The 55,811-nt window shown below is 70.5% G+C and carries 58 protein-coding genes and 2 pseudogenes (2 of these 60 cut by a window edge); 43 read left to right on the top strand and 17 right to left on the bottom strand.

The features are described 5' to 3' along the window. From ABT127_RS17490 to ABT127_RS17410, 17 genes are all read left to right on the top strand, one after another. A protein-coding gene (locus ABT127_RS17490) for a hypothetical protein (protein WP_351450286.1) crosses the window boundary here: on the top strand, nt 1-428 show its 3' portion. It extends 169 nt beyond the left edge of the window; the window shows 428 of its 597 coding nt (coding positions 170-597); its start codon lies beyond the left edge, outside the window; the stop codon is at nt 426-428. Nucleotides 429-643: 215 nt separating this feature from the next. Further along, a complete protein-coding gene (gene rpsP, locus ABT127_RS17485; protein WP_351450283.1) occupies nt 644-1,066 on the top strand; it encodes a 30S ribosomal protein S16 in 423 nt (140 codons plus the stop codon). A 2-nt stretch (nt 1,067-1,068) separates the two neighbouring features. Next, nucleotides 1,069-1,308, top strand: a complete 240-nt coding sequence (locus ABT127_RS17480) for an RNA-binding protein (RefSeq protein ID WP_005311361.1) — start codon at nt 1,069-1,071, stop codon at nt 1,306-1,308. 80 nt (nt 1,309-1,388) lie between these two features. Then, nucleotides 1,389-1,949, top strand: coding sequence for a ribosome maturation factor RimM (gene rimM / locus ABT127_RS17475; RefSeq protein WP_351450280.1), 561 nt, complete (start codon nt 1,389-1,391; stop codon nt 1,947-1,949). Continuing rightward, nucleotides 1,946-2,767 carry a tRNA (guanosine(37)-N1)-methyltransferase TrmD gene (gene trmD / locus ABT127_RS17470; RefSeq protein WP_351450277.1) on the top strand — a complete coding sequence of 274 codons (822 nt, stop codon included), beginning with the start codon at nt 1,946-1,948 and terminating at the stop codon, nt 2,765-2,767. Before rimM ends, trmD begins: the two co-directional genes overlap by 4 nt. Nucleotides 2,768-2,899: 132 nt before the next feature. Next, nucleotides 2,900-3,250 carry a 50S ribosomal protein L19 gene (gene rplS, locus ABT127_RS17465; protein WP_018531094.1) on the top strand — a complete coding sequence of 117 codons (351 nt, stop codon included), beginning with the start codon at nt 2,900-2,902 and terminating at the stop codon, nt 3,248-3,250. A 45-nt stretch (nt 3,251-3,295) separates the two neighbouring features. Next, nucleotides 3,296-4,027, top strand: coding sequence for a signal peptidase I (lepB, locus tag ABT127_RS17460; RefSeq protein WP_351450274.1), 732 nt, complete (start codon nt 3,296-3,298; stop codon nt 4,025-4,027). Continuing rightward, nucleotides 4,020-5,132, top strand: a complete 1,113-nt coding sequence (gene lepB, locus ABT127_RS17455) for a signal peptidase I (protein WP_351450271.1) — start codon at nt 4,020-4,022, stop codon at nt 5,130-5,132. Before lepB (ABT127_RS17460) ends, lepB (ABT127_RS17455) begins: the two co-directional genes overlap by 8 nt. Beyond that, entirely contained in the window at nt 5,020-5,982 is a 963-nt protein-coding gene (gene lepB, locus ABT127_RS17450) for a signal peptidase I (protein WP_351450268.1), read from the top strand. The genes lepB (ABT127_RS17455) and lepB (ABT127_RS17450) overlap by 113 nt, the downstream gene beginning before the upstream one ends. A gap of 92 nt (nt 5,983-6,074) precedes the next feature. Continuing rightward, nucleotides 6,075-6,812 (top strand): signal peptidase I, encoded by a 738-nt coding sequence (lepB, locus tag ABT127_RS17445; RefSeq protein ID WP_351450265.1) that lies wholly within the window; start codon nt 6,075-6,077, stop codon nt 6,810-6,812. Beyond that, nucleotides 6,805-7,323 carry an NUDIX hydrolase gene (locus ABT127_RS17440; protein WP_351450263.1) on the top strand — a complete coding sequence of 173 codons (519 nt, stop codon included), beginning with the start codon at nt 6,805-6,807 and terminating at the stop codon, nt 7,321-7,323. The genes lepB (ABT127_RS17445) and ABT127_RS17440 overlap by 8 nt, the downstream gene beginning before the upstream one ends. Nucleotides 7,324-7,378: 55 nt before the next feature. Then, complete coding sequence (locus ABT127_RS17435) at nt 7,379-7,687, top strand: DUF2469 domain-containing protein (protein WP_005311352.1); 309 nt, start codon at nt 7,379-7,381, stop codon at nt 7,685-7,687. A 99-nt stretch (nt 7,688-7,786) separates the two neighbouring features. Further along, nucleotides 7,787-8,242 (top strand): YraN family protein, encoded by a 456-nt coding sequence (locus ABT127_RS17430; protein ID WP_351450575.1) that lies wholly within the window; start codon nt 7,787-7,789, stop codon nt 8,240-8,242. Beyond that, the gene (locus ABT127_RS17425; RefSeq protein ID WP_351450260.1) at nt 8,242-9,861 is read left to right on the top strand and encodes a YifB family Mg chelatase-like AAA ATPase; all 1,620 of its coding nucleotides are present in this window, start codon (nt 8,242-8,244) and stop codon (nt 9,859-9,861) included. The genes ABT127_RS17430 and ABT127_RS17425 overlap by 1 nt, the downstream gene beginning before the upstream one ends. Then, complete coding sequence (gene dprA / locus ABT127_RS17420) at nt 9,858-11,036, top strand: DNA-processing protein DprA (RefSeq protein ID WP_351450257.1); 1,179 nt, start codon at nt 9,858-9,860, stop codon at nt 11,034-11,036. The genes ABT127_RS17425 and dprA overlap by 4 nt, the downstream gene beginning before the upstream one ends. A gap of 392 nt (nt 11,037-11,428) precedes the next feature. Continuing rightward, entirely contained in the window at nt 11,429-12,268 is an 840-nt protein-coding gene (gene whiG, locus ABT127_RS17415) for an RNA polymerase sigma factor WhiG (RefSeq protein WP_351450255.1), read from the top strand. Nucleotides 12,269-12,446: 178 nt separating this feature from the next. Further along, complete coding sequence (locus ABT127_RS17410) at nt 12,447-13,004, top strand: TetR/AcrR family transcriptional regulator (RefSeq protein ID WP_351450572.1); 558 nt, start codon at nt 12,447-12,449, stop codon at nt 13,002-13,004. 392 nt (nt 13,005-13,396) lie between these two features. On the opposite strand, the pseudogene ABT127_RS17405 reads toward ABT127_RS17410, so the two are convergent. After that, nucleotides 13,397-13,876, bottom strand: a pseudogene (locus ABT127_RS17405) (murein hydrolase activator EnvC family protein); the annotation flags it as partial. Between the two features lie 288 nt (nt 13,877-14,164). Here ABT127_RS17405 and rpsB point away from each other — a divergent pair. From rpsB to ABT127_RS17375, 6 genes are all read left to right on the top strand, one after another. After that, nucleotides 14,165-15,079, top strand: coding sequence for a 30S ribosomal protein S2 (gene rpsB / locus ABT127_RS17400; RefSeq protein WP_351450252.1), 915 nt, complete (start codon nt 14,165-14,167; stop codon nt 15,077-15,079). Between the two features lie 131 nt (nt 15,080-15,210). Next, nucleotides 15,211-16,047, top strand: a complete 837-nt coding sequence (tsf, locus tag ABT127_RS17395; protein ID WP_351450249.1) for a translation elongation factor Ts — start codon at nt 15,211-15,213, stop codon at nt 16,045-16,047. Nucleotides 16,048-16,218: 171 nt separating this feature from the next. After that, nucleotides 16,219-16,992 carry a UMP kinase gene (gene pyrH, locus ABT127_RS17390; RefSeq protein ID WP_111668220.1) on the top strand — a complete coding sequence of 258 codons (774 nt, stop codon included), beginning with the start codon at nt 16,219-16,221 and terminating at the stop codon, nt 16,990-16,992. A gap of 182 nt (nt 16,993-17,174) precedes the next feature. Beyond that, entirely contained in the window at nt 17,175-17,732 is a 558-nt protein-coding gene (gene frr, locus ABT127_RS17385; RefSeq protein ID WP_111668221.1) for a ribosome recycling factor, read from the top strand. A gap of 32 nt (nt 17,733-17,764) precedes the next feature. Further along, nucleotides 17,765-18,970: a phosphatidate cytidylyltransferase gene (locus tag ABT127_RS17380; protein ID WP_351450247.1), complete on the top strand. Its 1,206-nt coding sequence runs from the start codon at nt 17,765-17,767 to the stop codon at nt 18,968-18,970. Nucleotides 18,971-19,201: 231 nt separating this feature from the next. Next, on the top strand, nt 19,202-19,672 hold the full coding sequence (locus ABT127_RS17375; RefSeq protein WP_351450245.1) for a hypothetical protein: 471 nt from the start codon (nt 19,202-19,204) through the stop codon (nt 19,670-19,672). Between the two features lie 137 nt (nt 19,673-19,809). Here the strand turns inward: ABT127_RS17375 and ABT127_RS17370 are convergent, their stop codons facing one another. Then, a complete protein-coding gene (locus ABT127_RS17370; protein WP_351450243.1) occupies nt 19,810-20,349 on the bottom strand; it encodes a hypothetical protein in 540 nt (179 codons plus the stop codon). Between the two features lie 270 nt (nt 20,350-20,619). Here ABT127_RS17370 and ABT127_RS17365 point away from each other — a divergent pair, with 270 nt between their 5' ends. The 5 genes from ABT127_RS17365 to ABT127_RS17345 all read left to right on the top strand — a co-directional run bounded on the left by ABT127_RS17365 (nt 20,620) and on the right by ABT127_RS17345 (nt 26,250). Continuing rightward, nucleotides 20,620-20,835, top strand: a complete 216-nt coding sequence (locus tag ABT127_RS17365; protein ID WP_351450240.1) for a DUF6243 family protein — start codon at nt 20,620-20,622, stop codon at nt 20,833-20,835. A 243-nt stretch (nt 20,836-21,078) separates the two neighbouring features. After that, entirely contained in the window at nt 21,079-22,185 is a 1,107-nt protein-coding gene (rlmN, locus tag ABT127_RS17360; RefSeq protein WP_351450237.1) for a dual-specificity RNA methyltransferase RlmN, read from the top strand. A gap of 260 nt (nt 22,186-22,445) precedes the next feature. Further along, complete coding sequence (locus tag ABT127_RS17355; protein ID WP_351450570.1) at nt 22,446-23,513, top strand: thiamine ABC transporter substrate-binding protein; 1,068 nt, start codon at nt 22,446-22,448, stop codon at nt 23,511-23,513. Beyond that, nucleotides 23,489-25,186 (top strand): ABC transporter permease, encoded by a 1,698-nt coding sequence (locus ABT127_RS17350; protein WP_502971724.1) that lies wholly within the window; start codon nt 23,489-23,491, stop codon nt 25,184-25,186. Before ABT127_RS17355 ends, ABT127_RS17350 begins: the two co-directional genes overlap by 25 nt. Next, nucleotides 25,186-26,250, top strand: a complete 1,065-nt coding sequence (locus tag ABT127_RS17345) for an ABC transporter ATP-binding protein (RefSeq protein WP_351450234.1) — start codon at nt 25,186-25,188, stop codon at nt 26,248-26,250. The genes ABT127_RS17350 and ABT127_RS17345 overlap by 1 nt, the downstream gene beginning before the upstream one ends. A gap of 72 nt (nt 26,251-26,322) precedes the next feature. Here ABT127_RS17345 and ABT127_RS17340 read toward each other — a convergent pair whose 3' ends face one another. From ABT127_RS17340 to ABT127_RS17310, 7 genes are all read right to left on the bottom strand, one after another. Beyond that, nucleotides 26,323-26,928 carry an LAETG motif-containing sortase-dependent surface protein gene (locus tag ABT127_RS17340; RefSeq protein WP_351450231.1) on the bottom strand — a complete coding sequence of 202 codons (606 nt, stop codon included), beginning with the start codon at nt 26,926-26,928 and terminating at the stop codon, nt 26,323-26,325. Between the two features lie 216 nt (nt 26,929-27,144). Next, nucleotides 27,145-28,296 carry an LOG family protein gene (locus ABT127_RS17335; RefSeq protein WP_351450228.1) on the bottom strand — a complete coding sequence of 384 codons (1,152 nt, stop codon included), beginning with the start codon at nt 28,294-28,296 and terminating at the stop codon, nt 27,145-27,147. A 38-nt stretch (nt 28,297-28,334) separates the two neighbouring features. Beyond that, nucleotides 28,335-28,742 (bottom strand): VOC family protein, encoded by a 408-nt coding sequence (locus ABT127_RS17330; RefSeq protein ID WP_351450226.1) that lies wholly within the window; start codon nt 28,740-28,742, stop codon nt 28,335-28,337. A gap of 70 nt (nt 28,743-28,812) precedes the next feature. Further along, nucleotides 28,813-29,973: a hypothetical protein gene (locus ABT127_RS17325; protein ID WP_351450224.1), complete on the bottom strand. Its 1,161-nt coding sequence runs from the start codon at nt 29,971-29,973 to the stop codon at nt 28,813-28,815. Continuing rightward, nucleotides 29,955-30,716 (bottom strand): ABC transporter ATP-binding protein, encoded by a 762-nt coding sequence (locus tag ABT127_RS17320; protein ID WP_351450221.1) that lies wholly within the window; start codon nt 30,714-30,716, stop codon nt 29,955-29,957. Before ABT127_RS17320 ends, ABT127_RS17325 begins: the two co-directional genes overlap by 19 nt. Nucleotides 30,717-30,895: 179 nt before the next feature. Beyond that, entirely contained in the window at nt 30,896-32,278 is a 1,383-nt protein-coding gene (locus ABT127_RS17315; protein WP_502971723.1) for an aspartate aminotransferase family protein, read from the bottom strand. Continuing rightward, nucleotides 32,263-32,781: an Lrp/AsnC family transcriptional regulator gene (locus ABT127_RS17310; RefSeq protein WP_111667275.1), complete on the bottom strand. Its 519-nt coding sequence runs from the start codon at nt 32,779-32,781 to the stop codon at nt 32,263-32,265. Before ABT127_RS17310 ends, ABT127_RS17315 begins: the two co-directional genes overlap by 16 nt. 165 nt (nt 32,782-32,946) lie before the next feature. Here ABT127_RS17310 and ABT127_RS17305 point away from each other — a divergent pair, with 165 nt between their 5' ends. From ABT127_RS17305 to ABT127_RS17295, 3 genes are all read left to right on the top strand, one after another. Then, nucleotides 32,947-34,389 carry a gamma-aminobutyraldehyde dehydrogenase gene (locus ABT127_RS17305; RefSeq protein ID WP_351450214.1) on the top strand — a complete coding sequence of 481 codons (1,443 nt, stop codon included), beginning with the start codon at nt 32,947-32,949 and terminating at the stop codon, nt 34,387-34,389. Next, nucleotides 34,386-34,886, top strand: a complete 501-nt coding sequence (locus ABT127_RS17300; RefSeq protein ID WP_351450211.1) for a DUF1990 domain-containing protein — start codon at nt 34,386-34,388, stop codon at nt 34,884-34,886. The genes ABT127_RS17305 and ABT127_RS17300 overlap by 4 nt, the downstream gene beginning before the upstream one ends. Before the next feature lie 181 nt (nt 34,887-35,067). Beyond that, on the top strand, nt 35,068-36,258 hold the full coding sequence (locus tag ABT127_RS17295; protein WP_351450565.1) for a polyamine ABC transporter substrate-binding protein: 1,191 nt from the start codon (nt 35,068-35,070) through the stop codon (nt 36,256-36,258). Between the two features lie 7 nt (nt 36,259-36,265). On the opposite strand, the gene ABT127_RS17290 is transcribed toward ABT127_RS17295, so the two are convergent. From ABT127_RS17290 to ABT127_RS39330, 3 genes and pseudogenes are all read right to left on the bottom strand, one after another. Continuing rightward, on the bottom strand, nt 36,266-37,621 hold the full coding sequence (locus ABT127_RS17290) for a phosphatase PAP2 family protein (RefSeq protein WP_502971722.1): 1,356 nt from the start codon (nt 37,619-37,621) through the stop codon (nt 36,266-36,268). Between the two features lie 138 nt (nt 37,622-37,759). Further along, nucleotides 37,760-38,119: a hypothetical protein gene (locus ABT127_RS17285; RefSeq protein ID WP_502971721.1), complete on the bottom strand. Its 360-nt coding sequence runs from the start codon at nt 38,117-38,119 to the stop codon at nt 37,760-37,762. Nucleotides 38,120-38,183: 64 nt separating this feature from the next. Then, nucleotides 38,184-38,363: pseudogene (locus ABT127_RS39330) on the bottom strand (hypothetical protein); the annotation flags it as partial. A gap of 176 nt (nt 38,364-38,539) precedes the next feature. On the opposite strand from ABT127_RS39330, the gene ABT127_RS17280 reads away from it, so the two are divergent. The 3 genes from ABT127_RS17280 to ABT127_RS17270 all read left to right on the top strand — a co-directional run bounded on the left by ABT127_RS17280 (nt 38,540) and on the right by ABT127_RS17270 (nt 40,591). Further along, entirely contained in the window at nt 38,540-39,172 is a 633-nt protein-coding gene (locus ABT127_RS17280; RefSeq protein WP_351450561.1) for an RNA polymerase sigma factor, read from the top strand. After that, complete coding sequence (locus ABT127_RS17275; protein WP_351450209.1) at nt 39,169-40,236, top strand: CU044_5270 family protein; 1,068 nt, start codon at nt 39,169-39,171, stop codon at nt 40,234-40,236. Before ABT127_RS17280 ends, ABT127_RS17275 begins: the two co-directional genes overlap by 4 nt. A gap of 139 nt (nt 40,237-40,375) precedes the next feature. After that, the gene (locus ABT127_RS17270; protein ID WP_351450206.1) at nt 40,376-40,591 is read left to right on the top strand and encodes a hypothetical protein; all 216 of its coding nucleotides are present in this window, start codon (nt 40,376-40,378) and stop codon (nt 40,589-40,591) included. 22 nt (nt 40,592-40,613) lie between these two features. Here the strand turns inward: ABT127_RS17270 and ABT127_RS17265 are convergent, their stop codons facing one another. Beyond that, entirely contained in the window at nt 40,614-41,303 is a 690-nt protein-coding gene (locus ABT127_RS17265; RefSeq protein WP_351450204.1) for a glycerophosphodiester phosphodiesterase, read from the bottom strand. A gap of 30 nt (nt 41,304-41,333) precedes the next feature. Continuing rightward, nucleotides 41,334-42,380 carry an adenosine deaminase gene (locus ABT127_RS17260; protein WP_502971720.1) on the bottom strand — a complete coding sequence of 349 codons (1,047 nt, stop codon included), beginning with the start codon at nt 42,378-42,380 and terminating at the stop codon, nt 41,334-41,336. Between the two features lie 178 nt (nt 42,381-42,558). Between ABT127_RS17260 and ABT127_RS17255 the strand changes: the two genes are divergently transcribed. Next, nucleotides 42,559-43,203 carry a DUF4190 domain-containing protein gene (locus ABT127_RS17255; RefSeq protein WP_351450201.1) on the top strand — a complete coding sequence of 215 codons (645 nt, stop codon included), beginning with the start codon at nt 42,559-42,561 and terminating at the stop codon, nt 43,201-43,203. 13 nt (nt 43,204-43,216) lie between these two features. Here ABT127_RS17255 and ybiA read toward each other — a convergent pair whose 3' ends face one another. Beyond that, a complete protein-coding gene (gene ybiA / locus ABT127_RS17250) occupies nt 43,217-43,768 on the bottom strand; it encodes a riboflavin biosynthesis intermediates N-glycosidase (RefSeq protein ID WP_351450198.1) in 552 nt (183 codons plus the stop codon). A gap of 219 nt (nt 43,769-43,987) precedes the next feature. Between ybiA and ABT127_RS17245 the strand changes: the two genes are divergently transcribed. The 8 genes from ABT127_RS17245 to ABT127_RS17210 all read left to right on the top strand — a co-directional run bounded on the left by ABT127_RS17245 (nt 43,988) and on the right by ABT127_RS17210 (nt 54,086). Further along, on the top strand, nt 43,988-45,529 hold the full coding sequence (locus tag ABT127_RS17245) for a gamma-aminobutyraldehyde dehydrogenase (RefSeq protein ID WP_351450196.1): 1,542 nt from the start codon (nt 43,988-43,990) through the stop codon (nt 45,527-45,529). Between the two features lie 70 nt (nt 45,530-45,599). After that, a complete protein-coding gene (locus tag ABT127_RS17240) occupies nt 45,600-46,865 on the top strand; it encodes a polyamine ABC transporter substrate-binding protein (protein ID WP_351450193.1) in 1,266 nt (421 codons plus the stop codon). Nucleotides 46,866-46,913: 48 nt separating this feature from the next. Next, nucleotides 46,914-48,086: an ABC transporter ATP-binding protein gene (locus tag ABT127_RS17235; RefSeq protein ID WP_351450191.1), complete on the top strand. Its 1,173-nt coding sequence runs from the start codon at nt 46,914-46,916 to the stop codon at nt 48,084-48,086. Next, nucleotides 48,083-49,012 (top strand): ABC transporter permease, encoded by a 930-nt coding sequence (locus ABT127_RS17230; RefSeq protein ID WP_351450189.1) that lies wholly within the window; start codon nt 48,083-48,085, stop codon nt 49,010-49,012. The genes ABT127_RS17235 and ABT127_RS17230 overlap by 4 nt, the downstream gene beginning before the upstream one ends. Continuing rightward, nucleotides 49,012-49,809, top strand: coding sequence for an ABC transporter permease (locus tag ABT127_RS17225; protein ID WP_351450187.1), 798 nt, complete (start codon nt 49,012-49,014; stop codon nt 49,807-49,809). Before ABT127_RS17230 ends, ABT127_RS17225 begins: the two co-directional genes overlap by 1 nt. A 39-nt stretch (nt 49,810-49,848) precedes the next feature. Continuing rightward, on the top strand, nt 49,849-51,267 hold the full coding sequence (locus ABT127_RS17220; protein ID WP_351450184.1) for an NAD(P)/FAD-dependent oxidoreductase: 1,419 nt from the start codon (nt 49,849-49,851) through the stop codon (nt 51,265-51,267). Between the two features lie 416 nt (nt 51,268-51,683). Then, nucleotides 51,684-52,145, top strand: a complete 462-nt coding sequence (locus tag ABT127_RS17215) for a hypothetical protein (RefSeq protein ID WP_351450182.1) — start codon at nt 51,684-51,686, stop codon at nt 52,143-52,145. A 117-nt stretch (nt 52,146-52,262) separates the two neighbouring features. Further along, nucleotides 52,263-54,086, top strand: a complete 1,824-nt coding sequence (locus ABT127_RS17210; protein ID WP_351450179.1) for a chitinase — start codon at nt 52,263-52,265, stop codon at nt 54,084-54,086. Here the strand turns inward: ABT127_RS17210 and ABT127_RS17205 are convergent. After that, nucleotides 54,083-55,369: an McrC family protein gene (locus ABT127_RS17205; protein WP_351450177.1), complete on the bottom strand. Its 1,287-nt coding sequence runs from the start codon at nt 55,367-55,369 to the stop codon at nt 54,083-54,085. The genes ABT127_RS17210 and ABT127_RS17205 overlap by 4 nt on opposite strands. 2 nt (nt 55,370-55,371) lie before the next feature. Beyond that, on the bottom strand, nt 55,372-55,811 hold the 3' portion of the coding sequence (locus ABT127_RS17200; RefSeq protein WP_351450174.1) for an McrB family protein. Its footprint extends 2,023 nt past the window's final position; 440 of the gene's 2,463 nt are visible here — the last part of the coding sequence; the start codon falls outside the window, past its right edge — the gene reads right to left on this strand; the stop codon is at nt 55,372-55,374.

The following is a 55,811-nucleotide window of genomic DNA, read 5'->3' as shown; positions in this document are numbered from 1 at the left end:
TCCATGGCATCGCAGCCGCGCGCGGAATCCGCGACACCTCACGCGCCGGCCGGTACCACAACCGCAGATTCCTGGCCATCGCCGAGGAGCTGGGCCTCGACCACCCCGAGGAACCGCACCCGAGCAGTGGCTTCTCGCTGGTCACGCTCAACCCGGAGGCGAAGCAGCGGTACCGCCAGACGATCGAGCGGCTCCAGCGCGCCCTGAAGGCCCACACGGTGGCCACGGCCGCGGACACCAAGCGCAGCTTCCGCGGACCGGCCGCACGGCACGGCTCCTCCGGGGGCGGGGTCCGCGTCAAGGCCGTCTGCGACTGCGGCCGCAATGTCCGCGTCGTACCGTCGGTGCTCGCCCAGGCGCCGATCGTGTGCGGGGGCTGCGGCAAGCCGTTCCGCATCCCGGAAGTGGTGGGTGCGGCCGCCGGGTGACCGGTGGGTTTCCCCTCCTGGTGGGGCGATGCGGGGCGACCGTACTCCGGTTCGGTCGCCCCCTCGGCATATGGCACAATGGCTAGCTGTACTCGACAGTCGCACAGGACCCCTCTCTCCTCCGGCTGACGCGTCCATCGGGCACTCGGGTACCGCAACCCCACGCGGCAATCTCGCCGTGCCCACCCACGTCAAGACCAGGAGACACCACTCCCGTGGCAGTCAAGATCAAGCTGAAGCGTCTGGGCAAGATCCGTTCGCCTCACTACCGCATCGTCGTCGCCGACTCCCGTACCCGCCGTGACGGCCGGGCCATCGAGGAGATCGGTCTGTACCACCCGGTGCAGAACCCGTCGCGCATCGAGGTCGACTCGGAGCGCGCGCAGTACTGGCTGGGTGTCGGCGCGCAGCCGACCGAGCCCGTCATGGCCATCCTGAAGCTCACCGGTGACTGGCAGAAGCACAAGGGTCTGCCCGCCCCGGAGCCGCTGAAGGTCGCCGAGCCGAAGTCCGCTCGCCCCTCCTTCGAGGCGCTGGCCACGGCCGACGAGCCCAAGGGTGAGGCCATCACCCAGAAGAAGAAGGCTGAGAAGAAGGACGAGGCTGCTGAGGCTGCGTCCGAGTCGACCGAGGCCTGAGCATGCTCGAGGAGGCTCTTGAGCACCTCGTGAAGGGCATCGTCGACAACCCCGACGATGTGCAGGTCGCCTCGCGCAACCTGCGCCGTGGGCGCGTGCTGGAGGTCCGGGTCCACCCCGACGACCTCGGCAAGGTGATCGGCCGCAACGGCCGCACCGCCCGCGCTCTGCGTACCGTCGTGGGCGCCATCGGCGGCCGCGGTATCCGCGTCGACCTCGTCGACGTGGACCAGGTCCGCTGACAAAGTTGAACACCGGCTCGGGCCGGGGAGGGCTTACGGGCCGTCCCCGGCCCTAGTCGTATGACAGGAGAGTTTCCGACGTGCAGTTGGTAGTCGGGCGCATCGGCCGCGCCCACGGCATCAAGGGTGAAGTCACCGTCGAGGTGCGCACCGACGAGCCTGAGCTGCGGCTCGGCCCCGGTGCGGTGCTCGCCACCGACCCCGCCTCCACCGGGCCGCTCACCATCGAGTCCGGCCGGGTGCACTCCGGCCGGCTGATGCTGCGCTTCGCGGGCGTACGCGACCGGACCGCGGCGGAGGCGCTGCGCAACACCATCCTGATCGCCGAGGTCGACCCGGAGGAGCTGCCGGAGGACGAGGACGAGTTCTACGACCACCAGCTCATGGACCTCGACGTCGTCACGGTCGACGGCACCGAGGTCGGCCGGATCACCGAGATCTCGCACCTGCCCTCGCAGGACCTGTTCATCGTGGAGCGGCCCGACGGCACCGAGGTCATGATCCCGTTCGTCGAGGAGATCGTCACCGAGATCGACCTGGAGGAGCAGAAGGCGGTCATCGACCCGCCGCCGGGCCTGATCGACGACCGCGCCGAGATCGTGTCGTCCCGGGAGGACTCCGCGGAGGAAGGGTCCGCATGAGGCTCGACGTCGTCACGATCTTCCCCGAGTACCTGGAACCGCTGAACGTCTCCCTCGTCGGCAAGGCCCGCGCGCGCGGCCAACTCGACGTCCACACGCACGACTTGCGGCAGTGGACGTACGACCGCCACAACACGGTCGACGACACCCCCTACGGCGGCGGCCCCGGCATGGTCATGAAGACCGAGCCGTGGGGCGACTGCCTCGACGAGGTGCTCGCCGACGGGTACGAGAGCGGGGCCCACGGGCCCGTCCTGGTCGTTCCCACGCCCTCGGGGCGCCCCTTCACCCAGGAACTCGCCGTCGAGCTCTCCGAGCGCCCCTGGCTGGTCTTCACGCCCGCCCGCTACGAGGGCATCGACCGCCGCGTCATCGACGAGTACGCGACCCGTGTGCCGGTCTACGAGGTCTCCATCGGCGACTACGTCCTCGCGGGCGGGGAAGCGGCCGTCCTGGTCGTCACGGAGGCCGTGGCGCGCCTGCTGCCCGGCGTCCTCGGCAACGCCGCCTCGCACCAGGACGACTCCTTCGCCCCCGGCGACATGGCCAACCTCCTCGAAGGGCCCGTGTACACCAAGCCGCCGGAGTGGCGCGGCCGGGACATCCCCGACGTGCTGCTCAGCGGCCACCACGGCAAGATCGCCCGCTGGCGGCGGGACGAGGCGCTGCGCCGCACCACGCGCAACCGCCCCGACCTCATCGAGCGCACGGACCCCAAGGCCTTCGACAAGAAGGACCGCGAGATGCTCTCCATCCTGGGCTGGGGCCCGGGCCCCGACGGGCGATTTGGGCCAACGCCCGGGGCCGTGGAAGAATAGGCCGCTGCTGTACGTCCAGCCTGCGCCCCTGCCACAGGGGGAACGACGCAAGGCCCGACGCGATCAGCTACCGAAACTCATCGCATACCTCCCGCCGATGACCTGTGGCATCGGCGAAGAAAGCAGACGATCATGTCTCACCTGCTCGACTCCGTCGACGCCGCGTCGCTGCGCAGCGACGTCCCCGCCTTCCGCCCGGGCGACACCGTCAACGTCCACGTCCGCGTCATCGAGGGCAACCGCTCCCGTGTGCAGCAGTTCAAGGGCGTAGTCATCCGCCGTCAGGGCGCCGGTGTCCGCGAGACCTTCACGGTCCGCAAGGTCTCCTTCTCCGTCGGCGTCGAGCGCACCTTCCCGGTGCACACGCCGATCGTCGAGAAGATCGAGCTCGTCACCAAGGGTGACGTCCGTCGCGCCAAGCTGTACTACCTGCGCGAGCTGCGCGGCAAGGCCGCGAAGATCAAGGAGAAGCGCGAGAACTGATCTCGCGTTCGGGGCCGTCACGTCGCCGGATAACATCTGGCCTCGATGGACACCGAAGCACAGCACGTGGAGCGCGACCGCTCCTCCCAGCCCGCGGAAGACACCCCGGAGGGCGAGGAGGACCGGTCGCGCTCCTCTTTGCGTTCCCGGAGCGTCCTGTCCCGGGGCATCGACGCGGCCGCGGCCTGGCTGCCCGGCGGCCGCGTGACGCTCGCGCTGCTCAGCTGCCTGGCGCTGCTGCTCGCCTTCACCGTTCTGGTGATGCAGCCCTTCCAGATCCCCAGCGGCTCCATGGAGTCCACATTGAGGGTCGGGGACCGCGTTCTCGTAAATAAGTTGGCGTACCGTTTCGGTGCCGAGCCGAAGCGGGGCGACGTGGTCGTCTTCGACGGCGACGGGTACTTCGGTGAGGCCGACTACATCAAGCGGGTCGTGGGTGTGGGGGGAGACCACGTGGTCTGCTGCGACAGCAGGGGGAGGATCGAGGTGAACGGGCAGCCCGTGGACGAACGCTCCCTGCTGTACGCCGGTGACGCGCCCTCCGAGGTGCCGTTCGACATCGAGGTGCCCGACGGGACTCTCTTCCTGCTCGGCGACCACCGCAGCGACTCCCGGGACTCCCGGGAACTCATGGGGGCGCCCGGCGGCGGCTTCCTCCCCCTCGACCATGTGATCGGCAAGGCCGAATGGGTCGCCTGGCCGACCGGACACTGGCGCTCCCTGGCCCGGCCGGACGTCTACGCGCGCGTGCCCGCACCCGGCGGCTCCCATGGGTAGGCGGGGCAGGGCGCGCGTCGGCGAGGGCGACGACCGGCTGCCCACCGGGAGCCGGCCCACCAGTGGGCCCGCGCACCCTGGGCGCGCGGAGCGGCGCAAGCTCGCGCGCAAGGTGAAGCGCAAGCGCAGGCGCTCGGCCATCAAGGAGATACCGCTCCTCATAGGCGTGGCCCTGCTCATAGCCCTGGTCCTGAAGACTTTCCTCGTCCAGGCCTTCGTGATCCCGTCCGGCTCCATGGAGCAGACGATCAAGATCGGCGACCGGGTCGTGGTGGACAAGCTCACCCCGTGGTTCGGTGCCGAGACGCACCGCGGTGATGTCGTCGTCTTCAAGGACCCCGGCAAGTGGCTGACGGCCGAGACGGGCCAGAAGAAGGACCCCCCGGTCGGCGTCAAGCAGATCAAGGAGGGCCTGACCTGGATCGGGCTGCTGCCCTCCGACAACGACCGCGATCTGATCAAGCGGGTCGTCGGTGTCGGCGGTGACACCGTGAAGTGCTGTGACAAGCAGGGCCGCGTCACCGTGAACGGGACGCCGCTGAACGAGACTTCGTACATCCACCCCGGCAACACCCCCTCCAAGTTCGATTTTTCGGTGAAGGTTCCCGAGGGCCGGCTGTTCGTCATGGGGGATCACCGCGCCAACTCGGCGGACTCCCGCTACCACCTCACCGAGGCCTACCACGGCACGGTCTCGGAGGATTCGGTGGTCGGCCGGGCCCGCGCCATCGTCTGGCCGATCGGCAACTGGACCACCCTGGGAGAGCCCGGGACGTTCTCGGCCGTGGCCGACGCGCAAGACGACGGATCGACCGCAGCGTCCGGCGCGTCGCATAAGGTGGCCACCACGAACAGCGCCGTCACGAGTTCGAACGCATCGGATTCGGACGGAATGATCCCCCTCCCGACCCCTGCGGAACTCCCGCTCGTTATGGGAGTGGTGGGCCTGCATCGCGTAGGGATCAGGCAGCGGCACGGAGTGAGGAGTGGATGTGGGGGACTTGGCGGTCGGCGCACGGTCAGGGCAGGGGCCCGAAGAACAGCCCGGGCGATCCGACGACGCGGCGAACGCGGCCGTGACGGACCAGGGGCCCGCAGCCGGTGAAGGTGTGCAGGCGGATGGCGGAGGCGGTGACGACACCGGCCGGCAGCAGAAGAAGCCCCGCTCCTTCTGGAAGGAGTTGCCGCTGCTCATCGGCATCGCGCTCGTTCTCGCCCTGCTGATCAAGACGTTCCTGGTCCAGGCGTTCTCGATCCCGTCGGCGTCGATGGAGAACACGCTGAAGATCGGCGACCGGGTGCTCGTCGACAAGCTCACGCCCTGGTTCGGCTCGAAGCCGGAGCGCGGCGAGGTCATCGTCTTCCACGACCCGGCGGACTGGCTGGAGGGCGAGCCCACCGCGGATCCGAACGCGATCCAGCAGGTCCTCAGCTGGGTCGGCCTGATGCCGTCGGCCGACGAGAAGGACCTCATCAAGCGCGTCATCGGCGTCGGGGGCGACACCGTCGAGTGCTCGGGCACGGGCCCGCTCAAGGTGAACGGCAAGGCGCTGAACGAGCCGTACGTGTACGCGGGCAACACCCCGTGCAGCGCGGACAATGCGGGCGGAACGTTCAAGGTGAAGGTACCCGCGGGCAAAGTTTGGGTCATGGGTGACCACCGCCAGGACTCCATGGACTCCCGCTACCACCAGAACGACAAGAACAGCGGCTTCGTCCCGGTGGACAACGTCGTGGGCCGTGCGATCGTCGTCGCCTGGCCGCCCACGCACTGGTCCACGCTGCCCGTGCCGGACACCTTCGACCAGTCCGGGATCAACGCGGCGGCGAGCGCGGCTCCGGGCGCCCTCGGTCTCGCGGGCGCGGTGCCGCTGGTGATCTGGCGCAGGCGCAAGATCACCAAGGGCCTTACCGACGGGAACACCAGGGTTTCTGGCACCGGTACCGCCGGGTAGGGTGCCGTCCCAGATCGCCGATCTTCCGTGGTCCGCGCCATTGCGGGGCCGGGCCGCGAGGTCGATTTCTCCGACGCGGGGGAGCAACTGGGATGAGCAGGACACGTCGTACGGACGAGGGCCGCGGCAAGGCCGGCAGCGTGCTGTCGGGCATAGCCGTGGCCCTCGGCTGTGTGCTGTTCCTCGGCGGATTCGTGTGGGGCGCCTTTGTGTACCAGCCGTACACGGTGCCCACCGATTCGATGACGCCGACGATCGGCGCGGGCGACCGGGTCCTCGCGCAGCGGATCGACGGCAGCGTGGTCAAGCGCGGTGACGTCGTCGTCTTCCAGGAGGCGACCTGGGGCGACCTGCCGATGGTGAAGCGGGTCGTGGGGATCGGCGGCGACAAGATCGCCTGCTGCACCGACGGCAAGCTGACCGTCAACGGCAAGAAGATCGACGAACCGTATCTGCCGGCCGGCAAGAGCGCCTCGCTCACCGGCATCAAGACGACGACGGTGCCCAAGGGCAGGCTGTTCCTGCTCGGTGACGAGCGCAGCGGCTCCCTGGACTCCACCGTCCACCTCGGCGACTCGGAGCACGGCTCGGTGGAGCGCGGCGCCGTGCAGGCCCGCGTGGACGCGGTGGCCTGGCCCCTGAACGGCATGCTGGCCAAGCCCACCGGCTTCGAGACGATGCCCGGCGGGATCTCGCACCCCGGACCGCTCAAGTGGATCGTGTACGCGGTGGTGGGCGGCGCCGTGCTGGTGCTGGGCGGGGCCGCGTACGGCCCGATCGCGAAGCGCTCGCGGCGCTCACGGCCCCGGACGGAGCCGGTCCGTGCCTGAGTCGGGCGACGAGCTGCGCAGGGTGGCCCGGGTCGTGCTGCTCGACCCGGAGAACCGCATCCTGCTGCTGCACGGGCACGAGCCGGACGACCCGGCGAACGACTGGTGGTTCACCCCGGGCGGCGGTCTGGAGGGCGACGAGACGCGTGAGCAGGCCGCGCTGAGGGAACTGGCCGAGGAGACCGGCCTCACGGACGTCGAGCTGGGCCCGGTGCTGTGGGAGCGCACATGCTCCTTCCCGTTCGACGGGCGGCGCTGGGACCAGGACGAGTGGTATTTCCTGGCCCGCACCCGGAGTCGGGTGTCCTCGGACGCAGGGCCGATGATCAATGAAACGGGCCTCACCGACCTGGAACGACGCAGCGTCGTCGGAGCACGCTGGTGGACGTACCGGGAACTGGCCGAAGCGCATGAGACGGTGTATCCGACCAGACTCGCCGAACTGCTGAACCGGCTGTTCGACGAAGGTCCCCCGAGCCGGCCGCTGGTCCTCGACACGGAAATCGTCTAGAGGCCCCAGAGACTGGCGCACAATAGGGGGACGCACGGCTGAAGGGGAACATGCCATGAGCGCCGAGGACCTCGAGAAGTACGAGACCGAGATGGAGCTGAAGCTCTACCGGGAGTACCGCGACGTCGTCGGTCTGTTCAAATATGTGATCGAGACCGAGCGGCGTTTTTACCTCACCAACGACTACGAGATGCAGGTGCACTCGGTTCAGGGTGAGGTGTTCTTCGAGGTGTCGATGGCGGACGCCTGGGTGTGGGACATGTACCGGCCCGCCAGGTTCGTGAAGCAGGTTCGCGTTCTCACGTTCAAGGACGTGAATATCGAGGAACTGAACAAGAGCGACCTGGAGCTTCCGGGGAGCTGAGCCCGGTGCGCTGAGCCTCCGGTGCGCTGATTTTCCGGTGGGTGGCGCCCATTTCGGTGGGTGACCCTCACTTCGGTGGGTGGCGGGGTTTTCCACAACCTGCCGGTAGTTCACCAAGATCCACTTCCTGGTCGCCGCTGCGTCAGCGTGGGCGTCGGAGGTGGTGCCGACGTGAACGCACAGAGCGCACTGGGAAAGTACGGCGAGGACCTGGCCGCGAGGCGGCTGGCCGAGGCCGGGATGACGGTGCTGGCGCGCAATTGGCGCGCGGGCCGGTCGGGCGAGATCGACATCGTGGCGCGGGACGGCGACGCGGTCGTCGTGTGCGAGGTCAAGACCCGCCGGGCCGTGGGCGGCGCGGGCCGGGGCAAGGCCTTCGAGGACCCGATGGCCTCCATCACGCCGGTCAAGGCACGGCGGCTGCGCGACCTCGCCGAGCGATGGGTGCAGGAGCACGGCGGGGCGCCACCCGGCGGAGTGCGCATCGATCTCGTCGGCGTCCTGCTGCCGGAGCGCGGCGCGCCCCGCGTCGAGCATGTGCGGGGGGTGTCCTGATGGGATTCGCACGCACGTGTTCCGTGGCCCTGGTGGGTGTCGAGGGCGTCGTCGTCGAGGTGCAGGCCGACCTGGAGCCGGGAGTCGCCGCGTTCACGCTCGTGGGGCTGCCCGACAAGAGCCTGGTGGAGAGCCGGGACCGGGTCAGGGCCGCCGTGGTCAACTCGGGCGCGGACTGGCCGCAGAAGAAGCTCACCGTGGGGCTCAGCCCGGCGTCCGTGCCCAAGAGCGGTTCGGGTTTCGATCTCGCTGTCGCGTGCGCCGTACTGGGCGCGGCCGAGCGGATCGACCCGAGGATCCTCGCCGACATCGTGATGATCGGGGAGCTGGGGCTCGACGGCCGGGTGCGGCCGGTGCGCGGGGTGCTCCCGGCCGTGCTCGCCGCGGCCGACGCGGGCTATGAGCAGGTGGTGGTCCCGGAGTCCACGGCGGGCGAGGCCGCGCTCGTGCCGGGGATCTCCGTCCTCGGCGTGCGCAGCCTGCGCCAGCTCATCGCGGTGCTGGCGGATGAGCCGGTGCCGGACGAGGAGCCGGAGACGCACGGCCGCCCCGATCCGATGCTGGCCGGACTGAGCATGCCCGGCAGCGGGGCGGGTGCCGGGATCGGCGGCCTGCCGCACGACGGGCCGGGGCTGGACCTCGCCGATGTCGTCGGACAACTGTCGGCCCGCACCGCGATCGAGGTCGCCGCCGCGGGCGGCCACCACGTGATGCTGTCGGGGCCGCCGGGCGCGGGCAAGACCATGCTCGCCGAGCGACTGCCCGCGATCCTGCCCCGGCTCACCCGCGAGGAGTCACTGGAGGTCACCGCGATCCACTCGGTGGCGGGCATGCTGCCGCCGGGCAAGTCGATGATCGACATCGCGCCGTACTGCGCGCCCCACCACTCGGCGACCATGCAGTCCCTCGTCGGCGGCGGACCGGGGACGGCGCGGCCGGGGGCCGTCTCGCTGTCCCACCGCGGTGTGCTTTTCCTCGACGAGGCGCCGGAGTTCAGCGGACAGGCGCTCGACGCCCTGCGACAGCCGCTGGAGGCGGGCCATGTCGTCATCGCCCGCAGCGCCGGAGTGGTGCGGTTGCCCGCCCGCTTTCTGATGGCGCTCGCCGCGAACCCCTGTCCCTGCGGGATGTTCCGGGTCCACGGAGGCGAGTGCGACTGCCCGCCGGCCGCGGTCCGGCGCTATCAGGCCCGGCTCTCCGGACCGCTGCTCGACCGGGTCGACCTGCGCGTCGAGGTGGACCCCGTCACGCGCAACGAACTGGCCGGGTACGGCCCGCGCGGCGACTCCACCCAGGTCGTCGCCGACCGGGTGCGCGAGGCCAGGGAGCGGGCGGCGGCCCGGTTCGCGGAGTCCCCGTGGCGGACCAACAGCGAAGTCCCCGGGCACGCGCTGCGCACCCGGTGGCCGGCCGCCCCGGGCGCCCTGGACGAGGCCGAACTGGACCTGGAGCGCGGCTTCCTGACCGCACGCGGGCTCGACCGGGTGCTGCGGGTGGCCTGGACCGTGGCCGACCTCGGTGGCCGCGACCGGCCCTGCGCCCAGGACGTGGCGCTCGCCCTGCAACTGCGGACCGGGATCTCGCGCGGGGCGCCCATGACGATCGGGTCCGGCGCGTGACCGGGCGGGGCGTCCCGGACGAGGTGCGGCTCGCGCGGGCCCGGCTGACCCGGATCGTCGAGCCGGGTTGGGAGCCGGTCGGCCGCTGGTTGCGGGAGTTCGGGGCGGTGGAGACGGTCCGGCGCATCGACGAGGCCGACGAGGGGGTGACGGATCCGGCGCTGCCCGGGGTGCGCGAGGCGCGCTGGGCGGGGCTGGTCGCGCGGGCCAGGGAGGCGCCGCCCGCGGAGCTCGATCTGACGCGGTCCGACCGGCTCGGGGCACGTTTCGTGTGCCCGGGGGATCCCGAGTGGCCGGGACAGCTGGACGACCTGGGGGACGCGCGGCCCCTCGGGCTGTGGGTGCGCGGCGGCCCTTCCCTGCGGATGTGGGCCCTGCGCTCGGTGGCCCTCGTGGGCGCGCGGGCCTGCACGGACTACGGGGTGCGGATGGGCGCGAGCCTCGGCGCCGGGCTCGCCGAGCGCGGCTGGGTGGTCGTCTCGGGCGGCGCGTACGGGATCGACGCCGCGGCCCATCGCGGTGCCCTCGGTGCCACCGGGGCCACGGTGGCCGTCCTCGCCTGCGGCATCGATCGCTCCTATCCGCGCGGGCACGAGCAGTTGATCGACCGGGTCGCGGAACAGGGTCTCGTGGTGGGTGAGTTGCCACCCGGGGCCCATCCCACGCCCAGCCGCTTCATTCTGCGGAACCGGGTGATCGCCGCACTCACCCGCGGCACGGTCGTCGTCGAAGCGGCCTACCGCAGCGGCGCGCTCGGCACGGCCCGCTGGGCGCTGCGTCTCGGGCGGCACGTGATGGGCGTACCGGGCCCCGCGACCAGCGCCGTCTCCGCCGGGGTCCACGAACTGTTGCGCAAGGAGGGGGTGCTGGTGACGGACGCCGAGGAGGTCGTCGAGCTGGTCGGCGAGATGGGGGAGCTCGCCCCGGAGCGGCGCGGCCCCGTGGTGCCGCGCGACCTGCTGGCCGCGGCCACCGCGCGTGTGCTGGCGGCGCTGCCGGCGCGGGGGACCCGGACGCTCGCCGAGATCGCTCGGGAGGCCGGTGCGACCGACGACGACACGACCGGTCGGTTGTACGAACTGCGCTCGTTGGGGTTCGTCGAACGACACGGCGACGGCTGGAAGTTGACACGCCAGGCGATTCGGTCGGTCTTGACGGACGGAGGCGAATCCTGATCCACGGGGTTGCGCCGTCCGGATGACCCCTCGATGACCTTGGCAATTCCGGCAGTTGACGTTCCGTCCCGATCGCGTTCGGAACCGGAACCGTCGGCGCAAGTCGCCCAGGGGAACGTATCTGCGCGCATATGACCCCCTACCCTTCGCACACTGCGACGCCGCAGTCACGCTACGCTCACCAGGATTCGGGTTCGTCACCTCAATCCGTAATCAGGCAGGCAGCTCGGTACCAGTCATCACTAGACGGGCAACACTCCATCTTCACCAGCAAAAAGATCCCAGCGGCTCCCACGACCCGGACCACGGGCACTCAGGTCCAGGCTCCGGCCCAGACCCGGGGCACCCTCTCCGACTCACTCGGCAAGCAGCAGAACGGCACAAGGCGGCGCATGCCACAGCACACCTCTGGATCCGACCGGGCGGCGGTTCCCCCTGCAGCCCGCGGCTCCAGCGTGCGGCCACCGGCCCCCTCCTCGCTCGAGGAGCTGTGGAGGTCGTACAAGGCGACGGGCGACGAGCGTCTGCGGGAGCAGTTGATCCTGCACTACTCGCCGCTGGTGAAGTACGTCGCGGGCCGGGTGAGCGTCGGGCTGCCGCCCAATGTCGAGCAGGCCGACTTCGTCTCGTCCGGGGTGTTCGGGCTGATCGACGCGATCGAGAAGTTCGACATCGAGCGGGAGATCAAGTTCGAGACGTACGCGATCACCCGGATCCGCGGCGCCATGATCGACGAACTGCGCGCCCTGGACTGGATTCCCCGTTCCGTGCGGCAGAAGGCGCGCAACGTGGAGCGGGCCTACGCCACGCTGGAGGCCAAGCTGCGACGCTCTCCCTCGGAGAGCGAGGTGGCCGAGGAAATGGGCGTCGCGCTGGAGGAACTGCACGCCGTTTTCAGCCAGTTGTCGTTGGCGAACGTGGTGGCGCTCGAGGAGCTGCTGCACGTCGGGGGCGAGGGCGGCGACCGGCTCAGCCTCATGGACACCCTGGAGGACCAGGCCGCCGACAATCCGGTGGAGGTCGCCGAGGACCGTGAGCTGCGGCGGCTGCTGGCGCGGGCGATCAACACGTTGCCCGAGCGGGAGAAGACGGTCGTCACGCTCTACTACTACGAGGGGCTGACCCTCGCCGAGATCGGCAACGTGCTGGGCGTGACGGAGAGCCGGGTCAGCCAGATCCACACGAAGTCGGTGTTGCAGCTGCGCGCGAAGCTGGCGAGTTTCGGACGCTGAGGGTGTTCGGGCGGCAGGTGCTGGTGAATCGTCCCTGCCGCGATGTGCCGGCCCAGGTCGCCTGACTGTGACCGGTGGCCCGCGGCGGGTGGGTGGCGGGTCGCCATGTCCGCTGAGGCTCCCGTAGTGGGCGGCGCGTCCGTACAGTGGATGTGTGCCAAGGATTCGAGCGGCCTCTGTGGCCGAGCACCGGTCGATGCAGCGCGCGGCTCTTCTGGATGCCGCGCGTTCCCTGCTGTCCGAGGGTGGGACGGACGCACTGACGTTCCCCGCGCTCGCGGAGCGGACGGGGCTCGCGCGGTCGTCCGTGTACGAGTACTTCAAGTCCCGCGCGGCCGTGGTCGAGGAGCTGTGCGCCGTCGACTTCCCGGTGTGGGCCGCCGAGGTCGAGGCCGGCATGGCGCGGGCCGCGACGCCCCAGGGCAAGGTCGAGGCGTATGTGCGCGAGCAGCTCGCGCTGGTCGGTGACCGGCGGCACCGCGCGGTCGTCGCCATCTCCGCGAGCGAGCTGGACGCGGGGGCCCGGGAGAAGATCCGGGCCGCGCACGGCGGGCTCGTCGCGATGATCGTCGAGGCGCTCGGGGAGATCGGGCACGGGCAGCCGCGGCTGGCGGCGATGCTGGTGCAGGGGGTCGTCGACGCGGCGGTGCGGCGGATCGAGCTCGGGGCCGCCGAGGAGCCGGACGTGATCGTGGATGCGGCCGTGGCCATGGTGTTGCGGGGCGTTCAGGGCTGAGGCCCGCTGCGCGCTCCGGAGCCGGGTCGGCCGTGGTCGGACCCCTTCGGAGCCCTCGCCCCGCGCCGGGCCGACTCTGGCCAGGCCCTTCCGTGGGGCTCATCCTGCACAGGGTCCGTCGTCGCCGAGCCGCTCTGTAGGGCTCATCCCGCTCCGGGCCGGCCGTGCCTGGACCTTGCCCGGAGCGCTCACCCCGCGGCGGGATACCGCCTTGCCCATGGTGGCGGGAAGCCCGAGCCGGGCGGGCCGAGCAGAACTGTCGGCGGCAGATCGTTCACGGTGACGGGGCCGAGCCGGGTTGTCGGTGGCGGGCGGCCGAGCCACGTGGACAGACCCGGCGGGGGAGTCGTCGGCAGGTCGTCGCTCCAGAGTGCCGCGGGGCCGATGTCCCACACGGGCAGCAGGCGGGCCGGGCCGCGCCGGGTCGCGGACGGAGCCAGCAGGGACAGGGGGTCCAGGTACGTGTCGCCCCTGATCAGGCCCCAGTGCAGGCACGACGGGGCTGCCGGTGGGCAGTGGCCCGTCGGGAGTTCCACGGTGCCGAGCACGGTGCCGGGGGCGACCTCGTCGCCCTTGCGTACCGTCGCCGCCACCGGCTCGTATGTCGTACGCAGAGGTGGGTCCCCGGTGCCCGTCAGTTCCACGGACACCACGCCCCGGCCCGCCACCCGGCCCGCGAAGGCGATCCGGCCGGCGGCCTGTGCCCGCACCGGGGCGCCGATCGGGGTCGCGAGGTCCACACCGCGGTGGCCCGGGCCGTAGGGTGATGCCGGCGGGGACCAGGCGCGTACCACCGCGGGGCGGTCGCCCACCGGCCAGAGATCGGCCGCGTGCACCGGTGTCCCGACGGACAGCGCCGCCAGCAAAAACATCACGCACAGTAGTCGTCGCATGGCCGGAATGATCCGCGACCACGCTCGTCCCGGGGGATCTTGGCCGGGAAACGTGGACTACCGGGCGGTTGTGGACAGCGGCGTCACCCGGTACCTCCAGGGTCCCGTACACTTCATGTGGCGATCCGGGCCACCGGATCGACTTCGCACGCCCCGACACCGAGCCTTCCGGGTTCGTGTCAGCGCCTTTCGGTCCCGTGCTCACGCACGAGGCAGGCGCGCTCGGGACGTCAGGAAACAACCGAGAACACTCAGAGGAGTACGGCCATGGCCGTCGTCACGATGCGGGAGCTGCTGGAGAGCGGCGTCCACTTCGGTCACCAGACCCGTCGTTGGAACCCGAAGATGAAGCGCTTCATCTTCACGGAGCGCAACGGCATCTACATCATCGACCTGCTCCAGTCGCTGTCGTACATCGACCGCGCCTACGAGTTCGTCAAGGAGACCGTCGCCCACGGCGGCACGGTCATGTTCGTCGGTACGAAGAAGCAGGCGCAGGAGGCCATCGCCGAGCAGGCGACCCGCGTCGGCATGCCCTACGTGAACCAGCGCTGGCTGGGCGGCATGCTCACCAACTTCTCGACCGTCTACAAGCGTCTGCAGCGCCTCAAGGAGCTCGAGCAGATCGACTTCGAGGACGTCGCCGCGTCCGGTCTCACCAAGAAGGAGCTTCTCGTGCTCTCGCGCGAGAAGGCCAAGCTGGAGAAGACCCTCGGCGGTATCCGCGAGATGTCCAAGGTTCCCAGCGCCGTCTGGATCGTGGACACCAAGAAGGAGCACATCGCTGTCGGCGAGGCCCGGAAGCTCAACATCCCGGTCGTCGCGATCCTCGACACGAACTGTGACCCCGACGAGGTCGACTACAAGATCCCGGGCAACGACGACGCGATCCGCTCCGTCACCCTGCTCACCCGCGTGATCGCCGACGCCGTCGCCGAGGGCCTCATCGCCCGTTCCGGCGTCGCCACCGGCGACTCGAAGCCGGGCGAGAAGGCCCAGGGCGAGCCGCTCGCCGAGTGGGAGCGCGACCTGCTCGAGGGTGAGAAGAAGGCCGACGAGAAGACCGAGGAGAAGGCTGAGGAGGCCGCTCCGGCCGCCGACGCCGCTGCCGAGGCGCCCGCCGCCGAGGCCCCTGCTGCTGAGGCCCCCGCTGCCGAGGCTCCGGCTGCCGAGCAGGCCTGACCCGCACGGAATTCGGTTTCATGAGTGACACGGCGGGGGCCTTCTTCGGCCCCCGCCGTTCACCCGTGGCCGTCCGTGCGTGACCTTCCGTCGTCAGACACTTCAGACTTCGTAGAGAGAAAACCAGGATCATGGCGAACTACACCGCCGCTGACGTCAAGAAGCTCCGTGAGCTCACGGGCGCCGGCATGATGGACTGCAAGAAGGCGCTCGACGAGGCCGAGGGCAACGTCGACAAGGCCGTCGAGGCGCTGCGCATCAAGGGCCAGAAGGGCGTCGCCAAGCGCGAGGGCCGCTCCGCCGAGAACGGCGCTGTCGTCTCCCTCATCGCCGACGACAACTCCACCGGCGTCATCGTCGAGCTGAAGTGCGAGACGGACTTCGTCGCCAAGGGCGAGAAGTTCCAGGCCGTCGCCAACGAGCTGGCCGCGCACATCGCCAAGACGTCGCCCGCCGACATCGACGCCCTGCTCGCCTCCGAGATCGAGGCCGGCAAGACCGTCCAGGCGTACGTCGACGAGGCCAACGCCACCCTGGGCGAGAAGATCGTCCTGGAGCGCTTCGCCCAGTTCTCCGGCGCGTACGTCACCGCCTACATGCACCGCACCATGCCCGACCTGCCCCCGCAGATCGGTGTTCTGGTCGAGCTGGACAAGGCCGACGCCGACCTCGCCAAGGGTGTCGCGCAGCACATCGCCGCCTTCGCGCCGAAGTACCTCACCAAGGACGACGTCCCGGCCGAGGTCGTCGAGTCCGAGCGCCGCGTCGCCGAGGAGACCACCCGCGCCGAGGGCAAGCCCGAGGCCGCGCTCCCGAAGATCGTCGAGGGTCGCGTCAACGGCTTCTTCAAGGAGGCCACCCTCCTCGGTCAGCCGTACGCGCTCGACAACAAGAAGTCGGTCGAGAAGGTCCTCCAGGAGGCCGGTGTCACCCTGAAGCGCTTCTCGCGCATCAAGGTCGGCATCTGAGTCCGTACCGCGCCCGACGCGAGACCCCTATAGGGTCGACAGCAGTCGCCCGGGTACGCACCGGACGACCGCAGATGTGACGAGGAGGCCATTGCCGCATATGGGATGCGAAACACCCCATCGGCAATGGCCTTCTTCGTATGTGTGCCAAGCAAGAAGAGGCGAGAATCCATGACCAGCACCCAGGCAGCAGACAAGGGCGACAAGAGCGACGACGGCAAAGGCGCGGGGCGCTTTCTGCTGAAGCTCTCCGGTGAGGCGTTCGCCGGGGGCGGAGGTCTGGGTGTCGACCCCGACGTGGTGCACGCCATCGCCCGTGAGATCGCGGCCGTCGTCCGCGACGGGGCGCAGATCGCCGTCGTCATCGGCGGCGGCAACTTCTTCCGCGGTGCCGAGCTCCAGCAGCGCGGCATGGACCGGGCCCGTTCGGACTACATGGGCATGCTCGGTACGGTCATGAACTGCCTGGCCCTCCAGGACTTCCTGGAGAAGGAGGGCATCGACAGCCGCGTCCAGACCGCCATCACCATGGGCCAGGTCGCCGAGCCGTACATCCCGCTGCGCGCCGTGCGCCACCTGGAGAAGGGCCGCGTCGTCATCTTCGGTGCCGGCATGGGCATGCCGTACTTCTCCACCGACACCACCGCCGCGCAGCGCGCCCTCGAGATCGACGCCGAGGCGCTGCTCATGGGCAAGAACGGTGTCGACGGTGTCTACGACTCGGACCCGAAGACCAACCCCGGGGCCGTGAAGTTCGACGCGCTCAGCTACGGCGAGGTCATCACGCGCGACCTGAAGGTCGCCGACATGACCGCCATCACCCTCTGCCGTGACAACAAGCTGCCGATCCTCGTCTTCGAGCTCCTCACGTCGGGCAATATCGCGCGCGCCGTCAAGGGTGAGAAGATCGGGACGCTGGTGGGCGAGCAGGGCACCCGCGCCTGACCCTCAGGTCCGCAACACCCCGCAGGGGATGGACAATGTCCTGCCGGTCGGACACCGTGCAAGGACAGCGCAGGACACCGCAGGAAGCCGCGCGGGCACACCGTGCGGGAGAAGCAACAGACGCGACGCAGCCGGCCGCCCCGTGCACGCCGGGCCTCACTCAAGACACGCAGGAGCAAGTGGTGATCGAAGAGACCCTCCTCGAGGCCGAGGAGAAGATGGAGAAGGCGGTCGTGGTCGCCAAGGAGGACTTCGCCGCGATCCGCACCGGCCGTGCGCACCCGGCGATGTTCAACAAGATCGTGGCCGACTACTACGGCGCGCTGACGCCGATCAACCAGCTGGCCTCCTTCTCGGTGCCGGAGCCGCGCATGGCCGTGGTGACCCCGTTCGACAAGAGCGCGCTGCGCAACATCGAGCAGGCGATCCGTGACTCGGACCTCGGCGTCAACCCGAGCAACGACGGCAACATCATTCGTGTGACGTTCCCCGAGCTCACCGAGGAGCGCCGCCGCGACTACATCAAGGTCGCCAAGGGCAAGGCGGAGGACAGCAAGGTGTCCATCCGCTCCGTCCGCCGCAAGGCCAAGGAAGCCATCGACAAGGCGATCAAGGACGGCGAGATCGGCGAGGACGAGGGGCGTCGCGGCGAGAAGGAGCTGGACGACACCACCGCCAAGTACGTGGCCCAGGTGGACGAGCTGCTCAAGCACAAGGAAGCCGAGCTGCTCGAAGTCTGAAGCCGAGCGGAACATCGAGGTTCGAGGAATCCGTGAACGACTCTTCCTGGGGGGCGCCGCAGACCGGGCCCGGGTACTGGGGGCCCGCTGATCAGAACCGCGGCCCGGCAGGTCCCGCGTACGGTCAGGGCCCCTCGTACGACCAGGGACGCGCTCCGGCGGGTCCCGCGTACGAACGGCACGCGGTTGAGGAGACTCGGCCCATGCCCATCGTGCCCGATATGCCCGACGTGCCCGCCGGTGGCGGTGACAACCAGGACGACCGGGGGGCTGCTCGGCTGAGCGGTCCCCTGTTCCGCGACGAGGCGACCCCGCAGGCCGAGCGGCCGGCGCCGTCGTCGCAGACCCCGCAGGAGCCCATGACCGGCGCAGCACCTCACTCCCAGCCCGAGCCGCAGCCCCAGCCTCAGCCTCGGCAGAAGAAGAGCGCGGGGCGGGATCTCGGCGCGGCCATAGGGGTCGGTGTCGGGCTCGGTGCCGTGATCATCGCGTCGCTGTTCATCGTCAAAGCGGTGTTCGTCGGCGTGATAGCGGTCGCCGTCGTCGTGGGTCTGTGGGAGCTCACCTCGCGACTCGACGAGCGCAAGGGCATCAAGGCGCCGCTCGTGCCGCTGGCCGTCGGTGGCGCGGCGATGGTCGTCGCCGGTTACGTCCGCGGGCCCGAGGGCGCGTGGGTGGCCATGGCGCTGACCGCGCTCGCCGTCCTGGTGTGGCGGATGACCGAGCCGCCCGACGGCTACTTGAAGGACGTGACGGCCGGGGTCTTCGCCGCCTTCTACGTCCCGTTCCTCGCGACGTTCGTGGCGATGATGCTCACCGCGGACGACGGGGCCTGGCGGGTCCTGACCTTCCTGATCCTGACGGTGGTCAGCGACACCGGCGCGTACGCGATCGGCTGGCGCTTCGGCAAGCACAAGCTGGCGCCGCGCATCAGCCCCGGAAAGACCCGCGAGGGCCTCTTCGGCGCGGTGCTGTTCGCGATGGTGGCGGGCGTTCTGTGCATGCAGTTCCTGATCGACGACGGAACGTGGTGGCAGGGCCTGGTGATCGGCGCCTGCGTCGCGGCCAGCGCGACCCTGGGCGACCTCGGCGAGTCCATGATCAAGCGCGACCTCGGCATCAAGGACATGGGAACCCTGCTCCCGGGCCACGGCGGCATCATGGACCGCCTGGACTCCCTGCTGCCGACGGCGCCGGTGGTGTGGCTGCTGCTGGTGCTGTTCGTCGGATCGGCCTGAGCCGAACGAACCTGATGAGGGGCGGGCGCCTGCGGGCGCCCGCCCCTCGTTGCTGCGGTGACGGCGCCGAGCGGGACGATCCGGTGAGCATGTCGCTGGTGGCGGCGGTGACGACCGAGTCGGGGCGGTCCCGGGCGTGCACGAGATGATGCGCCGGTCCACAGGATCGCCCTCGTCGCCGGCTCTTCGCGCAGCGGATCATGAGGTGCTCACCGGCTCTACGATCTCGCGATGAGCTACGACATCTACTTTTTGCGGCGAGACGCGCGTCAGTCATGGGACGACGTCCTGGAAGCCGCCGAGGCCGCGGCCGAGGCCGCAGCCGGGGACAGCGCGCCGATCCCCGCCGAGCTCCTCGAAGCGTGGCAGCGGATAGTGCCGCAGGCTCGTGCGCTGCTCGGAGATGTGGACATCACCGAGTACGAACAGGAATCACGTGACCTCAGCCACTCCGGCACCGGCATCGACCTCTCCGTGTTCGGCGACGAGCTCACCATCACGGTGCCCTACTGGCACGCCGGGGACGCTGCTGGAACAGTCCTGGGGACGCTCTTTGCCCTCTCCGCGCTCGTGGAGAAGGAGACCGGTCTGACGGCCTATGACCCCCAGGTCGAGATGCCGCTTCGAGAGACCTCCCCGCAGCAGGCGGCAAGCATCATGTCGGGCGTCACGACCGACCTGCGGAACCGCTACGGAGGCTGAGGCCGGGTTCGAGCGCTGAGAGAGAGCCGGTGCTCCTCAGTGGCCGCCAGGAGAACTCGCGGATATCCAGCGTCGCAAGGTCTCTGACTGTGCGTTTGGCCGTTATCGGCGCCCTGGTTGCAGTGGAGCGGATTGAGTCAGGGCCGGACGTCCGTCCGGTATCTGCGCTGGTCCGACAGACGGTACTGGCCCACTTCGGGGTCTGGGGGGCCGTCCATGCCAAGATCCTTCCGCATGGCCTCACGCAGGTGCGCGTTCTCTCGCCAGAGATCTGCGCGGCAGACTCGGTAGGCGTCACTCCGTATGTCGGGCTCCTCGATGAGTCGGTCGCGCATCGTCGCCAGGGCGTCGCATGTCTTCTCTGCGAGCATGATGATCTCGGCTGAGGCGGTGAGTGAGAGGTTCTGTCTCAGGCGCCAGATGCCGGCGCTGTCGAGCGCTTGGTGGAGCGCGCCGTAGAGGGCATCGCCACACGGGCGGTCGGGCTGCAGAACCACGCTCCGCAAGTTCGAGTGGCCGCTGCTCAGCGCCATCAGGAAATCCGAATACACGGTTCTACGGGTCTGTGCCGCTTCTCGCACCTGGTCGCGACGCCATCGGATGCGGTCGGCGATCAGCGCGGACCCCACGCCGACCACAGCACCTGCCAAGGTGCTTACCGGTGATATCCAGTCCATCGATGAGTGTTACCCCGATGTCCGATATCCGCTAACTCGTTTGGCCGGCCGTCCTGTCGCGGGCGCTCGCCGAAGGGCCGGCCGACGTCGGGCGAACCGAAAAGGCCGGCGCGCGGGGCCGACCAAACCGGGTAACGTCCTTGTCATGTTCTTCCAGACGCCGATTTACGAGTGAGAGCGTGACGGGCCCCTGCCGACGTTCTTCGACGTCGCCGCCCGTCCCCCACCGATGAATCCGTAGATCACCTCACATCACCACCGGGAGAACCCGTGACCGACAGCAAGAACATCAACAACCCCGTGGGCCAGGGCGGCGGCCAGCGCAAGAAGCAGTCGCGCGCCGAACGGCAGAACAACGGTCCGCACCGCAACCTCGACCGCCAGCGCGCGGCCGACCAGAAGGCGGAGCTGCTGCGCAAGATGCGCGAGAAGACAGGCGCGGCCGAGGGCACCGGTCAGGCGGGCGACGACACCGCACAGAGCTGACGCACCACCGCCGCAGGGCGGCATTGCACGGGGCAGGGCCCGGACCGCGACGCGTGGTCCGGGCCCTGCTCGATCTGTGGAACAGCGCGATGCCAGCTGGTCAGACCGTGGGTGGGCCGAGAGTTTCGGGCCGTCCCCGGGCCGCCCCAGGCGCTCAGGAGTGACCGGCGGCGACCGACAGTGACAGATGCCCAGAGCGACGGCCTCAGGTCAGCCCCATCCATCTGCGACACTGGTACAGCCATGCCTAAGCCCGGAGAACTCACCTTTGTCGCCCCCCGCGGAGCCAAGAAGCCGCCGCGGCACCTTGCCGATATGACGCCTGCGGAGCGGAAGGAGGCTGTCGCTGCTGTTGGCGAGAAGCCGTTCCGTGCCAAGCAGCTGTCGACGCACTACTTCGCGCGGTACGCGCACGACCCCGAGCAGTGGACCGACATCCCTGCCGGGTCGCGCGAGAAGCTGCGGGAGGCGTTGCTGCCCGAGCTGATGACCGTCGTACGGCATCTGTCGACCGACCAGGACACCACGCGCAAGACGCTGTGGCGGCTGTTCGACGGGACGCTCGTCGAGTCGGTCCTCATGCGGTACCCGGACCGGGTGACGATGTGCATCTCGTCGCAGGCCGGATGCGGGATGAACTGTCCGTTCTGCGCCACCGGGCAGGCCGGGCTCGACCGGAACCTGTCGACCGGCGAGATCGTGCACCAGATCGTCGACGGGATGCGCGCGCTGCGGGACGGGGAGATCCCCGGCGGGCCCGCGCGGCTGTCCAACATCGTGTTCATGGGGATGGGCGAGCCGCTCGCCAACTACAAGCGGGTCGTCGGCGCCATCCGGGCGCTCACCGATCCCGAGCCGGACGGGCTCGGGCTGAGCCAGCGCGGTATCACCGTGTCGACCGTGGGACTCGTGCCCGCCATCCACCGGTTCGCCGACGAGGGCTTCAAGTGCCGCCTCGCGATCTCGCTGCACGCCCCCGACGACGAGCTGCGCGACACCCTCGTACCGGTCAACACCCGGTGGAAGGTGCGCGAGGTGCTCGACGCCGGGTGGGAGTACGCGGCCAAGTCCGGGCGCCGGCTCTCCATCGAGTACGCGCTCATCCGGGACATCAACGACCAGGCGTGGCGCGGTGACCGGCTCGGGCGGCTGCTCCGCGGCAAGCCGGTGCACGTCAATCTCATTCCGCTGAACCCGACGCCCGGGTCGAAGTGGACGGCGTCGCGGCCCGAGGACGAGAAGGCGTTCGTCGAGGCGATCGCCGCGCACGGGGTGCCCGTGACCGTGCGCGACACCCGCGGTCAGGAGATCGACGGGGCGTGTGGTCAGCTCGCGGCGACCGAGCGGTAGCCTGGCACCCGTACCTCGTACATACACTCGTACATACATCTTCATATTCCGACAGGGGAGCGCCACAGCGCTGAGAGTGCGGTAGCCAGACATATGGCGGGCCGCAGACCCTCTGAACCTTGCCCAGGTCATTCTGGGTAGGAAGTTCGGTCACCACTCAAGCTGTTGCGCCCTGCCCTGAGGCCGTCGAGGCCCCGGGGCAGGGCCGCGTCTCTTCCTGGACACCCCCAGGAGGAAAACAAGTGAGCAAGAAGACACACATGGTCGTGGCCGTGTCGGTGGGGCTCGGCCTCGTCACGCTGTCCGCGTGCGGGTCGTCCTCGGACACCGCGGGCGCGGACGGCGGCTCCAAGACCGTCACGCTCGTCAGCCACGACTCGTGGGCCGTCTCCAAGAGCGTGCTCGCAGACTTCGAGAAGACCTCCGGCTACAAGGTGAGGGTCCTCAAGGACGGCGATGCCGGAGAGGCCGTCAACAAGGCCATTCTGTCCAAGGGCAACCCGCAGGGCGACGTCTTCTTCGGCGTCGACAACACCCTGCTCTCCCGCGCCCTCGACAACGGCGTCTTCGCCTCCTACGAGGCCAAGGGCCTGGACCAGGTGAAGAGCCAGTACCAGCTCGACGCCGGCAAGCACCGGGTCACGCCGATCGACACCGGCGACATCTGCGTGAACTACGACAAGAAGTACTTCGTGGATCACCATCTGACTCCGCCGTCCTCCTTCGCCGACCTGGCCGAGCCCGCGTACAAGGACCTCCTCGTCACCGAGAACGCGTCCACCTCGTCGCCCGGGCTCGGCTTCCTGCTCGGCACGGCCGCGCGGTACGGCGACGACGGCTGGCAGGCGTACTGGAAGAAGCTCAAGGCCAACGGCGTGAAGGTCGTCGACGGCTGGGAGCAGGCCTACAACGAGGAGTTCAGCGGCAGCGCCGGCGGCAAGAAGGCGGGCGGTGAGCGGCCGCTCGTCGTGAGTTACGCGTCGTCGCCGCCGGTCGAGGCCATCTACTCCGACCCGCAGCCGAAGACCTCGCCGGTCGGCGTGGCGAAGGGGACCTGCTTCCGGCAGATCGAGTTCGCCGGGCTGCTCGACGGCGTGAAGAACGAGAAGGGCGGTCAGGCGCTCATCGACTTCCTGATCTCCAAGAAGTTCCAGGAGGACATGCCGCTCAACATGTTCGTCGACCCGGTGACGAAGAACGCCACCGCGCCCGCCGAGTACACCAAGTACGCGGTTCCGGTCGACGCCCCCGAGACGATGGCGCCGCGCACGATCGCCGACCACCGTGACGACTGGGTCAAGTCGTGGACCTCGCTCGTACTGAAGTAGCCGCGAAGGCCGACCCGGTCGCGAAGACGCCCGCGGGGAACACGGCCCGGCTCGGCCTCATGGCCCTGCCCGTCGTGTTCTTCGGGGTCTTCTTCGCCTATCCCGTCGTCGCGATCGTCGAGCGCGGGCTGCACGTCGGCGGCGGCTGGCAGTTCGGGCGGATCACCGAGGTGCTCGGGCAGTCCGACATCCGGCACGTGCTGTGGTTCACCGTGTGGCAGGCGCTCGCGTCGACCGCGCTCACGCTGCTGGTCGCGCTGCCCGGCGCCTATGTCTTCGCGCGCCTGGACTTCCCCGGCAAGCAGGTGCTGCGGGCCGTCGTGACCGTGCCCTTCGTGCTGCCGACCGTCGTCGTCGGCACCGCCTTCCTCGCCCTCCTGGGGCAGGGCGGGCTGCTCGACGAGCTGTGGGGGGTGCGGCTCGACACCACCGTGTGGGCGATCCTGCTGGCGCACGTCTTCTTCAACTACGCGGTCGTCGTACGGACCGTGGGCGGCCTGTGGGCCCAGCTCGACCCGCGCCAGGAGGAGGCCGCCCGGATGCTCGGCGCCTCGCGCCTGGCCGCCTGGCGGAAGGTGACGCTGCCCGCGCTCGGACCCGCCGTCGCGGCCGCCGCGCTGATGGTGTTCCTGTTCACCTTCACCTCGTTCGGCGTCGTGCAGATCCTCGGCGGGCCCGGGTTCTCGACGCTGGAGGTCGAGATCTACCGGCAGACCGCGCAGATCTTCGACCTGCAGACCGCCGCCGTGCTCACCCTCGTGCAGTTCGCCGCCGTGGGGCTGATCCTCGCCGTGCACGCCTGGACCGTGCGGCGACGGGAGAGCGCCCTGCGGCTCGTCGACGCCGCGCAGACCGCCCGGCGGCCGCGCGGCGCCGGACAGTGGGCCCTGCTCGGCGGGGTGCTGGCGAGCGTCGTCGTCCTGGTCCTGCTCCCGCTGGGCGTGCTGGTGCTGCGCTCGTTCGACACGGCGGACGGCTTCGGGTTCGGCTACTACCGGGCGCTGCTGTCGTCCGACGGCGGGACCTTCCTCGTCCCGCCGATCGATGCCATCGGGAACTCGCTGGAGTACGCGCTCGCCGCCACCGCCATCGCGCTGCTGATCGGCGGCCTCGCGGCGGCGGCGCTGACCCGCAGGGCCGGGCGGCTCGTGCGCGGGTTCGACGCCCTGCTGATGCTGCCGCTGGGCGTGTCCGCGGTGACCGTCGGCTTCGGGTTCCTCATCACCCTCGACAAGCCGCCGCTCGACCTGCGGGCCTCCTGGATCCTGGTGCCGCTGGCCCAGGCGCTCGTGGGCGTGCCCTTCGTCGTACGGACCATGCTGCCGGTGCTGCGTGCCGTCGACGGGCGGCTGCGCGAGGCCGCCGCCGTGCTCGGCGCCTCACCGCTGCGGGCCTGGCGGGAGGTCGACCTGCCGATGGTGCGGCGGGCGCTGCTCGTCGCCGCCGGCTTCGCCTTCGCCGTCTCGCTCGGCGAGTTCGGGGCGACCGTGTTCATCGCGCGGCCCGACAACCCGACCCTGCCCGTCGCCGTGGCCCGCCTCCTCGGGCGGGCCGGTGACCTCAACTACGGGCAGGCGATGGCCCTCTCGACGATCCTGATGCTCGTCTGCGCCGTCTGCCTGCTGCTGCTCGAACGCATCCGGCCTGCGAAGGCCACGACCGGGGAGTTCTGATGGCGCCCTCGCCGCAATCGCCGCCTCTGCTGGAACTGGGCGACGCCACCGTACGGTTCGGCGGCCGTGCCGTGCTCGACGCGGTCGGTCTGGAGGTCGCCGAGCACGAGATCGTGTGTGTCCTCGGGCCCAGCGGCAGCGGGAAGTCGACGCTGCTGCGGGCCGTCGCGGGGCTTCAGGACCTCGACTCCGGGCGGGTGCTGCTCGCCGGGCGCGATCAGCGCGGCGTGCCCGCGCACAAGCGGGGCGTGGGCCTGATGTTCCAGGACCACCAGCTGTTCCCGCAGCGCGACGTCGGCGGCAACGTCGCCTTCGGGCTGCGCATGCACGGCGCCTCGAAGGCCGAACAGGCCGAACGGGTGGGGGAGTTGCTCGCCCTCGTCGGGCTGCCCGGCGCCGAGCGGCGGGCCGCCGCCGCGCTCTCCGGAGGTGAGCAGCAGCGCGTCGCCCTGGCCAGAGCCCTCGCACCGCGGCCCCGGCTGCTGATGCTGGACGAGCCGCTCGGGCAGCTCGACCGGTCGCTGCGGGAGCGGCTGGTGGTCGAACTGCGGGAGCTGTTCGGCGAGCTGGGGACGACCGTGCTCGCCGTCACCCACGACCAGGGGGAGGCGTTCGCGCTGGCCGACCGGGTCGTGGTGATGCGGGACGGGCGGATCGCCCAGTCCGGTACGCCCCTCGAGGTGTGGCAGCGGCCGGCCGACGAGTTCGTGGCGCGCTTCCTCGGCTTCGACAACGTGGTGGCGGCGACGGTCTCCGGCGAGGTCGCCGACACGCCCTGGGGCAAGGTGCCGGTGCCCGCCGGGACGGCGCAGGGGGCGGGGCACCTCCTCGTGCGGCCCGCCGGCGTGCGGCTGGTGCCCGCGGACGAGGCCCAGGTGACGTGCACCGTCAGTGCCCGCACCTTCCGGGGGACGCACGTCGCGCTGCACCTGCACCCCGTGGACGCGTCCGCGCCCCGGCTGGAGGCGGCCTGCGCGCTGCGGGACGCGCCCGAGGTGGGCGACGAGGTGGGCGTCGCCTTCGACGCGGACGAGATCGTGGCGCTGGCCGGCCCGGACGCATAGAGACCCGGACACGCAGAAGCGGCCGCACCGGGCACCGGTCCTGCGGGTGCCCCGTACGGCCGCTGAAGCGGATCAGGCCTTCGCGCCGCCACGCTTGCGGAGCGCGAACACCACGCCGCCGCCCGCGACGACCAGCGCCGCCGCGATGCCCGCGAACAGGCCGGTGTTGGAGTCGGCTCCGGTCTCCGCCAGGTTCGAGTCGCCCGCCGGGGAGGCCGAGTTGGCCGGGGCCGGGGCCGCCGAGGTGGACGTCGAAGCGCTCGGCTTCGCCGACTCGGCCGGGGTGCTCGGCGCCGGCGAGGTCGGCGTCGCGCTCGGGGTCGGCTTCTCGGTCGGCTTCTCGGTGGCGCACGCCGTGGCGGGCGTGGTGACGCCGCCCTTGATGTCCTCGTCGACGTTGTACTTGTCCGTCTTGACGTGGATGCGGTACGTCGCGTTCGGCGCCCAGTTCTCTTCGAACGTGATGGTGGCGCCCTCGCCGGTGCCCTTGACGACCTGCGAACCGATCTCCTTCTCCGAGCCGTTCGACTGGAGGAAGACGGTGACGGTCGCCGGGGTGCCCGAGCTGTCCTTGTCGGTGACGGTGATGACGCCCTTGTCGCCGGTGCAGCTCGCCGCAGCGGTGAACTCGGAGATGTTGCACGCCGACGCGGTGCCCGCGGCACCGACGGCCAGCACGGTCGCGGCGCACGCGACACCGGCGATACGTCCGGCACGGCCGGATATACGGGAGGAAAGGGAGGGGGGTACGGACACTGTTGTCCTTCACGGGATCTTGTGGAGATGAGGGGGCGCTGTGCGACTGCACTCGGCTCTCGCCACGGGACCCCCACGGTCACCTCACGTTTACAAGTGCACGTGACGCAACGTCAATGCACAAACTGGGCACAGCAGTCAGTCTTGACCCGCCCTTGACCCGGTGATCCGTTTCAATGCCTCGCCGGCTTCCTCGACCGTGTCGACGAGAGCGATCCGCGACTCCATGGAACGGCCCCGCGCGAGCGCCTGGAGCAGCGGCCACGCCGGCAACTCCTCGGTCCAGTGCGCACGTCCGACCAGGATCATCGGCGTGGGCCCGCCCCGCGACTCGTAATAGTTCGGGGTGGCGTTGTCGAAGATCTCCTGGACGGTGCCGGCGGCGCCCGGCAGGAAGATCACGCCGGCGTTGGAGCGGGCGAGCAGCCCGTCCTCGCGGGTGGCGTTCGCGAAGTACTTGGCGAGGTGCGAAGCGAACGGGTTGGGCGGCTCGTGGCCGTAGAACCAGGTGGGGATGCCGACCGAGGAGCCGCCGTCCGGCCAGCGGGTGCGGACCTCGAAGGCCGCCCTGGCCCACTCGGTGACCGACGGCGTGAACGACGGGCATTTCGCTACGAGTTGGAGCGCTTCGGTGAGCATCGGGTCGTCGAACGGGGCCGCGTACGCGCCCAGGTTCGCCGCCTCCATCGCACCCGGGCCGCCGCCGGTCGCCACGGTGAGTCCGGCGCGGGCGAGTGTCCGGCCCAGGCGGGCCGCGCCCTCGTACGCGTCGGTGCCGCGGGCCATCGCGTGGCCGCCCATGACGCCCACGACCCGGGCGCCGATGAGGAGTTCGTCGAGCGCGTCGGAGACCGAGTCGTCGTGCACGGCGCGCAGCATCGAGGCGAAGACGTCACCGTCGGCCTTGGTGCGCTGGAACCAGTCGTAGGCGCGGGCGTCGGGCGTCACCTCGTACCCGTCGTCCGTGTCCAGACCTGCGAAGAGTTCGTCGGGCGCGTAGACATGGCCGCGGTACGGGTCGAAGGGGAGGTCCGGCACGGGCGGGAAGACGAGGGCGCCGCGCTCTCTGACACGCGCGGCGGCCTCCGGCTCCATGGGGCAGCCGAGGAATATGGCGCCCTGGACGTCGGCGTCGAGCAGGACGGGCGTACGGGCCGTCAGGTCGACGGCCTGCACCCGGTGTCCGGTGAGGCCGCCGCCGTCCCCGACGACCCGGTCGAACTCGGCGAGCGTTTCGATCTCGCGGTCGGACGTGGTGCTGGGCGGGGCGGGATCAGTGGGTGTCGGCATCCGCCCAGCTTAAGCACCGCCTTCCGCGGGGGAGTTGGTCAGCTCTCGACCACCGACGGGTCCATCCACGTGATCTCGAAGGTGTGGCCGTCGATGTCGTCGAAGGAGCGGCCGTACATGAATCCGTGGTCCTGCTTCTCGCCGGTCTCGGTGCCGCCCGCGGCGATCGCCTTCTCGACCAGCTCGTCGACCTTCTCGCGGCTCTCGGCGCTCAGGCACAGCAGCACCTCGCTGCCGGTGGTCGAGTCGATGATGGTCTTGTGGGTGAAGCCCGCGTACTTCTCCTTGGTCATCACCATCAGGACGATGGTGTCGCTGACGACCACGGCGGAGGCCGTCTCGTCGGTGAACTGCTGGTTGATCGTGAAGCCCAGCTCCGTGAAGAACTTCTTGGCGGCGTCCAGGTCGCTCACGGCCAGATTCACGAAGATCATCTGCTGGTACATGGGGTGTCCGTCGCCTTCGGTCGGTCGGTTCGTGCCTTGTGCTGGGTTAGACGGGCCACCGGGGCAAAACTCATCGCGGAATCAGCGGAATCGCCGAAAGTTCCGCCACGGCCCAGGTCAGGGGCGCGAAGAGGGCGAACAGCGCGCCCGCCCGCAGGGCCACGGCGCCGCGCAGCATCGTCGCGGGGGCGCCGAGGCGCAGCAGCGCCGACGTCGTGTCCCTGCGGGCCTGGCGGGCCTCGACGGACGCCGTGATCAGCGTGGCGACGGCGCAGCCGACGACCAGCACCGAGCCGAGCGTGGAGAGCGGGCCGAGGTCGGGGCCCGCCCCCGCGTACAGGACCGCCGCCGCGTAGGTGCCGGAGGCCACGGCGCACAGGACGCCGATCGGCGCTCCGACGCGCCGCGCCTCCTCCTGGAGCACGCGCCCCGCGAGCAGCCGCACCGCGCCGGGCCGCACGGCCTGGAGGGCGCGCCCGCAGTGGTAGGTGAGGGCGGGCCCGGCGAGGGCGAGCCCGAACGCGGTCAGCGCCCAGCCGGCCAGCACCCCGGACGAGGAGCCGCCGAGGCCGCCCGGCATGGGGAAGCCGCGGTCGCCGCGGGCGTGCGAGGCGTAGGTCTCCACGGCGAGTCCCGCGGCGAGCAGCGCGATGCCCCAGGGGAGCCCGGTGGGCGCGGGGGACGGTTCGCGCGGCTCCTGCTCGGAGTCGCCGGCCTTCCTGGCCGGCGGGCGCAGGGCGACGGCCGAGGCCGCCGACGCCGCGACCGGCACGAAGGTGAGCAGGGTGAGCGCGGCGGCCAGCGGCAGCGGCTTGCTCGCGGCGAGCAGGTCGCGGGCCGCGCCGTCGAACGGCAGCCCCGTCAGATCGCCCCGCAGGTGCAGGAAGAACAGCAGCGCCAGCATCGAGCCCAGCGTGCAGGCGATCGCGGTGGAGATCGCCGAGAGCAGGGTGAGCCGGGCCGGGCCGAGGCCGACCGCGGACAGGCCCGAGCGCGGCTTCGTACCGGGGTCGGAGCGGGCCACGGCGACCGCGAAGTACACGGTGGCGGCCAGCGGGATCGCGCACCAGGCGAGGCGCAGCAGGGAGCCGCCGGAGGCGTCGGGGTGGCCCATCGCGTGGCCGAGCGTGCACAGCAGCAGGAAACCGGTGCCGCCGGACGCGGCGGCCACCAGCAGTCTGCGCAGCTGGACCAGGGGATGGGCGCCGCGGGCTAGACGGAGACTGAGCACGCGGCCCGGCCCTCCGTGTCGGTGGGGTCCTTCGGGTCCGTGGCCGCGGCCGGCAGGTGGACGGTGGTGACCCGGCGGCCGTCGAGCAGCGACACCGTGCGGTCGGCGAGCGCGCTGACCTCGCTGTCGTGCGTGGCGAGGACGACGGTGATGGCGTGCGAGCGGGCCGCCGCCGTCAGCGTGCGCAGGACGTGCGCGCGGTCGGCGCGGTGCAGGGTCGCCGTCGGCTCGTCGGCGAAGACCACGTCGGGCCCGTGCACCAGGGCGCGGGCGATGGCGACGCGCTGGCGCTCGGCCATGGTCAGGGTGTGCGGGCGCTTGCGGGCGAGCTGGCCGACGTCGAGCCGGTCCAGCCACTCGTGGGCGGCGGTCTTGGCGGGCCGGCGGCCGGTGCCGCGCAGCATCAGCGGGAGGGCGGTGTTCTCCCAGACGTTCAGCTCGGGGACGAGGACCGGCTCCGGGTCGATCCAGCCGAACCGGTCCCGCCGCAGGCGTTCCCGCACGAGGGCGCCCATGGTGTGCACGGGGGCGCTGTTGAACCACACCTCCCCGCCCCTGTCGGGCAGCAGCTGGCCCGACAGGCACTGCAGGAGCGTCGTCTTGCCGGCACCGCGCGGGCCGGTGACGGCGAGGATCTCGCCTTCGCGGACACCGAGGGAGACCCCGGTGAGCGCGGGCGAGCCGCTGTGGGAGAAGTGCAGGGCGCGGGCCCAGAGCACATCGTTGTCCGGCGGGGCCACCATGGCGTACACCTCGGTTCAGATCAGTTGCCTTCCCCCGTACGAGGGAACGAAGGCGAGGCCGATCGGTCACGAGCACGCTAGGTATCTCATCGGGCCGCCGGGGAAAAAGACGCGGCCCGGCCGCGCCCATCTCACTCGGATGGGGCAGCCGGGCCGTTGCGCCGTTGTTTGAAGAGAGATCAGATCTTCGTCCAGGCCTCCGTGAGGACCTGGCGGATGATCCCCTCGATCTCGTCGAACGTGGACTGGTCCGAGATCAGCGGCGGCGAGAGCTGGATGACCGGGTCGCCACGGTCGTCGGCGCGGCAGTACAGGCCGTACTCGAAGAGCTTCTTCGAGACGTAGCCGTAGAGGATCCGCTCCGACTCCTCGTCGGTGAAGGACTCCTTGGTGGCCTTGTCCTTCACGAGCTCGATGCCGTAGAAGAAGCCGTTGCCGCGGACGTCGCCGACGATCGGCAGGTCGTTGAGCTTCTGCAGCGTGCTGAGGAAGTTCGCCTCGTTGTCCAGCACGTGCTGGTTGAGGCCCTCGCGCTCGAAGATGTCGAGGTTGGCGAGGCCCACGGCCGCGGAGACCGGGTGGCCGCCGAAGGTGTAGCCGTGCAGGAACGTGTTGTCGCCCTTGTAGAACGGCTCGGCGATCCGGTCGGAGACGATGGCCGCACCGATCGGCGAGTAGCCGGACGTCATGCCCTTGGCGCAGGTGATGATGTCGGGCACGTAGCCGAACTTGTCGCAGGCGAACATCGTGCCGAGGCGGCCGAAGGCGCAGATGACCTCGTCCGACACGAGCAGCACGTCGTACTGGTCGCAGATCTCGCGCACGCGCTGGAAGTAGCCGGGCGGCGGCGGGAAGCAGCCGCCGGCGTTCTGCACCGGCTCCAGGAAGACGGCCGCGACCGTCTCCGGGCCCTCGAAGAGGATCTCCTGCTCGATCTGGTCGGCGGCCCAGCGGCCGAAGGCCTCCGGGTCGTCGCCGTGGATCGGGGCGCGGTAGATGTTCGTGTTCGGCACCTTGTGCGCGCCCGGGACGAGCGGCTCGAAGGGGGCCTTGAGGGCCGGCAGACCGGTGATGGACAGGGCGCCCTGCGGGGTGCCGTGGTAGGCGACCGCGCGCGAGATGACCTTGTACTTCGTGTGGTTGCCGGTGAGCTTGTGGTACTGCTTCGCCAGCTTCCACGCGGTCTCGACGGCCTCGCCGCCACCGGTGGTGAAGAAGACCTTGTTGAGGTCGCCCGGAGCGTAATGGGCCAGGCGCTCGGCGAGCTCCACGGCCTTGGGGTGGGCGTACGACCAGATCGGGAAGAAGGCCAGCTCGGCGGCCTGCTTGGCGGCGACCTCGGCGAGCTCCTGGCGGCCGTGGCCGGCCTGGACCACGAACAGGCCCGCGAGGCCGTCGAGGTACTTCTTGCCCTTGTCGTCGTAGATGTAGGTGCCCTCGCCACGCACGATGGTGGGAACGGGCGCGTTCTCGTACGACGACATGCGGGTGAAGTGCATCCACAGGTGGTCGTACGCGCTCTGGCTGAGGTCCTTGGTGCTCACGGCTATCGGGTTCCCCACATATAGGTCTGCTTCTTGAGCTTGAGGTAGACGAAGCTCTCGGTGGAGCGCACTCCGGGCAGGGCCCGGATGCGTTTGTTGATGACGTCCAGAAGGTGGTCGTCGTCCTCGCAGACGACCTCCACCATCAGGTCGAACGAGCCCGCGGTCATCACGACGTACTCGCATTCCGGCATGGCCGTCAGCGCATCCGCCACGGGATCCAGGTCGCCCTCGACGTTGATCCCGACCATCGCCTGCCGCCGGAATCCCACGGTGAGCGGGTCGGTGACGGCGACGATCTGCATCACGCCCTGGTCGAGCAGCTTCTGCACGCGCTGGCGCACGGCCGCCTCGGAGAGGCCCACGGCCTTGCCGATCGCGGCGTACGGACGCCTGCCGTCCTCCTGGAGCTGTTCGATGATCGCGAGGGAGACGGAGTCCAGCGACGGGGCGCCGCTGCCGTTCCTCGAACTGGATCCCTTGGGGTCTGCGCTGCGACTGGCCACGACTTCACTGTGCATGAGGACTCGTCGTTTTCGCAACCCTGGATCGATGAAATTCGTTGTTTGCGCCATCGATACTCACGGATTTCGTAGGTCCGGGGTGGCGGGGGGTGTCGAAAACGTCGGTGAACGGATTAGGGTGGGTGTCTCAAGCCTTGGACAAGCTACTCAGGAGGGCCGGCAGTGAGCACCAGTGAGCTGCGTCGTCTGCGGAACTACATCGACGGTGAGTTCCGGGACGCCGCCGACGGACGGACCACCGAGGTGGTCAACCCGGCGACGGGCGAGGCGTACGCGACCGCGCCGCTGTCCGGGCAGGCCGACGTCGACGCCGCCATGGCCGCCGCCGAGGCCGCCTTCCCGGCCTGGCGCGACCTGACCCCGGGCGAGCGCCAGCGTTACCTCCTCAAGATCGCCGACGCGTTCGAGGAGCGGGCCGAGGAGCTCATCGCGGCCGAGGTCGAGAACACGGGCAAGCCGATCGGGCTCACCCGTTCCGAAGAGATCCCGCCCATGGTCGACCAGATCCGCTTCTTCGCGGGCGCCGCGCGCATGCTGGAGGGCCGCTCCGCGGGCGAGTACATGGAGGGTCTGACCTCCATCATCCGCCGCGAGCCGATCGGCGTCTGCGCCCAGGTCGCGCCCTGGAACTACCCGATGATGATGGCCGTGTGGAAGTTCGCCCCGGCCCTCGCCGCGGGCAACACGGTCGTGCTGAAGCCGTCGGACACCACCCCGGCCTCGACCGTCCTGTTCGCCGAGATCATCGGCTCCATCGTCCCCAAGGGCGTCTTCAACGTCGTGTGCGGCGACCGGGACACGGGCCGCCTCATGGTCGAGCACCCGACCCCGGCCATGGCCTCCATCACGGGCTCCGTGCGCGCCGGCATGGCCGTCGCCGAGTCCGCCTCCAAGGACCTCAAGCGGGTCCACCTGGAGCTGGGCGGCAAGGCGCCCGTCGTCGTCTTCGAGGACGCCGACATCGCCAAGGCCGCCGAGGGCATCGCGGAGGCCGGGTACTTCAACGCCGGGCAGGACTGCACCGCCGCCACCCGTGTCCTGGTCCACGCCTCGGTCCACGACGAGTTCGTCACCGCGCTCGCCAAGATCGCCGCCGAGACCAAGACCGGCCAGCCGGACGACGAGGACGTGCTCTACGGCCCGCTGAACAACCCGAACCAGCTCAAGCAGGTCTCCGGGTTCATCGAGCGCCTGCCCGCCCACGCCAAGGTCGAGGCCGGTGGCCACCGGGTCGGCGACAAGGGCTACTTCTACGCGGCGACCGTCGTCTCGGGCCTCAAGCAGGACGACGAGATCATCCAGAACGAGGTCTTCGGCCCGGTCATCACCGTCCAGTCCTTCACGGACGAGGAGCAGGCCGTCTCGTACGCCAACGGCGTGGACTACGCGCTGGCGTCCTCGGTGTGGACCAAGGACCACGGCCGCGCCATGCGCATGTCCAAGGTCCTCGACTTCGGCTGCGTGTGGATCAACACCCACATCCCGCTGGTCGCCGAGATGCCGCACGGCGGCTTCAAGAAGTCCGGCTACGGCAAGGACCTCTCCGGCTACGGCTTCGAGGACTACACCCGCATCAAGCACGTGATGACGTCGCTGGACGCGTGAGTCCTCTTACGTACGAGGAGGTGGGCGCGACCCTGACGGACGGTCGACTGCCGTCGGGGTACGCCCACCTGGACCGCCGTGTCCGTCTCGGCTCGGGCAGTGACTGCTTCGAGCGGGCGGGCGCGGCGGTTCTGTCGTGGGCGGCGCACCGGGGCGCCGGCTTCACCGTGACACCGGGCGGGCCTGCCCGGGAGGGCGTCGACGTGGTCGTCTCGGCGCCGTTCCTCCGGATTCCGTGCCGGGTGGTACGGGTCGTGAACTCGGCGGACCGGACCGGGTTCGCGTACGGGACGCTGCGCGGGCATCCGGAGTGCGGTGAGGAGGCGTTCCTCGTCGAGCGGGACGCCGATGGGACCGTGTGGTTCCGGGTACGGGCGTTCTCGCGGCCCGGGCGGTGGTTCGTGCGGGTCGGGGGGCCTGTGGCTCGCGGGGTGCAGTGGTGGGTGACCCGGCGGTATCTGCGGGCGGTTGTGGCGGCGTGCGCGGATTCGCCGTAGGGGTTCCCGTCCGTGGGCGGGTGCCGCGCCGCCGTGGCTGGTCGCGCAGTTCCCCGCGCCCCCGGAGCGTGCGCTGCGCGCCGCTCATCGACAGGGTGTCGGGCGGGCACCGTCCTGCTTGACGCAGCGTCCATTGTTCCCGGGTGTGCCGTGGCGGCATCCTTCGGTCGTGCGAGCCAACATGACCAGCCCCCGCGTCACTCGTCGATCCCTGCTGCGCGCCCTCGGTGGTGGTGCCACGGCCGCGGCGGTCGGTGCCCTCGCCACCGGCTGCGGGGTGCCGGCCGCCTACGTGGCGCCGGGCGACCGTGGCGCCCGCGATCTGTCCTCCTCCGACAAGCGGCTCACCTGGGCGAACTGGCCGCTGTACATCGACGTGGACGACGACGACACCTCGAAGCGGCCGACCCTGGACGCGTTCGAGAAGCAGAGCGGCATCCAGGTCAAGTACACCGAAGAGATCAACGACAACGACGAGTTCTTCGGCAAGATCAGCCCGTCGCTGATGAACCACCAGAAGACCGGCCGGGACCTCATCGTCATCTCCGACTGGATGTGCGCACGCTTCGTCCGGCTCGGCTGGGTCCAGGAGATGGACCGCGCGCACCAGCCGAACGTCACCAAGTACCTCGACCCGCTGCTGCGCTCCCCGGCCTTCGACCCGGGCCGCAAGTACACCGTGCCGTGGCAGTCCGGGATCACCGGCATCGCGTACAACAAGCGGCGCCTCGGCCGCGAGATCAAGCACGTCTCGGACCTCTGGGCCGACGACCTGGCGGGCCGGGTCACCCTGCTGTCCGGCCTCGACGAGTCCTTCGCGCTGCTCATGCAGGGCAACGGCGTCGACATCACGAAGTGGACCGCCGCCGACTTCGACGAGATCTGCGACCAGGTCGAGAAGCTCGTGAAGACCAAGCACATCCGCCGCTTCACCGGCAACGACTACATCAAGGACCTCTCCAGCGGCGACGTCCTCGCCTGCCAGGCCTACAGCGGCGACATCATCCAGCTCCAGGCCGACGACCCGGACATCGAGTTCGTCGTGCCCGAGGAGGGCGCCGAGCTGTGGGCCGAGTCCCTGATGATCCCCAACCTCGCCGACCACAAGGCCAACGCCGAGCAGCTGATCGACTACTACTACCGGCCCGAGGTCGCCGCCGAGCTGGCCGCGTGGGTCAACTACGTCTGCCCGGTCCCGGCCGCCCGCGACATCCTCGCCGACGCCAAGGACAAGGAGACGGCGGCCCTGGCCGAGGACCCGCTCATCTTCCCGGACGACAAGATGCGCTCCCGGCTCGCCATCGCCCGCGACATCACGTCCGACGAACGCACCGAGTTCGCGAAGCGGTGGAACGCGATCGCGGGGCTGTAAGGCCGCCTCAGGCGAGTTCGGGCTGCGGCTCCGCCGCTTTGGGCTCTCGCTGGCGTGGCAGGGTCGGCTTCGGCTCCCAGGACCGGGTGGTGCGGACGTAGTACGCGATCACCGAGGCCATCGCGAGCAGCAGCAGGGGGCCGAACAGCCAGGGGTGGGCCGCCAGTTCGCGCGGCAGGTAGCGGTACGCGGTCAGCAGCGCGGCGAAGACCACCGTGCCGTAGGAGACCAGGCGGACCGCCGAGACGTCCCAGCCGCGGGCGAAGGCGCGCATCGCCGCCTCGATCGTCAGCGCGAACACCACGCCGGCGACGAGGTCCACGCCGTAGTGGTAGCCGAAACCGAGGGTCGCGCTGAGCGTGGCCACCAGCCAGAACGCGCCCGCGTAGCGCATCGGGCGGGAGCCCTTGCGGGTGTGGATGAACAGGGAGGTGGCCCAGGCCGTGTGCAGGCTGGGCATGCAGTTGCGCGGGGTGATCTCGTCGAACAGGACCGGGTGCGGGGTGCCGATCGCGGGCAGCACGTCGGGCCAGACATGGGAGACGGCCCAGGATCCGCCCTCGGCGCCGTACGCGTAGACCGGGCCGACGACCGGGAAGATCATGTAGATCGCGGGGCCGACGAGGCCGATGACCAGGAACGTCCGCACCAGATGATGGGCCGGGAAGCGGCGGTCCGTCGCCACGTTGCGCAGCTGGTAGAGGCCGACGAGGGCGGCGGCGAGCGGAAGTTGGCCGTAGACGATGTTCAGGAGGTGGCTGCCGGCCGGGCCGATCGCCTCCAGGATCCGTCCCGCCACCCACGACGGGTTGCCGAGCGCGTGGTCGGCGAGGGCCACGTACGGGTCGAGGACCTGCGGGTGCTCCTTGGCGGTGATGAGCAGCCAGGTGTCACCCGTCTTGTGGCCGAAGACCAGGAGCATGCCGAGGCCGCAGCCCTTGAGCAGCAGGGCCCGGTCCGTGCCGGTGCGGCGGGCGACCGCGACGACCGCGAGGCCGAGGATCACCCACAGGGCGCCGTTGCCGAAGTTCATGTCGGCGCCGACCGTCAGGCGCACCAGGAAGAAGACGACGTCGATGCCGACCGCCGTGGCCGCCGCGATCATCCGCTGGCGCCAGGTGAGCACCACCATCGCCAGCGCCAGACCGGCGTACAGCAGCGGACCCGAGTGCGGGGCGAAGACCAGCTCCTGCGCCTCGACGGTCAGCGGCCCCGGCTGCCCGTAGCGGCGTGCCGCGACCTCCAGCGCGATGAGGAACCCGGCGGTCGCCACTCCGGCCGCGGCCCACAGGACGAAGCGCGGGCGGCGCCACGGCGGGCCGGAGGAGTCGGACGGGGATATTCGAGAGGATGTGGTCGTCAATGGTCCGGCTCATCGGTGCGGGCGGCGGGCATGAGTTCTTGGTGAAGAACAGGTGACGCAGGTGGTCGTGACAGCTGGAACATGCTAGCTCCACAGGGTTCCGCCTGACAGGGGCAGTTCGGAACCCGGCCGGGCGGCTCAGCGCGGTGTGCGGCAGGTCACACGGTTCGCGCGGCGGCCATGACGATGCGCGGCGACGGGGCTCGTCCCCTCGCCCTTCGCGTCGGTGGCGTTGACCGCACAGACGAGAGTGCGGGACAGGTCGTCGGAGGCGACGAGCGCCGCGTTGTAGCCGTACCGGGCGCCGGTCTTGCCCCGGTAGACGGCGCCGCCGAACTCCATCCGCTCCAGGCCCGCCGCGAACCGGTCGGCCTGCACCCACTCCGTCACGTCCACGAACGCGCCGTCCACCAGCTGGTAGCCGCGGTTGTGCGGCCCGTGGATCGTGCGGTCGGCGCCCGGGAAGTACGTGTCCCGCATCCCGGCCGGGCGCAGCACCAGCCGCGTGGCGGTCTCCGCTGGTGTGGTTCAGCAACTGCCGTACGGAGACGGGCCGGTGGAAGTCCGTGCCGCGGAAGAGGCGGGGCAGGTACCGCTGCACCGGGGCGTCCAGGTCGACCCGGCGCGCGGCGGCGATGTCCGTACGGTGCCGTCCGTACCGGGTCTGTACGGGCCCTACGGGCTGACCGGCGTCGGTGCCGGTCAGCGTGATCACCCTCGCGCGGCGCGCCCCGCGGAACATCCTGTCCACGGACGAGCCGGACCCTGGCCCGGCGCCCCGGGTTCCCCTAGGGCCTGGGTGGCGCGGGGGAGCCATAGGCTGGGATCGCGGTCGCTCGCACACAGGAATGGCGCAGATCACAGGAACTCCGCTGGGGCGGCGGAGAGGTGTTCGGTGTGAGGGACTCAGAAAACGATCTGCGCGGACGCGTACGCGCCGGGGAGCGCGACGCGTTCGCCGAGCTGTACGAGCAGTACGCACGCCCCGTCTACCAGCATGCCCTGTGGCTGACCGGTGACTGGTCGACGGCCGAGGACATCATGTCGGAGACGTTCCTGACCGCATGGCGGGCACGGGAGCGGCTGCACGCCGAGGGAGGCTCCCTGCGGCCCTGGCTGCTGGGGATCGCCACGCACAAGGCCGAGAACGTCCGGCGCGGCCGGCGCCGCCGCATCGCCTTCCTGGCCCGCCAGCGGGAGCCCGAGGTGGTTGCGGACTTCGCCCCCGAGGTCGCCGGACGCGTCGACGACGCCCGCCGCCTCGACGCCGTCCAGGACTCCCTCGACCGGCTGCGGCGCCCCGAGCGCGAGGTGCTGACCCTGTGCGTCTGGTCGGGCCTCGACTACCAGCAGGCCGCCGAGGCCCTCGGCATCCCCGTCGGCACGGTGCGCTCGCGCCTGTCGCGGGCCCGCGCGAGACTCGCCCGGTTCGCCGACGAGGAACAGCGGAGGGAGAAAGCACGCAAGGGACCGGAACCCCGCGCCGCCCGCGGAGAGATGACGGGTGAAGCCGCACTCGCGGCCCTGCCCGTGAGGGAGGAAACGGCATGAACGACAAGCACGTGGACCACGAACGCACCGACGCCGCGTCGGCGGACCGTGCCGGCGACATCGTGGAGATCGCACGGCTGCTGCCCGCCCCGGCCCGCCAGGACCTCTCGATCGCGCAGCACCTCCGGCACAAGGAACGACTGATGCAGCGCATCGACCAGGACCAGGTCACCGCCCGCCCCCGCACCCCCCGGCGCCTGCTGCGCCCCGCCCTCCTGGTGCCGGTGTCGGCGCTCGCCCTCGGCGCCGTCCTCACCACGGGCATCGTCGTCGCGGGCGGGGACGACGCGCCCGCCACCACGGCGACCGCGCGGCACGACGCCTCCGGCGGCCCGGCCGCGACGGTGCTCCTCGACAGGATCTCCCTCGCCGCGGGCAAGGGCGACTCCCTCAAGGTGCGCGACGACCAGTTCGTCTACCTCCGGTCCAGGTCCACGGGCGCGGACCTGACCAGCGGCAAGGCGGTCGTCGGCCCCCTCCGGGAGACCGAGTCGTGGATCGCGCAGAAGCCGGGCCCGCTCCACAAGCTCGGCGTCACCAGGACGGACGGCGAGACGTCCGACGTCCACGCCGAGCTGGGCGACACCGAGGGCACGCCCGCCGGACTCAGCCGCCCCACCTACAACTGGCTGGCGTCGCTGCCGACCGACCCCGACAAGCTGCTCGCGTACCTGTACGCCAAGACGCCGAAGTTCAAGGACCAGGAGCGCGACCAGGCGGTCTTCGACCAGATCGGCTCCCTGGTCGGCACGGTCATGCCGCCCGGGACGGCCGCCGCGCTCTACCGCGCCGCGGCGAAGATCCCCGGCGTCAGTGAGGCCCCCGGCGCCCATGACGCCATCGGCCGGACGGGCGTCGGCATCTCCCGCGACGACAAGACCTTCGGCACCCGCACCGAATGGGTCTTCGACAAGAAGGACCTCGCCTTCCTGGGCTCCCGCAGCTACCTCGTGAAGGACACGCGGTACGGCAAGGCCGGGACCCTCATGTCCAGCGACGCCGTGATCGCCCAGGCCGTGGTCGACAGGGCGGGCCGGTCGCCGGCCCGGGCGCAACAGAGCTGACCTGCACACGGATCGCCGGGCGCGACGCCGTCCCCGCCCGCCCGGCGCGCCCCGTCCGCCGACCGCGTTTGGACACCACGGATCTCGTCTGGCAACGTCGCCTGTCCGACCCAGATGACACCGGAAGGCGGTGCGGAAGATGACCGAGGTGAGCACGCGCAGCGTCCGGGACGCGGCTGTCGCGACGCGCCTGCGCAGGACGACGGACCTCGACGTGCCGGAGGACTTCGAGACGTGGTCCGTCGCGGACCTGGCGGACTGGCTCCACGACACGGAGGACGATCCGCAGGTGTCCGACGAGGACTTCTACCAGGCCCGAAAGGCCGTACAGATGCTGGGCGTCGAGGACGTCTGACGGGTGCCGCCGGGCCGCGCGGTCAGGCGGCGGCCCGCAGCCCGGCCAGGGCGTCGATGCGGTTCGTCGTGATGGAGTCGACGCCGATGTCCAGGAGCCTGCGCATCGACCTCGTCGTGTCCGGGGTCCAGACCGAGACCAGGTGGCCGTCGCGGTGGATGCGGGCCGCCAGGTCCCGGTCGACCAGGGAGAAGCGGTAGTTGAGCCAGCGCGGGCCGACCGCGGCGAGCAGGGCCGGACGGGGTGGGGCCAGGGTCGTCCAGGTCAACGCGATCTCGGCGGTCGGGTCGGCGGCCCGGACCTTGAGCATCGTCTCGGCGCCCGCGCAGTAGTAGACGCGGTCCGCGGCACCGGCCTCGCGGATGGTGCCGACGATCGTGCGCACCGCCTTCGCGGTGGCGCCGGGCAGGTCGATCATCAGCCGGGCGCCGGTGCCCGCGGTGGCGGCCAGCGCCTCGGTCAGCGTCGGGACACCGCCCGCCGTCACCTCGCGCACCTCCGTGGCGGAGAGCGCCGACAGCGGGCGGTCGTGGTCCCAGAGCCGCTTCAGCGTCGCGTCGTGGAGGAGGACGGGTACGCCGTCGCGCGTCAGGCGTACGTCGATCTCCACGGCGTCCGCGCCGCGGTCCAGCGCGGAACGCAGGGACGGGAGGGTGTTCTCGCGGACGCGGTAGGGGTCGCCTCGGTGGGCGACGGCAGTCACGGTGCGCATGAGCCCATTCTGGCGTCCCGGGAGGTCGTCCTACGCGCCCGCGAGCCAGTCGCGCGTGTACGCGTCGATCTCGTCGGCGATCCGGGCCTTGCCCGCCGGGTCGAGGAACGAGGCGCGCACCGCGTTCTTGGCGAGGTCGGCGACACCCCGCTCGTCGAGGCCGAGGAGGCGGGCGGCGACCTCGTACTCGTGGTTGAGGTCCGTGGCGAACATCGGCGGGTCGTCCGAGTTGATGGTGACGGTCACGCCCGCGTCGACGAACTGCTTCAGCGGGTGCTCGTCGAGGGTGCGCACGGCGCGCGTCGCGATGTTGGAGGTCGGGCAGACCTCCAGCGGGATGCCGTGCTCGGCGAGGTGGGCGAGCAGCTTCGGGTCCCGCGCGGCGGACGTGCCGTGGCCGATGCGCTCGGCGCGCAGTTCGGTCAGGGCGTCCCAGACCGACTCCGGGCCCGTCGTCTCGCCGGAGTGCGGGACCGAGTGCAGGCCGGCCGCGATCGCCCGGTCGAAGTACGGCTTGAACTGCGGGCGCGGGACGCCGATCTCGGGTCCGCCGAGGCCGAACGAGACCAGCCCCTCCGGACGCAGCCGGTCGTCCGTCGCCAGCCGCACCGTCTCCTCGGCCGACTCCAGGCCCGCCTCACCGGGGATGTCGAAGCACCAGCGCAGCACGGTGCCGAACTCGGCCTCGGCCGCCTTGCGGGCGTCCTCGATCGCGTCCATGAACGCGCGGGCGTCGATGCCGCGCCGGGTCGACGAGAACGGGGTGATGGTCAGCTCCGCGTACCGCACGTTCTGCCGGGCCATGTCACGGGCCACCTCGAACGTGAGCAGCCGGACGTCCTCCGGCGTGCGGATCAGGTCGACGACCGACAGGTAGACCTGGATGAAGTGGGCGAAGTCCTTGAAGGTGAAGAACTCCGTGAGCCGTTCGAGGTCCGCCGGGACCTTCGAGTCGGGGTGCCGTGCGGCCAGCTCCGACACGATCCTGGGGGAGGCCGATCCCACGTGGTGGACGTGGAGTTCTGCCTTCGGCAGTCCGGCGACGAAGGTCTGCAGATTCTTGCTCACGGAGCTCACGGATTCCTCCCCAGGAACTTGGGTGATCGGCTGATCGGGGTCCTGGGCATCGTATGCGGACGGCCCGGCGCCGACGGCCGGGCCTCCCGGAGCGGGGGCGGGAACCTGCCCGACCCCGGGGGCGGGGAACGCCCTACCATGGGCCGGGACGCGCAGCAGATCACGGAGGGGGCCGTACATGACCGGCGGCAGCACACCGCAGGACCGCGACCCCTGGGCCCCGCCGCAGGACGTGTCCCTCGCCAAGGCCGGGGACGCGACGCCGGATCTGCACGACCGGCAGACCGTGACGGCGATGCCGTTCGTCCCCGGACCGCAGGCACCGCCGCAGCCCGGCCCGGCACCGTACGCACCCCCGCCCGCACCGCAGGACCACAGCCCGGTGCCGCCGCCCCCGATCTCGCCCGAGGGTCCGGGCCGGCCGCTCTACGACACCCAGCAGGCGGGCCCGCAGTACGGCTACCCGGGGCCGCAGTACGGCTACCCGGGCCCCCAGTACGGCCACCCGGCACCGCAGGCCCCCGCCCCGTACGGCGGTGCCCAGGGCTACGCGTACTGGCCGGGCGCGATGCCCGCGCAGCCGAGCAACGGGCTCGGGGTCGCCGCGATGGTCCTCGGCATCATCTCGGACGTGCTGTTCCTGATGTGGCCCGTCGCCATCGTCTGCGGAGTCCTCGGCATCATCTTCGGAGCCATCGGCCGCGGAAAGGCCAGGCGAGGCCAGGCCACCAACCCGGGGCAGGCGCTCACCGGCATCATCTGCGGCTCGGCCGGGGCGGCTCTGGCCGTCGGCTTCGTCGTGCTGATCGTCGCCACTTTTTAGGCGACCGGCGAGGTCAGCCCCGCAACCGCTCCCGCGCCGCCATCAGCGCGAAGCCCAGCAGATTCGGCCCCCGCCATCTCCTCGGGTCGAGCGCCCCGGGATCGTCCGCCGCGAGCCCGATGCCCCACACCCGGTCCACGGGGCTGGCCTCGACCAGGACCCGGTCACCGGTGCCCAGCAGGAACGCCCGCAGCGCCGGGTCCGAGGCGAACTTGTGCACGCTGCCCTCGGTGACGATGCCGAACCGCTCGCGCTGCCACACCGCCTCGTCGAACCCGCGCACCAGGCGCCCCGCCTTCTTGGCCTGCGCGGGGTGCCCGGCCTCCAGCGCGTGCCGCTCCGCCTCGGCGTCACCGAACAGCCGGGCCTTCGCGGCCATCATCCAGTGCTCGGCCGTCGCGTACTCCACGTCGTCCACCGTGAACGGCGACGGCCACCACTGACTGAGGCAGCTCGCCCCCAGCTCCCCGTCCGCCCGCGGGGCGTGTCCCCAGAAGGGGAGGTACTTCACTAGGGTCCCCACCCCCAGGGCCGCCACCAGCGATTCCCTGCTGTCGATCTCCATACACGGGAGTTTGGCACGCACCACTGACACTCCGTCCTGGGTTTTCCAGGCTGACTCGACACCTGGTCGACAGATTCCGTCGCGTAACCAAAAGGCAACAACGGAATCACTTGTTGGAGTAGTAGGGCTCTGTCAGGATCGGCACTCAAATCGAGCTGGAGCCACGCCGGTGCCCGCGGGACGGGAACCACCGGCGGAGGAGAGCGAGAGCGAGCACTCATGCACAACCCCACCTCGGCCAACCCCCTCTCGGCCACGTCCGTCACCACCTCCGTACAAGAACGATTCGCCGACGGCGCGAACCACATCGCGGGCCGCCTCACCAAGGGCACCTCCGGCCGCACCCACGCGGTCGTCGACCCGGCCACCGGCACGGAGGTCTACACGTACGAGCTGGCGGGAACGGACGACGTGGACGCCGCCGTCGCCGCCGCCCGCGCGGCCTTCCCCGGCTGGTCGGGCCTGACCCCGGGCGAGCGGTCCGACGCGATGCACCGGTTCGCGGCCGTGCTCGACGAGTGGGCCGAGGAGTTCGCCCGGTTCGAGTCGCTGCAGTGCGGCAAGCCGATCAAGCTGAGCCGTGAGTTCGACGTGCCGGGCACCGTCGACAACACCGCGTTCTTCGCGGGCGCCGCCCGCCATCTCCAGGGCCAGTCCGCGGGGGAGTACAGCGGCGACCACACCTCCTACGTACGGCGTGAGCCGATCGGTGTCGTCGGCTCCATCGCGCCCTGGAACTACCCGCTGCAGATGGCCGCGTGGAAGGTCCTGCCGGCCATCGCCGCGGGCAACACCATCGTGCTCAAGCCCGCCGAGCTGACCCCCTTCACCTCGCTGCTGTTCGCCGAGGCCGCCGTCGCGGCCGGGCTGCCCGAGGGCGTCGTCAACGTCGTCACCGGCGCGGGCCGGGACGCGGGCGAGCACCTGGTCGGCCACCCCGACGTCGCCATGACCTCCTTCACCGGCTCGACCGGCGTCGGCAAGCGCGTCGCCGAGATCGCCACCGCGACCGTCAAGCGGCTCCACCTGGAGCTGGGCGGCAAGGCCCCGTTCCTCGTGTTCGACGACGCCGACCTCGACGCGGCCGCGCACGGCGCCGTCGCCGGAGCGCTCATCAACACCGGGCAGGACTGCACCGCCGCCACGCGCGCGTACGTGCAGCGCCCGCTCTACGACGCGTTCGTCGAGAAGACCGCCGCCCTGATGGAGACCGTCCGGCTCGGCGACCCCTTCGCCGAGGACACCGACCTCGGGCCGCTCATCTCGCACGTCCACCGCGACCGCGTCGCCGGGTTCGTCGACCGGGCGCGCGCCTACGCGCGCGTGGTCACCGGCGGCGAGGCCCCCGACCACCCGGGCGCCTACTACAAGCCGACCCTCATCGCCGATGCCCCGCAGGACAGCGAGATCGTCCAGTCGGAGATCTTCGGGCCGGTCCTGGTCGTGCTGCCCTTCGACAGCGACGACGAGGGCATCGCGCTGGCCAACGACACCCCGTACGGGCTCGCCGCCTCCGCCTGGTCGACCAACGTCTTCCGGGCCAACCGCGCCACCCGCGAGATCAAGGCCGGCTGTGTCTGGGTCAACGACCACATCCCGATCCTCAGCGAGATGCCCCACGGCGGCTACAAGGCATCCGGCTTCGGCAAGGACATGTCCGCCTACTCCTTCGAGGAGTACACGCAGCTCAAGCACGTCATGTTCGACAACACCGCGGTGGTCCGCAAGGACTGGCACCGCACCGTCTTCGGGGACCGATAGCCACCTGGCCGCCTGACCCGCGGCCTACTCCACCTTCCCGCAAGGGACTCCCGAAAGGGCAACCACGCGCATGGAGCAGTACGAGCCCGACCGCCCGTCCCCGGCCCAGCTGGCCGCGATGAGGCGCAGTTTCCACCACGGCAGGGCCGCGGCGTCGGCGTGGACGTCGCGCCGCTCCCTGCTGCGCGCCTCGGCGGGCGGCGCGTTCGCCGTCGCCGGGCTCGGCGCGCTCAGCGCCTGTGGCATCCCCGCCGCGAGCAAGTCCTCGGGCGGCGTCTCGTCCGAGGACCACTCGGCCAAGGAGAAGACGGTCAACTTCTCCAACTGGACCGAGTACATCGACCTCAGCAAGGACAAGAAGCACCACCCCAGCCTGGACGCCTTCGCGCGGCGCACCGGGATCAAGGTGAAGTACACCGAGGACATCAACGACAACGTCGAGTTCTTCGGGAAGATCAAGCCGCAGCTCGCGGCGGGCCAGGACACCGGACGCGACATCATCGTCCTCACGGACTGGCTCGCCGCCCGCCTCATCCGCTACGGCTGGGTGCAGAAGCTCGACGCGGCGAACCTGCCGCACGCGTTCACCAACCTGGCCACCCAGTTCCGCGACCCCGACTGGGACCCCGGGCGCGCCTACTCCTACCCCTGGCAGGGCATCGCCACGGTCATCGCGTACAACGTGAAGGCCACCGGCGGCAAGGAGATCACCTCCGTCTCGCAGCTCCTGGACGACCCCAAGCTCAAGGGCAAGGTCGGCCTGCTCTCCGAGATGCGCGACACCATCGGCATGACGCTCCTGGACATGGGCAAGGACCCGCGCGACTTCAGGACCGACGACTTCGACGCGGCCGTCGCCCGCATCCAGAAGGCCGTCGACAACAAGCAGGTCCGCCGCTTCACCGGCAACGACTACATCGCCGACCTCAACCAGGGCGACCTCGCCGCCTGTCTGGCCTGGGCCGGTGACGTCGTCCAGCTCCAGGCCGACAACCCCGACGTACGGTTCGCGATACCGGACGCCGGCTACATCACGTCGACCGACAACATGCTGATCCCCAACAAGGCGCGTCACAAGACGAACGCCGAGAAGCTCATGGACTACTTCTACGAGCCGGCCGTCGGAGCCGAGCTCGCCGACGCGATCAACTACGTCACCCCGCTGGAGAGCACCGTCGTCAAGGCGGAGCTGGCCAAGCTGGACAAGGACGCGGCCGCCGACCCGCTGATCGTCCCCGACAAGGCCATGTCGGCCAAGGCGCACGGCTTCCGGTCGCTCAGCGCCAAGGAAGAGACGTCGTACGAGCAGAAGTTCGCCCAGCTCACCGGCGGCTGACCCGGTGCCCGCTGCCCACCCCCTTCCCCCGGACTCCTTGGACTCACCATGACGACGCACCCTCAGAGCGACCACGGCGGCGACGTACGTCTCACCGGCATCAGCAAGACGTACGACAACGGCTTCACGGCCGTCCAGCCGCTCGACCTCACCGTCCCGCAGGGCTCCTTCTTCGCCCTCCTCGGCGCCTCCGGCTGCGGCAAGACCACGACGCTGCGCATGATCGCGGGCCTGGAGGAGCCGACCACCGGCACCGTGATGCTCGGCGACCAGGACGTCACCGGACTGCCGCCCTACAAGCGCCCGGTGAACACCGTCTTCCAGTCGTACGCGCTCTTCCCGCACCTCGACATCTTCGAGAACGTCGCCTTCGGTCTGCGCCGCCGCGGCATCAAGTCGGTCAAGAAGCAGGTCGAGGACATGCTCGACCTGGTGCAGCTCGGCGAGCACAAGCGCAAGAAGCCGCACCAGCTCTCCGGCGGCCAGCAGCAGCGCGTCGCCGTCGCCCGCGCCCTCATCAACCACCCCAAGGTGCTGCTGCTCGACGAGCCGCTCGGCGCCCTCGACCTCAAGCTGCGCCGCCAGATGCAGCTGGAGCTCAAGCGCATCCAGACCGAGGTCGGCATCACCTTCATCCACGTCACGCACGACCAGGAGGAGGCCATGACCATGGCCGACACCGTCGCCGTGATGAACGCCGGCCGCGTCGAACAGCTCGGCGCCCCCACCGACCTGTACGAGAACCCGGGCTCCACCTTCGTCGCCAACTTCCTCGGCACCTCGAACTTCATCGAGGCCGAGATCGCGGGCCGGGCCGGCGACGACCTCACCCTGCGGGCCGGCGACGGCAAGCTGGTGCTGCCCAGCGCCCGATGTTCCACCGCCTCCACCGCCACCGGCGAGAAGGTCCTGCTCGGCGTGCGCCCCGAGAAGATCTCCCTCACCCACGCCGACGACGCCTCTCGGATCCCCGACGGCCGCAACCGCATCACCGGCCGGATCGCCGACTCGTCGTTCATCGGCGTCTCCACGCAGTACGTCGTCGACAGCCCGCTCTGCGACGCGTTCGAGGTCTACGCCCAGAACATCGAGCGGGACGCCCGGCTCGTGCCCGGCGCCGAGGTCGTCCTGCACTGGAACCCCGCGCACACGTTCGGTCTGGACGCGGACCAGGACGCCGAGGCGGGCGTGGAGAAGGTCTCGGAGGACGCGGCGGCATGAGCACCACTCTCACCGAGGCGCCCGAGACGCCGTCCGAAACACCGGCTCCCCGCAAGCCGAAGCGGCGCGGCCGTCTCGTCCCGTACTGGCTGCTGCTGCCCGGCATGCTCTGGCTGATCGTCTTCTTCGCGCTGCCGATGATCTACCAGGCCTCCACCTCCGTACAGCAGGGGTCGCTGGAGGACGGCTACACCGTCACCTGGCACTTCGCCACCTATTGGGACGCGCTGTCCGAGTACTGGCCGCAGTTCCTGCGGTCCGTGCTGTACGCGGGCCTCGCCACCGTCCTGTGTCTGCTGCTCGGCTACCCGCTGGCCTATCTGATCGCGTTCCGCGCGGGCCGCTGGCGCAACGTGATCATGGTCCTGGTCATCGCGCCGTTCTTCACCAGCTTCCTGATCCGCACGCTCGCCTGGAAGACGATCCTCGCGGACAACGGCGTCGTCGTGAGCACGCTCAACTCGCTGCACCTGCTCGACGTCACCGCCTGGCTCGGCATGACCGACGGCGACCGGGTCCTCGCCACCCCGCTCGCGGTCGTCTGCGGACTCACGTACAACTTCCTGCCGTTCATGGTCCTGCCGCTCTACACCTCGCTGGAGCGGATCGACGGCCGGCTGCACGAGGCGGCGGGCGACCTGTACGCGTCGCCGATCACCACGTTCCGCAAGGTGACCTTCCCGCTGTCGATGCCGGGTGTCGTCTCCGGCACGCTGCTCACCTTCATCCCGGCGACCGGCGACTACGTCAACGCGGACCTGCTCGGCTCCACCGACACCCGGATGGTCGGCAACGTCATCCAGACCCAGTTCCTGCGCATCCTCGACTATCCGACGGCGGCGGCGCTCTCCTTCATCCTCATGGCGGCCATTCTGTTCATGGTCACCTTCTACATTCGCCGTTCCGGAACGGAGGACCTGGTCTGATGCCCTTCGTGCGCTGGATACGCCGCAATCTGGTGGTGCTCGCGGGCCTCTTCACGCTCGCCTATCTCCTCCTGCCGAACGTCGTCGTCACGCTCTTCTCCTTCAACAAGCCGAAGGGCCGCTTCAATTACGAGTGGCAGGAATTCTCGCTCGACGCCTGGAAGAATCCGTGCGGGGTCGCCGACATGTGCGGCTCGCTCTCGCTGAGCCTCCAGATCGCCTTCTGGGCCACGCTCGGCGCGACCGCGCTCGGCACGATGATCGCCTTCGCCCTGGTGCGCTACCGCTTCCGGGCGCGCGGCGCGGTGAACTCGCTGATCTTCCTGCCGATGGCGATGCCCGAGGTCGTGATGGCGGCCTCGCTGCTCACGCTCTTCCTCAACATGGGCGCTCAGCTGGGCTTCTGGACGATCCTGATCGCCCACATCATGTTCTGCCTGAGCTTCGTGGTGACGGCCGTCAAGGCACGCGTGATGTCGATGGACCCGCGCCTGGAACAGGCCGCGCAGGACCTGTACGCCGGTCCGGTGCAGACGTTCCTCCGGGTGACGCTGCCCATCGCCGCACCCGGGATCGCGGCGGGCGCCCTGCTCGCCTTCGCGCTCTCCTTCGACGATTTCATCATCACGAATTTCAACGCGGGCTCGACCGTGACCTTCCCCATGTTCGTCTGGGGATCGGCGCAGCGCGGCACACCCGTTCAGATCAATGTCATCGGTACGGCCATGTTCCTGGTCGCCGTACTGTGTGTGCTTGCCGGAATGATGGTCGGCAGGCGAAAGAACAAGAGCTCCTGAACCACAGGTCCTCTCGAAATTTCTGAGGGAGTTGGAATCATGGCCGCTGGTGCCATGAATCGCTGGACCCAATCACTGGCCGACGCCAAGCCGGTCGCCTACTGGCTCGACGACCCGGGCCGCCCCGAGGCCCGCCCCGCCCTCACCGGCGACGAGCACTGCGACCTGCTGGTCGTGGGCGGCGGCTACAGCGGCCTGTGGACGGCCCTGCTCGCCAAGGAGCGCGACCCGGGCCGGGACGTGGTCCTCGTCGAGGGCCGGGAGATCGGCTGGGCAGCCTCCGGGCGCAACGGCGGCTTCTGCGCCGCCTCCCTCACGCACGGCACGGCCAACGGGCTGACCCGCTGGCCCAAGGAGATCAAGAAGCTGGAGGAGCTGGGCGCCGCCAACCTCGACGCCATCGAGGCGGCGGTCGCCCGCTACTCCATCGACTGCGACTTCGAGCGCACCGGCGAACTCGACGTGGCGACGCAGCCGCACCAGGTCACCGAACTGCGCGAGTTCCACGAGGAGCTGGCCGAGGCCGGTCTCGCCGACGGCCTGGAACTCCTCGACGCGGAGCAGACCCGCGAGCAGGTGAACTCGCCAACCTTCCAGGGCGCCCTGTACGACCGCGACGGCGTCGCCATGCTCCACCCGGCGAAGCTGGCCTGGGGCCTCAAGCAGGCCTGCCTCGACCTCGGCGTCCGCGTCTACGAGAACACGCCGGCCACTCAGCTCGCCTCCAACGCGGGCGGGGTCGCGGTGCGCACCCCGTACGGCCGGGTCTTCGCGCGGCACGCGGCCCTCGGCACGAACGTCTTCCCGTCCCTGGTCAAGCGGGTACGCGCGTACACCGTCCCGGTCTACGACTACGCGCTGATGACCGAGCCGCTGAGCGCGGACCAGCTGGCCTCGATCGGCTGGAAGAACCGCCAGGGCCTCGGCGACTCGGCCAACCAGTTCCACTACTTCCGCCTGTCGGCCGACAACCGGATCCTGTGGGGCGGCTACGACGCCATCTACCCGTACGGGGGCCGGGTCCGGGCCGAGCACGACCACCGCCCGGAGACGTACGCGAAGCTGGCCGGCCACTTCTTCACCTGCTTCCCGCAGCTGGAGGGCGCGCGCTTCACGCACGCGTGGGGCGGCGCGATCGACACCTGCTCGCGCTTCTCGGCGTTCTTCGGCACCGCGCACGCGGGCAAGGTGGCGTACGCGGCCGGGTACACCGGGCTCGGCGTCGGCGCGACCCGCTTCGGCGCGGACGTCATGCTCGACCTGCTGTCGGGGGAGCGCACGGAGCGCACGGAGCTCGAGATGGTCCGCTCCAAGCCGCTGCCGTTCCCACCCGAGCCGTTCGCGTACACCGGCATCGCGCTGACCAAGTGGTCGCTGGCCCGCGCCGACGACAACGGCGGCCGCCGGAACCTGTGGCTGAAGGCGATGGACGCGGTGGGGCTCGGCTTCGACAGCTGAGACCGGCCCGGAGGCCGGTGCCCCGGACGCTCACTCCTCGGTGGGCGTCCCCTGATGGAAGTACAGCCGCCACCCGGCCTCCGGGTGGCGGCGCCACCCGGAGCTGCGCCGCACCCGGCGCCCGCGATCGGCCGAGTGGTACGTCAGATGCACGACGCGCGCTTCGCAGGCGCGCACCTCCGGTTCGAGCAGCCTCGGCTCGCCGTCGATCGCGGCCCGGATCTGCCGCCGCGCGTCCGCGTCGTCCGTCGTCCTGCCGGGAGATTCCGTGACCGGAGACCAGTGAACCGGCGTACGCCCTGATGAGACGTGTGATCCGGTTCACTCCAGGAAAGCGGCCGAACCCGCGTAATGCGCGGGGCGCTGCCCGCTCTCGCTCGTGACCATCGGAATCGAAGCGAGAGGGAGGTCCCGCCATGACCGGCTCAGGCGTGGCTAAGTCGGCGGTCGAGTGGCTGGTGTCGGTGGCGCCGGATCCGGAGGCGTGCCGCTGGGAGTGGGAGCGCAATCCGCTCGGGGTGGCCCTGCTGCCCGCGGGCAAGGAGTGGGACGTGCTGATCCTGCCGGGGGAGCTGGGCTATCCCACGCTCGACGTCCTCACCCGTGTCATCGACCGCCCCGGCCCGGTCCTCGCCGACTTCGGCGACGCCCGGATGGGCTTCTTCGTCCCGGCGGGCACGGTCGCGCGCTGGCTCGGCACGGGGGTGCGGGGCGCGGGTCACGGCACCTGGATCGTGGTCCCCTACCCGGGCCGCGCCACCGGCGGCGTGCGCTGGCTGGTGCCGCCGGACGGCCAGGGCACGCTCACCGATCCGGCGCTGCTCGAACTCGCGATGCACGAGGCGGCTGCCCAACTGGCCCGGGAGTCGGGGGAGTAGGCGGGGCACAAGATGATCTCGGGGTTCCGCGAACTCTTGACAACTCAATTGGTCTGGACCAAGTTGGGCGCACTTCGCTCCACCGTGCCCCTTCCCCCGCCACGCCCGGAGGCAGCCATGGCCCGTACCGGACCACCCCGCAGATTCCTGACCGCCGTGACGGCGGCGGCGCTCGCCGCCGCCGGCCTCACCGCGCTGACCGCCCCCGCCCACGCCGCCGACAGCGAACTGGCCCGCAACGGCGGCTTCGAGTCCGGCCTGGACGGCTGGACGTGCTCGGCGGGCACCGGAAAGATCGTCAGCTCGCCGACGCACAGCGGCACTTCGGCCCTCCAGGGGACCCCGACCGCGGGCGACAACGCCCAGTGCACGCAGACCGTGACGGTGAAGCCGGGCTCCACGTACTCGCTCTCGGGCTACGTCCGCGGCAGTTACGTCTACCTCGGCGCGACCGGCACCGGCACCACGGACGTCTCGACGTGGACCCAGTCGGCGGCCGACTGGCAGAAGCTGACGACGACCTTCACCACCGGCCCGTCCACCACCAAGGTCACGCTCTTCACCCACGGCTGGTACGGCACCCCCGCCTACACCGCGGACGACATCAGCCTGATCGGCCCCGGCGGCGCGGCACCCGTCGTCCCGGCCGCCCCGACGGGTGTCACGGCCGGCTCCGTCACCGCCACGTCCCTCGCCCTGTCCTGGCCCGCCGTCTCCGGCGCGACGAGCTACGCGGTCTACGTCAACGGCACCAAGTCCCGCACCGTGACCGGCACCTCGACGACCCTGACCGGCCTCACGCCCGCCACCGCGTACAGCCTCCAGGTCTCCGCGCTCAACGACGCGGGCGAGTCCTCGAAGTCGACCGCCGTCACGGCGACCACGGCCCAGGGCACCGGCAACCCGGGCGGCGGCTCCGGCAGTCTCCCCGCGCACGCCCTCGTCGGCTACCTCCACGCGAGCTTCGCCAACGGCGCCGGCTACACGCGCCTCGCCGACGTCCCCGACAGCTGGGACGTCATCGACCTCGCCTTCGGTGAACCGACCTCGGTGACCTCGGGCGACATCCGCTTCAACCGCTGCCCGGTCACCGAGTGCCCGAACGTCGAGTCGGACGCCGACTTCAAGGCCGCGATCAAGGCCAAGCAGGCGGCCGGCAAGAAGGTGGTCATCTCGATCGGCGGCCAGAACGGCCAGGTCCAGCTCACCACCACGGCGGCCCGTGACACCTTCGTCTCGTCCGTCTCGAAGATCATCGACACCTACGGCCTCGACGGCCTCGACATCGACTTCGAGGGCCACTCCCTGTCCCTGAACACGGGCGACACGGACTTCAAGAACCCGACCACGCCCGTGATCGTCAACCTGATCTCGGCGCTGAAGACCCTCAAGGCCAAGTACGGCGACAAGTTCGTCCTCACCATGGCCCCGGAGACCTTCTTCGTCCAGAACGGCTACCAGTTCTACGGCAGCGGCAAGTGGGGCGGCCAGGACCCGCGCTGCGGCGCCTACCTCCCGGTCATCTACGCCATGCGCGACGACCTGAGCCTGCTGCACGTCCAGGACTACAACTCGGGCCCGATCATGGGCCTCGACAACCAGTACCACTCCATGGGCGGCGCCGACTTCCACATCGCCATGACCGACATGCTCCTGACGGGCTTCCCGGTCGCGGGCGACGCCAACAACGTCTTCCCGCCGCTGCGCCCCGACCAGGTCGCCATCGGCATGCCCGCCTCGACCAACGCGGGCAACGGCTACGTCGCCCCGGCCGAGACGAACAAGGCCCTGGACTGCCTCACGAAGAAGACCAACTGCGGCTCGTACACGACCCACGGGACGTGGCCGACGCTGCGCGGCCTGATGACGTGGTCGGTGAACTGGGACCGCTTCAACAACTGGGAGTTTCAGAAGAACTTCGACGCGTACTTCGGCGGCTAGCCGCGCCGGGTCGTCTCGGCGAGCAGCCCGGCCAGGAACTCCGCCCGCCGGGGTGAGTCGAGTGCGTCCAGTGCCGCGGGCAGGTCCAGCGGCACCGGGCGCACCCGCGCCGACACGGCTCCGTCCCAGCGCCGCACGGCCACGGCCGCACGGTCTCCCGACGCCCCGCCCGGGTGCAGCAGCACGCAGGTGGGCGGGGCGTCGCCGGGGTCGCGGGCCAGGGCGTGCGCGTACAGGAAGGCCTGGTACAGGTCGGCGGTCGAGACCTTCCGGGTCTCGTACAGCTTGTACTTGACGTCCACCGGGCGCACGAAGGGAAGCGCGTCCGTTCCGCCGCGGATCAGGATGTCGGGGCGTATCTCGCTGTAGGGGCGGGCGGTCCGCTCGTTCCACAGGACGTGGGTGTGCCGGGACTGGCTCTCGACCGTGAGGCCCGTGCCCGTCGCGGCCTCGGCCAGCAGACGGGTCGCGAACAGTTCGAACAGCTCGTTCATGTCGATCAGGAAAGCCCGCGCGGCCAGCGGCCCGGAGCCGAAGAGGTCGTCGAGGCCGCCGCCGGTCAGCAGCAGCGCCGACCAGAAGTGGGCGGGGCGGTAGTGCTCGTTGTACCGGTGGTAGCTCAGCCGTGCCAGGTCCGCGCGCGCGTCGGCCGGACGGGTCGGCGCGTACTGCGCGAAGCGGCCCGCCACCCGGCGGGCGCGCGCCCGGACCGCGAGCGACGAGGTGGTGCGGGCCGCGAGATCGGTCGCGGCCGCGCACACCCGGTTGTCCACGATGTCGGTGTCGAAGTCGTCGTAGCGACAGGCCAGCCGGTCCAGTTGCCCGTAGTGGTGCAGGAGCTGACGGTCCGGCAGGAGCCGCCCGCGGACAGCGGGCAGTGGCGCCTCGCGGCGCACGTAGTCACGACGCACCCCGCGCGCGAGCAGCCGCTCGGCGTGCGCGGTGACCATCAGCGCCACCAGGTCCCGCAGATGCGGGGCGCCGTCGGTGAAGGTGCGCCGCGCGGCCAGGGGCGCGGGGGCGGTGCCGACCGCGTGGTGCAGCATCCGCAGCACGTCCAGGCCGGTGCCCAGGTACTTGGGCTCGACGCGGATCTCGCAGCTGTCCAGGGACACGACGCCGACGTGCGGCCCCGCGCTCACCTCGATCCGCCCGCCGACCAGTTCGCGCACCCGCAGGCGGCGTGCGAACCGCTCGTCGGCGACCGCCCTCCGGTCCGCGGCGCTGAGCCGGATCCCGTCGAACTCCCGGCTCTCGTACTCGCGCAGGGCAAGGACGCGCACGCCTACTCCGCCTGGTCCTTGACCTGGAACTCCTTGTAGAGGGCGGCGATCAGCTTGTCGTCCTCGACCTCGCGCAGGGTGTGGCTGTCGCGGTCCACCAGCTCTTCGCCGAGGAACGCGGCGAGCAGTGTGTAATCGTCGTACGCGTACTCCTGGAGCAGCGGCAGCACCTCGCCGCGCACGATCGCGGCGAGTTCGGCCGCCGTGTCCACCGGGGTGCCGCCCGGCAGGAAGTAGGCGTGGCCGATCTGCTTCTCCCGGTCGAGGCGGGTGCGGATGCGCTCGTTGAGGGCGTCCAGCATCTCGGCGAGGTGCAGCTGACCGACGTAACAGCCCTCCAGTGGCGTGGAGTCGGGGAGGAGTTCGAGGAACGCGAAGCGGCGGCGGACGGCGGCGTCGAGCATCCGCACGGAGCGGTCGGCGGTGTTCATCGTGCCGACGA

Source organism: Streptomyces sp. NPDC001904 (assembly GCF_040297005.1).
GTDB lineage: Bacteria > Actinomycetota > Actinomycetes > Streptomycetales > Streptomycetaceae > Streptomyces.
The sequence above is the reverse complement of the archived record's forward strand: the minus strand, read 5'-3'. Positions and strand labels throughout refer to the sequence as shown.

What these genes read in the sequence shown, in the direction of transcription:
- ABT127_RS17230 (WP_351450189.1), top strand. Translation starts at nt 48,083, where the DNA reads ATGAGCACCACTCTCACCGAGGCGCCCGAGACGCCGTCCGAAACACCG.
- ABT127_RS17215 (WP_351450182.1), top strand. Translation starts at nt 51,684, where the DNA reads ATGACCGGCTCAGGCGTGGCTAAGTCGGCGGTCGAGTGGCTGGTGTCG.
- pyrH (WP_111668220.1), top strand. Translation starts at nt 16,219, where the DNA reads ATGACCAGCACCCAGGCAGCAGACAAGGGCGACAAGAGCGACGACGGC.
- rpsB (WP_351450252.1), top strand. Translation starts at nt 14,165, where the DNA reads ATGGCCGTCGTCACGATGCGGGAGCTGCTGGAGAGCGGCGTCCACTTC.
- lepB (WP_351450265.1), top strand. Translation starts at nt 6,075, where the DNA reads ATGAGCAGGACACGTCGTACGGACGAGGGCCGCGGCAAGGCCGGCAGC.
- ABT127_RS17370 (WP_351450243.1), bottom strand. Translation starts at nt 20,349, where the DNA reads ATGGACTGGATATCACCGGTAAGCACCTTGGCAGGTGCTGTGGTCGGC.
- tsf (WP_351450249.1), top strand. Translation starts at nt 15,211, where the DNA reads ATGGCGAACTACACCGCCGCTGACGTCAAGAAGCTCCGTGAGCTCACG.
- ABT127_RS17295 (WP_351450565.1), top strand. Translation starts at nt 35,068, where the DNA reads ATGACCAGCCCCCGCGTCACTCGTCGATCCCTGCTGCGCGCCCTCGGT.
- ABT127_RS17335 (WP_351450228.1), bottom strand. Translation starts at nt 28,296, where the DNA reads ATGCCGACACCCACTGATCCCGCCCCGCCCAGCACCACGTCCGACCGC.
- lepB (WP_351450274.1), top strand. Translation starts at nt 3,296, where the DNA reads ATGGACACCGAAGCACAGCACGTGGAGCGCGACCGCTCCTCCCAGCCC.
- ybiA (WP_351450198.1), bottom strand. Translation starts at nt 43,768, where the DNA reads ATGGAGATCGACAGCAGGGAATCGCTGGTGGCGGCCCTGGGGGTGGGG.
- ABT127_RS17480 (WP_005311361.1), top strand. Translation starts at nt 1,069, where the DNA reads ATGCTCGAGGAGGCTCTTGAGCACCTCGTGAAGGGCATCGTCGACAAC.
- ABT127_RS17425 (WP_351450260.1), top strand. Translation starts at nt 8,242, where the DNA reads ATGGGATTCGCACGCACGTGTTCCGTGGCCCTGGTGGGTGTCGAGGGC.
- ABT127_RS17225 (WP_351450187.1), top strand. Translation starts at nt 49,012, where the DNA reads ATGCCCTTCGTGCGCTGGATACGCCGCAATCTGGTGGTGCTCGCGGGC.
- ABT127_RS17320 (WP_351450221.1), bottom strand. Translation starts at nt 30,716, where the DNA reads ATGGTGGCCCCGCCGGACAACGATGTGCTCTGGGCCCGCGCCCTGCAC.
- ABT127_RS17310 (WP_111667275.1), bottom strand. Translation starts at nt 32,781, where the DNA reads ATGCACAGTGAAGTCGTGGCCAGTCGCAGCGCAGACCCCAAGGGATCC.
- ABT127_RS17375 (WP_351450245.1), top strand. Translation starts at nt 19,202, where the DNA reads ATGAGCTACGACATCTACTTTTTGCGGCGAGACGCGCGTCAGTCATGG.
- ABT127_RS17255 (WP_351450201.1), top strand. Translation starts at nt 42,559, where the DNA reads ATGACCGGCGGCAGCACACCGCAGGACCGCGACCCCTGGGCCCCGCCG.
- ABT127_RS17270 (WP_351450206.1), top strand. Translation starts at nt 40,376, where the DNA reads ATGACCGAGGTGAGCACGCGCAGCGTCCGGGACGCGGCTGTCGCGACG.
- ABT127_RS17330 (WP_351450226.1), bottom strand. Translation starts at nt 28,742, where the DNA reads ATGTACCAGCAGATGATCTTCGTGAATCTGGCCGTGAGCGACCTGGAC.
- rplS (WP_018531094.1), top strand. Translation starts at nt 2,900, where the DNA reads ATGTCTCACCTGCTCGACTCCGTCGACGCCGCGTCGCTGCGCAGCGAC.
- ABT127_RS17245 (WP_351450196.1), top strand. Translation starts at nt 43,988, where the DNA reads ATGCACAACCCCACCTCGGCCAACCCCCTCTCGGCCACGTCCGTCACC.
- ABT127_RS17220 (WP_351450184.1), top strand. Translation starts at nt 49,849, where the DNA reads ATGGCCGCTGGTGCCATGAATCGCTGGACCCAATCACTGGCCGACGCC.
- ABT127_RS17435 (WP_005311352.1), top strand. Translation starts at nt 7,379, where the DNA reads ATGAGCGCCGAGGACCTCGAGAAGTACGAGACCGAGATGGAGCTGAAG.
- lepB (WP_351450271.1), top strand. Translation starts at nt 4,020, where the DNA reads ATGGGTAGGCGGGGCAGGGCGCGCGTCGGCGAGGGCGACGACCGGCTG.
- ABT127_RS17355 (WP_351450570.1), top strand. Translation starts at nt 22,446, where the DNA reads ATGGTCGTGGCCGTGTCGGTGGGGCTCGGCCTCGTCACGCTGTCCGCG.
- ABT127_RS17235 (WP_351450191.1), top strand. Translation starts at nt 46,914, where the DNA reads ATGACGACGCACCCTCAGAGCGACCACGGCGGCGACGTACGTCTCACC.
- whiG (WP_351450255.1), top strand. Translation starts at nt 11,429, where the DNA reads ATGCCACAGCACACCTCTGGATCCGACCGGGCGGCGGTTCCCCCTGCA.
- ABT127_RS17275 (WP_351450209.1), top strand. Translation starts at nt 39,169, where the DNA reads ATGAACGACAAGCACGTGGACCACGAACGCACCGACGCCGCGTCGGCG.
- trmD (WP_351450277.1), top strand. Translation starts at nt 1,946, where the DNA reads ATGAGGCTCGACGTCGTCACGATCTTCCCCGAGTACCTGGAACCGCTG.
- ABT127_RS17345 (WP_351450234.1), top strand. Translation starts at nt 25,186, where the DNA reads ATGGCGCCCTCGCCGCAATCGCCGCCTCTGCTGGAACTGGGCGACGCC.
- ABT127_RS17210 (WP_351450179.1), top strand. Translation starts at nt 52,263, where the DNA reads ATGGCCCGTACCGGACCACCCCGCAGATTCCTGACCGCCGTGACGGCG.
- ABT127_RS17240 (WP_351450193.1), top strand. Translation starts at nt 45,600, where the DNA reads ATGGAGCAGTACGAGCCCGACCGCCCGTCCCCGGCCCAGCTGGCCGCG.
- rlmN (WP_351450237.1), top strand. Translation starts at nt 21,079, where the DNA reads ATGCCTAAGCCCGGAGAACTCACCTTTGTCGCCCCCCGCGGAGCCAAG.
- ABT127_RS17265 (WP_351450204.1), bottom strand. Translation starts at nt 41,303, where the DNA reads ATGCGCACCGTGACTGCCGTCGCCCACCGAGGCGACCCCTACCGCGTC.